This window comes from Cupriavidus sp. UME77 (assembly GCF_014170355.1).
Lineage (GTDB): Bacteria > Pseudomonadota > Gammaproteobacteria > Burkholderiales > Burkholderiaceae > Cupriavidus > Cupriavidus basilensis.
This window is the reverse complement of record NZ_LZZU01000017.1, coordinates 1-57,671: the sequence shown is the minus strand read 5'-3', so window position 1 is coordinate 57,671 and position 57,671 is coordinate 1. Positions and strand designations below refer to the sequence as shown.

Below are 57,671 nucleotides of genomic sequence, written 5' to 3'. Positions count from 1 at the left end.
TCAGCGCCGCGGTGGCATCTTCCGCCATCTCGATGTTGGCCAGCAGGTCGATCTCCAGCCCGTCCAGCGTCACGGCAGGCGTATGGCGCAGGCGCTGCAGGCGCTTCTTTTCCAGCGCGCGCTCGCTTTGCCGGTGGCGGTACTCCTCGAGGATGATCGCGGACGGATCCACGATGACCAGGCCCGCATCGCCGTCGATGATGACCCAATCGTCCTGGCGGATCAGCTCACTGGCACTCTGCACGCCTACGGCGGCCGGGATGTCGAGGCTGCGCGCCACGATGGCGGTATGGGAGGTGCGTCCGCCAAGGTCGGTCACAAAGCCGTGGAACACGGTGTGGCGGAACTGCAGCATGTCGGCCGGCGAGATGTCGTGGGCGACCACGATCACGCCTGGCGCGGGCTCGCCGTCAGGAGCCAGGGAGGAAGGTGGCACCGGGGCCGGAGCCAGCACGGCCGCGCCGGCCAGCACCTTGAGGATGCGCTCGACCACCTGGCGGATGTCCGCCTTGCGTTCGCGCAGGTATTCGTCCTCGATTTCGTCGAACTGGCGCATCAGCTCTTCGAGCCGCGTGGTCAGCGCCCATTCGGCGTTGTAGCGCCGGTTGCGGATCAGCGCTTCGGGCTCGCGCGCCAGCGCCTCGTCATCGAGGATCATGGCATGCACGTCGAGGAAGGCGCCCAGTTCTTCCGGCGCCTCGCGCGGCAGATCCCGCTTGAGCGTGACCAGCTCGGCCCGCACCGCCGCGCGCGCCGAACGCAGGCGCTCGACCTCGGCATCAAGCCGGTCTTCGTCGACCAGGTAATGGGAGACATCAAGCGCGGCAGGCGCCAGCAAATGCGCGCGCCCGATGGCGACGCCGCGCGAAACCGGGATGCCGTGCAGGGCAAATGGCATGTACCGCTCCGTCAGGAACGTTAAAAAATCTGGCCAGGGCCAGCCACCTTGGAAACGGCTTCAGGATGCGGCAAGGCGGCCCCGGCCAGGCCCGCTGCGGCGCTCGGTGCCGCCGCCTTTATCCCATACCGGCCTCCTACTCCCCTTCGCCGAAGCGATTGGCGATGAGCGCCAGCAACGCGTCCATGGCCTCTTGCTCATCGGGCCCGTCGGTCTCGATGGTCACGGTGGAGCCGATGCCGGCGGCCAGCATCATCACACCCATGATGCTTTTGGCGTCAACCTGCCGACCATTGCGCGACATCTTGACCTGACTGACGAAGTTGCCCGCCAGTTGCGTCAACTTGGCGGAAGCACGGGCATGCAGCCCAAGCTTATTGATTATGTTGGTGTCCCTCTGCAGCATATTTGTCGGGATGATTTGCGATTTGGTTCTGGACGGTGGTGGAGCCCACCTGCAGCACACCCTGCGAGCCCCCCGCCAGCGCCTTGAGGGCGAGCTGATCGAGTTTCTCGGCACGGTAGCAGATGGCACGCACCAGCATGGGAAGGTTGACGCCGGCAAGCACCTTGACGCGGCCCGGCTCGGCGAGGCGCGCGGCAATGTTGGCCGGCGTGGCGCCAAAGATATCGGTCAACACCAGCGCGCCGTTGTCTTCGCAGACTTCGGCCAGGCGGCGCCGGGCCTCGGCCAGCACGGCGGCGGGCTCCGCGTCCGGCATGACGTCGATCGCCTCGAGCCGTTGGGGCTGGCCGCAATAGACGTGGGCGGCGCACTCGCGCAATGCCGAAGCCAGCGGGGCGTGCGCGATGATCAGGATGCCTGCCATGGTGGTGAATCCGTTGGATTGACGCGATTGTAGCAGGCAGCCCGCCCGTGATTCAGCGCGAACGAGCCTGTACCGCGTGCTCGAGGGCGTCGATGAACATGGCAGCCACCTGGAACCCGGTCTGCTGCGTGATTTCCTGGAAGCACGTCGGGCTGGTCACATTGACCTCGGTCAGGTAGTCGCCGATCACGTCCAGCCCGACCAGCAGCAGGCCTTGTTCCCACAGGCCCGGGGCCAGCGCCTCGGCGATCTCGCGGTCGCGCGCCGAGAGCTCCTGGGCGCGGCCGGTGCCGCCCGCCGCCAGGTTGCCGCGCACTTCGCCGTCCTTGGGAATACGCGCCAGCGAGTACGGCACGGGCACGCCGCCGATCAGCAGGATGCGCTTGTCACCGTCCTTGATCTCGGGAATATAACGTTGCACCATCAGGGTGCGCGCACCGTTTTCCCCCAGCGTCTCGATGATAGCGCCAAGATTCAGCCCATCCGCGCCAACCCTGAAGATGCCCATCCCGCCCATGCCATCAAGCGGCTTGAGAATCACATCACGATGCTCCGCGTGGAACGCGCGAATACGATCCTCGTCACGGGTGACCAGGGTCGGCGTGATGTATTCGGGATAGCGGGCAATCGCCAGCTTTTCGGAGTGGTCGCGGATCGCCTGCGGCTTGTTGAACACATTGGCGCCCTGCGACTCGGCCAGCTCCAGCAGCCAGGTGCTGGTCACATACTCCATGTCGAAGGGCGGATCCTTGCGCATCACGATCGCATCGAAGCCGGTCAATGGCTGCAAGCCGGGCTCGCCCGCGCGGTACCAGTCATGGGCGTCGCCCGTTAGTTGCAGCGGGCGCACCACCGCCTCGACCTGATGGGCCGAAAGCGACAGTTGCGACTGCAGGCAGGCGAACAACTCATGGCCGCGCTCGACCGCCTCGACCATCATGGCGTAGGTCGAGTCCTTGTAGGTCTTGAAGGTGTCCAGCGGGTCGGTAATAAACAGAATGCGCATGTTGGCTCGTCCCGGTCGCAGCGTTTGTCTCAGAGAATCGGATTGGGGTCGGTCTTCTCGAGTTCCAGCGACGCCGCCAGCAAAGCCAGCCGCGCCACCACACCATACATATAGAAGCGGTTCGGCACGGCCGCGCCCGGTTTGGCATGGCTGTCCGGAATGCCGTTGGGCGCGAACGCCAGCGGCACGAAATGCGCGCCCGGCGCGTTCAGGTTCTCGTCGTTGCCGCGGCCGGTATGGACGCGGTAGAAGCCGCCGACCACATAGCGGTCGATCATGTATACCACCGGCTCGGCCACCGCCTCGTTGACCTTCTCGAAGGTGTGCACGCCTTCCTGGATGATGACGTCGTTGACCTCAAGGCCCTCCTTGACGACGCTCATCTTGTTGCGTTCCTTGCGGTTCAGCCCCTTGATCTCGGACGGATCCTTGATGGTCATGATGCCCATGCCATAGGTGCCGGCATCGGCCTTGACCACCACATACGGCGTTTCCTTGATGCCGTACTCGCGGTACTTCTTGGCGATCTTCTTGAGGACGCCTTCGACCGCGTCGGCCAGCGCCTCCTCGCCAATGCGCTCATGGAAATCGATGCCCCCGCACTTAGCAAAGTACGGGTTGACCATCCACGGATCGATGTCGATCAGCTTGGCGAACTTCTTGGCGACTTCGTCGTAGGCCGAGAAATGGCTCGACTTGCGGCGCGTGGACCAGCCCGCGTGCAGCGGCGGCAGCAGGTATTGCTCGTTGATGTTCTCCAGGATCGGGGGAATGCCGGCGGAGAGATCGTTGTTGAGCAGGATCGAGCAGGGATCGAAGTCCTTCAGCCCCAGGCGGCGGCCACGCGCGCCAAGGCGGGCCAGCGGCTCCACCACCAGCGTCTGGCCATCGGGAAGCTCGATCGGCGTGGGTTCGGTGATGTCTTCGGACAGCGAGCCCAGGCGGACGTTGAGACCGGCCTGGCGCATGATCAGCGACAGCCGCGCCACGTTCTGCAGGTAGAACATGTTGCGGGTGTGGCGCTCGGGGATCAGCAGCAGGTTCTTGGCGTCGGGGCAGATCTTCTCGATCGCCGCCATCGCCGCCTGGACTGCCAGCGGCAGCATTTCAGGCGCCAGGTTGTTGAACCCGCCCGGGAACAGGTTGGTATCGACCGGGGCCAGCTTGAAGCCGGCGTTGCGCAGGTCGACCGAACAGTAGAACGGAGGCGTATGTTCCTGCCATTCCAGCCTGAACCAGCGCTCGATGGACGGCGTCGCATCCAGGATCTTTTTTTCCAGCTCGAGCAGCGGACCGTTCAGCGCGGTGATGAGATGCGGGACCATAAACATCCTATTGATCGTCTTTATCGTTCGCCCAGATTGTAGAGGAACGGCCAATTGGCTGCTGGCGCCGCCTGAATAAGCATATGCGAGCGCCGGCATAAGGGATAAGGGATACGGATATGGGGATGGGGGCCCGGAATAAAAGGGGGAGGCCCTAAGAGGAATCCGAAGCACTTCCGGGCGGCCTGCCAGCAAGGCCGGGAGGCAAAAAAAAGCGCGACCGGAGCCGCGCTTTCAAATGGCCTGACAGATACGGGGAGCGTTCTGCAGGTGGAGGAAACTGCCTCACTGGCACTGTATGTGCGCCCCCCCTCAAAAACAATTGAAGCTTTTTAAGATCGGATTTAAGCACTTTGCGAAAAAACCGCCGGCCCCGCGTTCCGCCTGGCCCGGCCGCCCGCGGCGGACGCCTGAAATGAAAAAAGCCCGGCACAAGGCCGGGCGAAACTCCTGAGAGAAGATTCCCAATCAGCTCTCCAGCACAACACCTTTACGATCAGGCCTCATACGCGGTCTCGCCGTGCGAGGTGATGTCCAGGCCCTCGCGTTCTTCTTCTTCCGGCACCCGCAGGCCGATCAGCATATCCACCAGCTTGAAGGCGACGAAGGCCACCACACCCGACCACACGATGGTGGTGAGCACGCCTTCGAACTGGATCCACACCTGGCCCACGATCGAATAATCGTCCGAGACCTTGTTGGCCACGTAGTCATAGATACCCGTGCCGCCCAGGCTCGGCGCGGCGAACACGCCGGTCAGCAGCGCACCCAGGATGCCGCCCACGCCGTGCACGCCGAAGACGTCGAGCGAGTCGTCCATGCCCAGCAGCTTCTTCAGGCCGGTTACGCCCCACAGGCACAGCAGGCCGGCGGCGATGCCGATCACGATCGAGCCCATCGGGCCGACGAAGCCGGCCGCCGGGGTGATGGCCACCAGGCCAGCCACTGCGCCCGAAGCGCCGCCCAGCATCGAGGGCTTGCCCTTGCTGATCCATTCGCCAAAGGTCCAGGACAGCACGGCAGCGCAGGTCGCCAGCAGCGTGTTGACGAAGGCCAGTGCGGCCGAGCCGTTGGCTTCCAGCGCCGAGCCGGCGTTAAAGCCGAACCAGCCGAACCACAGCAGCGAGGCGCCTACCATGGTGAAGGTCAGGCTGTGCGGACGCAGGGCCTCACGGCCAAAGCCGATCCGCTTGCCGAACATGAAGGCACCCACCAGGCCAGCCACGGCTGCGTTGATGTGCACCACCGTGCCGCCAGCGAAGTCGAGCGCGCCCTTCTGGAACAGCCAGCCACCCTTGGCAGTAGCTGCCGCGCCGGCTGCCGCGTCGGTGTACAGGTCAGGACCAGGCCAGAACCAGACCATGTGGGCCATCGGGATGTACGAGAAGGTGAACCACAGCACCACGAAGACCAGCACCGCCGAGAACTTGGCGCGTTCGGCGAAAGCGCCGATGATCAGGCCGCAGGTGATGGCTGCAAAGGCGCACTGGAAGGCGAAGTAAGCCAGTTCCGGTACCACCACGCCCTTGGAGAAGGTGGCAGCCACGGCATCGGCATTGAGCCCCTTCATGAAGAGCCGGTCGGTGCCGCCAAAGAAGGCGTTACCCTCGGTGAAGGCGAAGCTGTAGCCGTAGATGGCCCACAGCAGCGACACCAGCGAGAAGATCACCAGGCACTGCATCAGCACCGACAACATGTTCTTCGAGCGGACCAGGCCGCCGTAGAACAGCGCCAGGCCAGGCAGCGTCATCAGGATCACGAAGGCCGTGGAGACCAGCAGCCAGGCGGTATCGCCCTTGTTGGGCACCGGTGCGGGCGCTGCCGCGGCGGCGGCGGGAGCGGCGGCGGCTGCCGCTGCGGGCGCTACCGCCACGAGCGAGATCTCCACCACGCGCGCTGCCTCGGCGTTGCCGACCTTTTCGACCTCATCGGGCTTCTTCATCACGATGGCGTCGTCAGGCACGCCAGCGGCCTTGAGCGCGGCAGCCACTGCCAGGGCGCGCTGCTTGGCCAGCTCGGCATTAGCTGCCGCGTCGCCGGTGGTATCGGTAAAGCCCGACACCTGGACCTTGGAGCCCGCGTTCGCCTTGACGAACTCTGCCACCTTGGCGGCCGCCGCGGCGCCGTCCGCGGGCAATTCGGCCTTGCCCAATTCAAAACTCAGCTTGGCGCCAGGAAAATCGGCTGCGCGGGCCAGGCCGCAAATGCTGAACAGCAGCGCGAACGCCACCAGAAAGCGTCTCATGAAGTTTGTCATTTGTTTTTTCTCCTCGCTCACAGCGCGTCGCCGCCGGTTTCGCCCGTGCGGATGCGGATGACCTGCTCGATCGGTGCGACGAAAATCTTGCCGTCGCCAATCTTGCCGGTGCGCGCCGATTTCTCGATCGCCTCGATGGCCCGGTCGACCACGTCGTCCGGGACGGCCACTTCGATCTTCACCTTGGGCAGGAAATCCACGATGTACTCCGCGCCCCGGTACAGCTCGGTATGGCCCTTCTGGCGGCCGAAGCCCTTGACTTCAGTCACGGTGATGCCGGACACGCCCACGTCCGAGAGCGCTTCGCGCACCTCGTCGAGCTTGAACGGCTTGATGACGGCGATGATCAGTTTCATCCGATTTCTCCTCTGAGCGGGACGGCCCGGCCTCGCGTCCGGCGCCCGCTCGACCTGATGCGTGTTTAGAAAGTCTTGGTGATCGAAGCCCAGGCGGTAGCCTTGCCGACGTAGCGGCCCGGTACATTGGTATAGGCCGATTTGTGCGCATTGGTGTCGATATAAGCGATCGCCAGCGCGAAGCCCTTGCCCAGGTCCTTGGTCAGCCCGAGCTTCCAGTCGGTGTAGGAGGCGCTGTTTACGTGCTTCACGTTCTGGTATCCGACGTGGGCATTGAGAGTCAGGTCCCAGAAGTTCAGCGGCACATTGGCCGACAGGTCGGCGTAGTAGCTGTACTTGCTGTCAGCGAAGCCGAACAGGTTGGTCAGCGCCTGCGAGTACTTGAAGAACACCGGGCCAGCGCCGGCGCCGACATACAGTTCCGTGGTGTACGGGCGGGTGAAGCCGTTCGGGTAATCGCCCGGGTAGTAGTACTGCAGCACGCCTGCGTCATAGTTCCACTCCAGGCCGGCCAGCGTCACCGTGTTCTTGAAGCCGCCATAGAAGTCCATCTCGATCGGTGCCGAGACTTTCGGATTGCTGTCGCCGAGCCAGCTGATGCTCGAGTTCCAGTTACCCACGTAGAAGCCGCTCGAATGCGAGTAGTCGAACCCGCCCTGGATGGCCGGGCGGCGGTTGGTCTGCATCAAGCCGCGATAGCGATACTCACTGGCCAGGGTCACGTTGGCGGTGAAGGTGTGCGGCGAAGCCTCGGCGGTGGCAGTGGCGTCGGTAGGTGCACCGCCCTCCTGCGCATTGCTCTGGGCGAAGGCGGCGGGGGCGAGCCCGCAAAACACAACTGCACTGGCGCTGACTGCAAGGGCCAACTTCTTCATGGGTTTGTTCTCCTTTTCCTCTGGCTCGGTACTTGTGTGTTTGAAAATAGTTTGTAAAACGAGGCTCCTGTCTCCATTACTGCAACTGCCGTGCCAGGATGGAACCGTGGCATGAGAAAGTCATTTTGTGCGCGAAAAGACATCAAAATGGACGAGGCCGACTGTCTCCCAGCGAACTTACGGACGTTAAAAGGTGTTACCAGCCCGCGCTGGCGCTTTCCCGGCGACGCTTGAAGCGTGATAATCGGCCCATGCCGGCGGCAAGTGCCGTGCACGCACCGCGTTTGCCCGCACCCCGTTTCGGTGCACCGCGATGCAGCATGCCGAATCCCGCCCACCCAATTATCCGCACCAGGACGGTGCAAAAGGAGAACCAGTATGAAACCCACCGATCTCTTCAACGATTTCCAGGCCAAGATCAGCGAAGCCCTGCGCAATTCGCCGGCCAAGGACATCGAAAAAAACGTTCGCAGCATGATGACGCAGGGGTTTTCCAAGCTCGACCTGGTCACCCGCGAGGAATTCGACGTGCAATCGCAGGTGCTGGCGCGCACCCGCGCGCGGCTGGAAGAACTGGAAGCCCGCGTGCAGGCGCTGGAAAGCCGCTCGGCAGGCGGCTCCGACACGCCTGTTTCGGGCTGAAACCCTTGCCGCATCCCGTGTTTGCCCCAGGGGCCCGATGACCCCGGGCGCAGCCCTCGACCGCCAGAATGGCCGCCGTATTCCGGCGGCCATTTTCGTTAACACTTCCTTGATGCTTTTCGGAGTGAGATGAGCCTCGCCCTCCTGCGTAGCCGGGCGCTGACCGGACTCGAGGCACCGCTGGTGTCGGTCGAGGTGCACCTGGCCAACGGCCTGCCCGCCTTCAATATCGTCGGGTTGGCCGATACCGAAGTGCGCGAAAGCCGCGAGCGGGTACGCGCGGCGATCCTCAACAGCCAGCTCGAGTTTCCCAGCCGGCGCATCACGGTGAATCTGGCGCCCGCCGACCTGCCCAAGGAGTCCGGGCGCTTCGACCTGCCGATCGCGCTTGGCATCCTGGCCGCAAGCGGGCAAGTCCCGCTGGATGGCCTGGATGCCAGCGAGTTCGCCGGCGAGCTGTCGCTGTCCGGCGAATTGCGCCCCGTGCGCGGGGCACTGGCCATGGCCATGGGCCTGGGGCGCGACAACGCGGCACGGCAAGCCGCCGGCGAAGGCCCGGCGCGCAGCTTTGTGGTGGCGGCGGAAAACGCGCCCGAGGCGGCCCTGATCGACGGCGTCACGGTATATGCGGCGCGCTCCCTGCTGGAAGTCTGTGCTCACCTTGGCCCCCTGCCCGCGGACCGCCTGGCACGCGCGCAGCCACTGGTGGAGATCGCGGCAGGAGACCCGGCCGGCCCCGACATGCGTGACGTGCGCGGACAGGCGCAAGCGCGCCGCGCCATGGAGATCGCGGCGGCGGGCCAGCATTCGGCACTGCTCGTCGGCCCGCCCGGCACCGGCAAGTCCATGCTGGCCCAGCGCTTTGCCGGCCTGCTGCCGCCCATGACGCTGGACGAAGCGCTGGAATCCGCCGCGGTGCAGAGCCTGACCGCCGCCGGCTTCCATCCCGCCCGCTGGCGTGAGCGGCCCTACCGCTCGCCGCACCACACCGCGTCGGCGGCGGCGCTGGTGGGCGGCGGCAGCAATCCCCGGCCGGGCGAGATCTCGCTGGCCCACCAAGGTGTGTTGTTCCTGGATGAGTTGCCTGAATTTGACCGCAAGGTGCTGGAAGTGCTGCGCGAACCCCTGGAATCCGGCCGCGTCACCATCTCGCGCGCCATGCGGCAAGCCGACTTCCCGGCGCGCTTCCAATTCATCGCCGCGATGAACCCCTGTCCTTGTGGCTATCAGGGGCACCCTTCCCGTCCTTGCCGTTGCACCCCTGACCAGGTGCTGCGCTACCAGTCCAGGCTATCGGGACCGTTGCTCGACCGGATCGACCTGCAGGTGGAAGTGCCGGCGCAGGATCATCAGGAAATGTTCGACGGCCCGCCCGGAGAGCCCAGCGCCGACGTGCGCCAGCGCGTGCTGGCCGCCCGGGCCGTGCAGCAGGCCCGGCAGGGCAAGCCCAATGCCGCCCTGTCCGGTCGCGAGATCGACGAATACTGCCCGCTCACGCCCGAGGCGCAGGCATTGCTGCGCGGCGCCATGGCCAAGCTGGCCTGGTCGGCGCGCGCCTATTTCCGCGTATTGAAGATCGCCCGCACCATTGCCGACCTGGCGGGCACCGAGCCATTGCAGCCGAGCCATGTGGGCGAGGCTATCCAGTACCGGCGCGCCTTGCGCACACCCTAGCCATTCACGCCCGGCGCGGCGGCACGGCCACAGGAGGCTCCGACGGCGGTGGGGGCTCTTCGATCGGAGGGAGGTCGGGCGGCACGCCCGGCGGCAGCGGATCTTCGGCCGGCGGCACGGTGTGGACCGGTCGCGCATGCAGTGGAGCCTGCTGGGGGGAAGAGCTTCGCATTGCTTGCCTCCGCTTGGGTCGTCTTCGTCTTACCTTATTGAAGCAAACGCACTCTTGGGAAGCCAGCGATAGATAGACATATGGACGGATCGGGCCGGCGCGGAGCCGGCCCCGAGTCCTCAAGCCGGATGGCGCCTGACGAAGAACAACGCCGCGCCCACTGCCACCAGCACGCTGCCGAAGATCCGGTTCTGCCAGCGCACCGCGCGCGCATTGCGCAACAGGCCGCGCATGCGCGAGGCCAGCAGCGCGTAGCCGTGCATCACCACCAGGTCCACGCCGCACATGGTCGCGGCCAGGATGGCAAGCTGGGGCCCGAGCGCATGGGCGGGATCGATGAACTGCGGCAACACCGCCACCATGAAGATGATGCCCTTGGGGTTGGTCACATTGGTCAGCAAGCCTGTGGCAAAGCGCCGGCGCGGGCTCAGCGCGGCCACGCGCGGTGCTTCCGTCCCCGGCACGGCATCACCCTGGCCGCCGTCCACCCGCGCGCGCCATTGCTGCACGCCGATGTAGATCAGGTAGAGCGCACCGATCGTCTTGACCACGGCAAAGGCATGCTCGGAGGCCACCAGCAGCGCGCCCAGGCCACCGCCGGCCACCAGCAGGATGATGACCAGCCCGGTCTGCAAGCCGAAGATCGTGGTGGTGGTCTTGCGCAGGCCGTAGGACAGGCCATGGCTCATCGACAGCACCGCGCCGGAACCCGGCGACACGGCAATCACCCAACAGGCCGCGAAATAGGCCAGCCAAACATCCCAACGCATTGCATTACTCCTGGAAATGAACTGTCTTGAAGCTTGGAGCGCCCAGGTCAGAACGGATGGAAGCCCGTCAGGAACTGGTCTATCTGTTCCGCCTGGCGCTGGTCGCGCGCGGCCTCTCCCGCCTCCAGCACGACCGCCTGGTAGACGTGCACGCCCGACGCCACCAGCCGCGCCGTCAGCCTGCGTGGCGACTGGTCCTGCGGCGATACCGCGGCCACCTGCACCTCCACGCCCTCCAGCGCCACGGCCGGCGATGCGGCCGACATCACCGTCACCTTGCGGGTCTTGACCGCTTCGGCGGGATGCGGCCCGAGGTTGCCGAGCAAGCCCTTTTGCATGGAATCCAGCGCCGCCTGCCGCAACTCTGCGTCATCGGCGGGCAAGGTCACCACGCCCACGGCGAACAAGGTCTCGTCGACCCGGGCTGCGTCCATCGTCATGGGCAGCTTGCGCCCGGCAATCGCCACCTCGCGCGCGGCGCCGGATGGCTTGCCGGGATAGAGCGCCGCGTAGGCGCCTTCGTTGGACTGGATGGTGCGCCAGTCATAGCGGGGCGAACAGGCAATCAGCCCGGCGCCGAGCGCGCCCAGGACGATGGCTTTGGCAAGCAGGGACTGCGGCAAGCGGAAAAACCGTGGAAACCAGGCGTGGGGCATCAGGGCGGCGAATGCGGAAATAAGCCGCTATTATCGTAGAACCCGCGTGCCAGCGCTCATCCACATTGCCCGCCAATGCAAACCCAGCCATCGATCCAGCCAATGCAGTCATCCACCCGTGGTGTCTTTGGCACCGCACGCCGTACCGGCACGGCGATGCTGGGTGCCATGCTGGTCGCGGCGAGCACGAGCGCCCTGGCCGCCACGGCCCACCTGCCCCCCGTCAACGATCTCGCCGCCCAGGCCTCTGCTGCGGCCAGCCGGGGCGAGCCCCTGGTGGTGCTGGTGACACTGCCCGGCTGCGTGTACTGCGAAACGGTGCGCCGCAACTATCTCGGCCCGCAAGCCGCGGCGGGAGAAATCGAGGCGCGCGAGCTCGACATGACCGCCGACACGCCGCTGCGCAACGCCGATGGCAGCATGACCACCGCGCGGGAATGGGCCCGCAGCCGCAATGTGGCGGTAGCGCCCACGGTGCTCTTCCTCGACGCGCGCGGCCGCTCCCTGGCCACGCCGCTGCGCGGCATGCAGCCCGATTTCTATGGCGCCTACCTTGAACAGGCGCTGGACCAGGCCCGCTCGGCCTTGGCAAGCAAGGCGCATTGAGGCGCACGATGGCGCACGCGGCTGCGGCCAATCGTCGCATCCGCGGCGGCTCGGTGCATGCAGCCGGCAGCGCCACGGCAGCAGCAGTAGAATAGTGGCTTGTCTGACCTGTCGGCGAGCATCATGACGACCTCCGCTTCCCCCACCGCACCCACCCCGGCAAGCACCGCCTCGCGCAAGCTGTGGCCTGTGATCGCCGCCGTGCTGCTGGTTGCCGTGCTGGGCTGGTTCGGCTATCGCGCCATCGCCCCTGCCAATGCGGCGCCGCCCGCCACGTTCACGCTGCTGTCCGGCGAAAAAATCAGCACCGCCGATCTCAAGGGCAAGGTCTACCTGGTCAACTTCTGGGCCACCAGCTGCGTCACCTGCGTCAAGGAAATGCCGGACATGGTCCGCACCTATGACAAGTTCAAGGACAAGGGCCTGGAGTTTGTCGCCGTGGCAATGAGCTATGACCCGCCCATGTACGTGATGAACTATGCGCAAACGCGCAAGCTGCCGTTCAAGGTGGCGATGGATTCCGACGGCGCGGCCGCCAAGGCATTCGGCGAAGTGCAGCTGACCCCGACCACCTTCGTGATCGACAAGGATGGCCATATCCTCAAGCGCTATGTGGGCGAGCCCGAGTGGGACGCGTTGCACAAGCTGCTCGACGGCGCGCTCGCCAAGGCGGCCTGAGCCACTGCCTGGCCCGCCGCCTCCGCCCGGAAAGGTGCCTTCCATGGCACCTTTTTTTATTGCCAGGTGCCGTCGGGCCACGCCCGGCTTGCGCAGCCCGGCTGTATGGATATACAGTTGCCAGCAGCTTTCCCCGCCCATGCTGGCCAGCGCACTTGCGCCCGGCATCCCCTAAGGCCCCCGCTCCGTGTTACTCGATCCCGATTCCAGCGCCGTGCTTTGCGACGCACCCGCCGTCAAGCCGCCCGACACCGTGGATGCCGCCGCCCCCGATACACCGGCTTACCTGTCCACCCTGAACCCGGAACAGCGCGCGGCCGTGACGCACGAGCCCGCCGCGCCGCTGCTGATCATCGCCGGAGCCGGCTCGGGCAAGACCAACACGCTGGCGCACCGCGTTGCCCATCTGGTGCTGGGCGGCGCAGACCCGCGCCGCATCCTGTTGTTGACGTTCTCGCGCCGCGCGGCGTCGGAGATGGGGCGGCGGGTCGAGCGCATCGTCGACCAGGCGCTGGGCATGCAAGCCTCCGGGGCGGGGCGCGCGGCACTCACATGGTCCGGCACCTTCCACGCCATCGGCGCGCGCCTGCTTCGCGAGTACGCGGAAACGCTTGGCCTGTCGCCCAGCTTCACCATCTGCGATCGCGGCGACGCCGCCGACCTGATGAACGTGGTGCGGCACGACCTGGGCCTGTCGGCCCAGGCTTCGCGGTTCCCGCGCAAGGAAACCTGCCTGTCGATCTACTCGCGCGTGGTCAACACCCAGGCGCCGCTCGAAGACGTGCTCAAGCAATGGTTCCCGCGCTATGCCATGTGGAAGGATGCGCTGCGCGGACTATTTGCCGGCTATGTGCAAGCCAAGCAGAAGCAGCAGGTGCTCGACTACGACGACCTGCTGCTCTACTGGGCGCAGGCACTGGCCGAGCCCGCGCTGGCGCAGGACATGGGCGCGCGCTTCGACCACGTGCTGGTGGACGAATACCAGGACACCAATGCACTGCAGGCTGCCATCCTGCTCGCGCTCAAGCCCGACGGGCGCGGCCTGACGGTGGTGGGCGACGATGCCCAGTCGATCTACGCCTTCCGTGGCGCCACGGTGCGCAATATCCTCGATTTCCCCGCGCAGTTCTCGCCGGCCGCGGACATGGTCACGTTGTCGCAGAACTACCGCTCCACCCAGCCCATCCTGGCCGCCGCCAACGCGGTGATCGGGCTGGCGGCCGAGCGCTATACCAAGGACCTGTGGTCGGAGCGCGGCTCGGCCGAGAAGCCGGAGATCGTGGTGGTCAACGACGAGGCGGACCAGGCCCGCTATGTGGTCGAGCAGATCCTCTCGCGGCGCGAGGCCGGACTGGCGCTGCTGTCGCAGGCGGTGCTGTTCCGCGCCGCCGACCACAGCGCGCAGCTGGAGATCGAGCTGGTCCGGCGCAACATCCCGTTCGTGAAGTTCGGCGGCTTGAAGTTCCTGGAATCCACGCACGTGAAGGATGTGCTGGCGGTGGTGCGCTGGCTGGAAAATCCGCGCGACCGCATGGCGGGCTTCCGCAGCCTGCAGCTATTGCCTGGCGTTGGGCCCAAGACTGCCGCTCGCGCTCTCGATGCGGTGGAGATCGCCACCGAGCCGCTATTTGCCCTGGAGTCCTTTGAGGCGCCGCCGGCCGCCGCCGAGGCCTGGCCCGACCTGCTGGCGCTGGCGCGCAGCCTGATGGCCCCGGCCGCGCCGTGGCCATCCGCCTTCGAGCAAGTGGTGGCGTGGTACCAGCCACACCTTGAGCGCCTGCACGACGACGCGCCCGCACGCGCCGCCGACCTGCAGCAACTGGAGCGTATCGCCGCCACCTACGCGTCGCGCGAGCGCTTCCTGACGGAACTCACGCTCGACCCGCCGGACGCATCGAGCGACGAATCCGGCGTGCCGCTGCGCGACGAGGATTACCTGATCCTATCCACCATCCACTCGGCCAAGGGCCAGGAATGGAAAGCCGTCTATGTGCTCAATGCCGTCGACGGCTGCATGCCTTCGGACCTGGCCACCGGCACCACCGAGGAAATCGAGGAAGAGCGCCGGCTGCTATACGTAGCCATGACCCGCGCCCGCGACCACCTCGACATCGTGGTGCCGCAGCGGTTCTATGTGCACCAGCAGACCGCCTATGGCGACCGCCATGTCTACGCCTCGCGCACGCGCTTTCTGCCTAACCGCGTGATGCCGCTGTTCCACAGCCGGTCCTGGCCGCCGCCCCCGCCGGTGGCGGACGCGCCGGCCAAGGCGCCGCTGCCCAGGCTGGACCTGGCCGGGCGCATGCGCGATATGTGGAAATGAGGCTGCGCGGCCAAGGCGCGCGTCAGTTGACCGCCGCGCCAGCCGCGCGCACCACCTCCACCAGCGCGGCGGCGCGCAGTTGCGCGGCAATGGCTTCGATGTCGTCGGTCATGTAGCGATCCATTGCCAGGAACGGCACGCGTTCGCGCACAAAGGCGAAGACCGCGCGGCCCGCCGGCGACAGGCTTTGCACCGCGCCGGCCAGCTCGGCGGCCTGGCAGGCTGCGAGCAGTTCCACGGCGAGGATGTACTGGTTGTTGTCGATGATGCGGCGTGCATTGCGCGCGCCGATCAGGCCCATGCTCACCACGTCCTGGTTGTCGCCGTTGGACGGCACGCTCTGGATGCTGGCCGGGCTGCAGATGGTGCGGTTCTCGGCGATCAGCGCGGTGGCCGGATACTGCGCGCCGGCAAACCCGCAGCTCAGGCCCTCGTTGGCCGCTGCCAGGAAAGCCGGCAAGCCGTTATTCAGGTGCGGGCTGAGCAGGCGGTTGAGGCGGCGCTCCGACACCACGCCAAGCTGCGTGGCCGCGATGGCCAGGAAGTCCATGGCGAACGCGACTTGCTGGCCGTGGAAATTGCCGCCGTGGAACAGCTCGCCGTCGTCGAAGAACAGCGGATTGTCGTTGGACGAATTCAGCTCGCGCTCAACCACGGTGGCGCAATGGCCCAGCGTGTCGCGCACCGCGCCCAGCACCTGCGGAATGCAGCGCAGCGTGTAGGCCTTTTGGATAAACACGCCGGTGCCGGTGTTCTTCTCGTCGCCGGCGCGGGTCTTCATTTCCCCCGCCAGCTGGCCATGCCCGGAAAGGCGCGTGGAACCCGCCAGCAGCGCGCGCAGGTTGGCCGCCGATTGCACCTGGCCCGGATGCGGCTTGGCAATGTCGTGGCCGTGGGTCATGAAGGCGTCGGCCGAGGCGTTGAGCCCTTCCAGCGCCAGCGCCGCGATGATCTCGGCCTGCGTCACCTGGGCGCGCATGGTTTCCAGCAGCAGGCACGCCATGCCGGTCATGGCCGAGGTGCCGTTGATCAGGGCCAGCCCTTCCTTGTGGGACAGCTTGATCGGCTCGATGCCATGCTCGCGCAATACCTGCGCGGTGGGCGCGGTGGTGCCGTCGGCCAGCAGCACCTTGCCTTCGCCGATCAGCGTGATGGCGATATGCGACAGCGGCGCGAGGTCGCCGCTGGCGCCGAGCGAGCCCACCTGCGGCACGGCGGGCGTGATGCCCGCCTCGACATAACGCAGCAATTGCTCGATCACCAGCGGGCGTACCGCCGAATAGCCCCGCGCCAGCGCATTGGCGCGCGCAACCATCATGGCGCGCACCTCTTCGCGCCCGAACAGCGGGCCCACGCCGGCGCAGTGGCTGCGCAACAGGTTTTCCTGCAGGGCGCCGGCATGCTCGATATCCACCCAGTTATGCACCAGCTCGCCAAAGCCGGTAGACACGCCGTAGATGGGAATATTGGACGAGGCAAGTTCCTCGAAACGCGCACGCGCATCCGCCACATGAGCACGCGCAGCCTGGTCCAGGCTGGCCGAGCGACGGCCTTGCGCCACCTGCGCCAGCGCGGCGGCGGTGAGTTGCTGGCCATCGACCTCGACGGCCGTGCCGCCCAGGCGGCTGGATGCGTGCTGGCTGGATACCTCGTTCATTGCGTGTTCCGGGTGAGCTGTTCGGGCCCGCGAGTGTATCAAGAGATGTTGACACGAAGCGCGCAGCGGCCGGCTCACCGGGAAATGCCGGAAACACTGGAGGCGCCGCAAGCGCTACAGCCCGTAGCGCTTGATCTTGTCGTACAGCGTGGCCTTGCCCACCTGCAGCAGATCCGCCGCCTGGCTGACCGCGCCGCCGGTGCGCGCCAGCGTATCGGCGATGACGGCACGCTCGTAGTGCTCCATGCGCTCCTTGAGCGGCGTGGAGTCGTCAAGCGCGTCGGCGCGCGTGCCGCCCTCGGGCACGCCCAGCACCAGGCGGTCGGCAGCATTGCGCAGCTCGCGCACGTTGCCGGGCCACGCGCGCTGCATCAGCGCCTGGCGCTGCAGCTCGGAGAGGATGGGCACGGGGCGCTGGTAGCGCACCGCCGCCACCAGCATGAAATGCTCGAACAGCGCAACGATGTCCTCGCGCCGCTCGCGCAGCGGGGGCAACGGGATGGTGACCACGTTGAGCCGGTAGTACAAATCCTCGCGGAACGTGCCTTGCGCCACCAGCGCCTCCATGTCGCCCTTGGCCGCGGCTACGATGCGCACGTCGATGGCGATGGAGGCATTGGAGCCGAGCCGCTCCAGCGTGCCCTCCTGCAGCACGCGCAGCAGCTTGACCTGCAGCGCCAGCGGCATGCTCTCGATCTCGTCGAGGAACAGCGTGCCGCCCGAGGCGTGCTCGAGCTTGCCCACGCGGCGCTTGCCGGCGCCGGTAAACGCGCCAGCCTCGTGGCCGAACATCTCGCTCTCGAAGATGGCCTCGGGCACCGCGCCGCAGTTCAGCGCGACGAAGGGCGCCTGGTGGCGCGGCGACAAAGCATGCAGGCTGCGCGCCACCAGCTCCTTGCCGGTGCCGGTCTCGCCGTTGATCATCACGGGGACATCCGTGGCGGCCACGTTGGCCACCAGCGTGCGCACCTGCTCGATGGCCGGCGAGCGCCCGATGATGCGCGTGCCCGCGGCCGGGCCGGCCAGCTCGCGCCGCAACGCGCGGTTCTCCAGCTCCAGCGCGCGCCGCTCCAGCGCACGGCGCACGGTTTCGGTCAGGCGGTCGGCGCCAAAGGGCTTCTCGATAAAGTCGTAGGCGCCTTCGCGCATGGCCTGTACCGCCATGGTGATATCGCCGTGGCCGGTGACCAGGATCACCGGCACGCCCGGCGCCGCATTGCGGCAATGCTGCAGCAGGTCCAGCCCGCTGGCGCCGGTGAGGCGCACGTCCGTCACCAGCACGCCGGGAAACTCCGGCGACAGGTGCGGCATGGCGGCCTCGGCCGAGGGCAGCGCCAGCACGCAGAAGCCAGCCAGCTCCAGGCTCTGCGCGGTGGCCTGGCGTACCAGGGGTTCGTCTTCGACGAACAGGACACGCAATCCGTCTTGCATGGCAATGCTCACTCAGTATGGGTGGGAGAGATGGAAGTGGCGGCGTCGCGGGGCGCGGCGCCTTCAGGCGCGGGCGCGCGCCGCAGCATCACCACGAATTCCGCGCCGCCGCCGGGCCGGTCGGCCGCGCTCAGCTGCCCGCCGAACTCGCGCACGATGGACGACGAAATGGCCAGTCCCAGGCCGAGTCCCTGGCCGATCTCCTTGGTGGTGAAGAAGGGTTCGAACAGTCGTGGCAAGGCGTCGGCCGCGATGCCGGTGCCATTGTCGCGCACCGCGATGCTGACCGTGCCGCCATGCTCGCTCACCGCCACTTCCACGCAAGGCGCGTGCGGCACCGCGGTAGCCAGTGCATCGAGGGCGTTGCCGATCAGGTTGAGCAGCACCTGCTCGAGCTTGAGCTCATCGGCCCACACCGCGGGCCCGGGCAGCTGGGACAAGCCCTCCACCTTCAGCGCGACACGGGCCAGGCGCGGAGCCATCAGCGCCAGCACGTGGTCCAGCGCGGCGCGCACATGCACCGCGTGCCGTCGCTGGCGCGCCTTGCCGGCGAACAGCTTAAGCTGCCCGGTGATCTTGCCCATGCGCGTGGTGAGGTCGGCGATGGCAACGAGGTTGCCGGCAGCCGCATCGAGCTGCCCGCGCTCGAGCAGCACGCGGGTGTTGTCGGAAAACGTGCGCAGGGCCGCCAGCGGCTGGTTCAGCTCATGTGTGATGCCGGCTGCCATCTGGCCCAGCGCCGCCAGCTTGCTGGCCTGCACCAGTTCATCCTGTGCCGCGCGCAGCTCGCTCTCGGCGCGGGTGCGCTCCGCCACCTCGGCTTCCAGCTGCTCGTTGATGGCCATCAGGTCGGCGGTGCGCGCCTCCACCCGGCGCTCCAGCTCGTCGTAGGCGGCTTCGAGCAGGCGCCGGCCATATTCGATATCGCGCGCGCGCTGCCGGCGCTGGCGCCAGTTGAACAGCAGCAGGCACATGCAAGCATAGGCTAGCGCCGCCCCGACGGTGGCATTGCGCGCGCTGGCCAGCACCGGGTCCAGCGCCGCCATCACCTGCATGGTCCAGTCGGCCGGGCCCACCTTGCGGCTGATCTCGAGGTAGCGCTCGGCGTTGCTGCCGGTACCGATGCGCACCAGCCGCGCGCCCTCACCCAGCACGGTCCGGCCGAGCCATTGCGTAACGGGGGATTGCAGCGCCTCCAGCGGCAGCGGCCTGACCTCCTGGTCATGGTACTGGCGCGTGCGGTCCAGCTCGGTCTGCAACTCGCTTGGCAGCGGCTGCAAGGTGCGGTACTGCCAGGCCGGCACCGAGGAAAGGAAGATCACGCCATGCTCGTCGCTCACCATCACCGGCTCGGCGCCGCCGGCGCCGGCGCGCTGGAACCACTCCAGGTTGAGCTTGACCACGGTCACGCCCACCACGCGCCCCCCCACCTTCACGGGCTGCGCAATGTAGTAGCCGGGCTCGTCGCTGGTGATGCCGATGGCGTAGAAGCGCCCGATCTCCCCGCGCGATGCGCTCTGGAAGTAAGGGCGGAAGCGATAGTCGGTGCCGACAAAGCTGCCCGGCTCGTCATGGTTGCTGGCGGCCAGCGCGAGGCCGCTGGCGGCAATGACATAGGTGGCCGAAGCCCGCGCGCGGCGGTTGACTTCGGCAAGGTAGCGGTTGGCCGCCGCCACGCGCACGGGATCGCCCGGCGCGGCCAGCAGGTCATGGACAAAGGGATGGAGCGAGACCAGCGCGGGGAGGAACTCGTAGCGGTCGAGCGTGCTTTCCAGCGTGGCCGCGTAACGATCGGCGCGGGTGGCCGTGGCTTGCTGCAGCCCGTCGATGCCGCGCTGCACCGATACCAGCCAGGTCAGCGAGCACAGGATGACCAGGCCGACGGCGAGCGCGGCGGCAAAGCCCCGCCAGGTTCCGCCGCCATCGCCTGGCGCATGCACCAGGCGGGCAGAAGCGGGATCATGCACGGCGAGGAAATCGTCGGAATGTGGCATCGGCGCATGCGAAGGGACACGCGCCGATGATACCCGCTGGCGGGCGGCGCCGGCTGGCGCCGCCGCTCCGGAGGCCGGGACCTCAGCGGACGCCGGGGCCGGCTTCGGCAAGTTCGGCCGTTTCATCGCCGCCACGGCGCAGCGCGCGGTCAAGCTGCGCGCGGTCAAGTTCATGCTCCCACGCCGACATGACCACCGTCGCCACGCCATTGCCGATGATATTGGTCAGCGCGCGGCATTCGCTCATGAAGCGGTCGATGCCCAGGATCAGCACCATGCCCGCCACCGGAATATCCGGCACCACCGCCAGCGTGGCGGCCAGCGTGATGAAGCCGGAGCCGGTCACGCCGCTGGCGCCCTTGGAGGTGATCATCGCCACGCCCAGGACGGTGAGCTGCTGCAGCAGCGTGAGCTCGATGCCGGTGGCCTGGGCGATGAAGAGCACCGCCATGGTCATGTAGATGTTGGTGCCATCCAGGTTGAAGGAGTAACCCGTGGGCACCACCAGCCCCACCACCGATTTGGAGCAGCCGAGGTTTTCCAGCTTTTCCATCAGGTGCGGCAGCGCGGCTTCCGACGAGCTGGTGCCCAGCACGATCAGCAGTTCTTCCTTGATGTAGGCGATGAAGCGGAAGATGTTGAAGCCCGTCAGCCGCGCCACCGTGCCCAGCACCACCACCACGAAGACGATCGCGGTGAAGTAGAAGGTGCCGATCAGCTTGAGCAGCGGCACCAGCGAGCCCAGGCCGTACTTGCCGATGGTGAAGGCCATCGCGCCGAACGCGCCAAGCGGCGCCACCTTGGTGATCACATGCACGATGTGGAAGAACACCTTGGAGACCTGCTCGACGAAGTCGAACACGATCTTCGAGCGGTCACCCATGGCCGCCAGCGCCGAGCCGAAGAGCAGGGAAATCAGCAGGATCTGCAAGATGTCGCCATTGGCGAACGCGCTGACCATCGTGTCCGGGATGATGTGCATGAAGAACTCGACCGTGCTCTGGCCATGCGCCTGCGTCACGTACTGCGAGATCGCCTTGGTGTCGAGCGTGGCCGGATCGATGTTGAATCCCACGCCCGGCTTGAGCAGGTGCGCGGACAGCAGGCCGATCAGCAGCGCGAAGGTGGAGATCACCTCGAAGTACAGCAGCGCCTTGCCGCCGACCCGGCCCACCTTCTTCATGTCGCGCATGCCGGCAATGCCGGACACCACGGTACAGAAGATGATCGGACCGATGATCATCTTGATCAGCTTGATGAAGCCATCCCCCAGCGGCTTCATGGCTACGCCCGTAGCGGGCCAGAAATGCCCGAGCACGATGCCCACCGCGATGGCGAACAGCACCTGCACGTACAGGATCTTGTAAAAGGGTTTCCTCATGATGTCGTCCTCGGTATTTGACCGTGCCCGCCGCCGCACAGCGGCAGGTTCGCGCGCCCTGCAAATGGAGCGCGTCTGCCTTAAGCATCGCAACCGCCGTGCCAGGCCGGCCGGTGTCGCCAAGTGACTGATTTCAAAAGGAAGCTGGCAAAGCGGACGACGCCTCACTCCGATTTTCCGGAATTCCGGAATCCGGCCGTCCGGAGATCCGGACGACGCGGCCGGCGTGGGTGCGCGCTACGCCACCCGTGGCGCAGGCGCGGCACGTGCGGCATCGAAGCGGGTCGCCAAAGCGTCGAACCGACCCCCATGACGCCGTATAATTCAGCCCTTCCACCTATTCCTGGCGGCCGGCGCGCGCCCCGGGCACACTTTGCCTCCTGCGTTGCCGCCGCCGATAAGCCCACCACGCATGAGCAGCCACTACCAGCACCACGTTTTCTTCTGCCTCAACCAGCGCGAGGACGGCGGCGCCTGCTGCGGCGCGCATAACGCGCAGGCCATGCAGGAATACGCCAAGAAGCGCTGCAAGGCGCTTGGCATCTCCGGCGGCGAAGGCCGCGTGCGCATCAACAAGGCTGGCTGCCTGAACCGCTGTGAACTCGGGCCGGTGCTGGTGGTCTATCCCGAGGCCGTCTGGTACACCTTCGTCGACGAGCAGGACATCGACGAGATCATCGAGAGCCATCTGGTGGGCGGCAAGCCAGTCGAACGCCTGATGGTCGATCACTGATTGGCCCCGGCCCCGGCTGAAAAGCTGAAACGCTGAATCACTGAAACCCGGGCGCCACGGCGCCAGAGCCAGCCACCCTGCTTCCTGTTTCCATGAACGCGCATACCCAGGTACTTACCGTCGCCGGCCCCGTCGGCGCCATCGACGTTTCAGTCGACCTGCCCCAGGCCGGCGCCCCGCGCGGGCTCGCGCTGGTGGCCCACCCGCACCCGCTGTTCGGCGGCACCAAGGACAACAAGGTAGCGCAGACGCTGGCACGCAGTTTCGTGCAGCTTGGCTACGCCACCGTGCGCCCGAACTTCCGTGGCGTCGGCGGCACCGCCGGCAGCCATGACAACGGCGTGGGCGAGCAGGACGACCTGCTGGCTGTCATCGACTGGATGCGCACCCAGTCCGCGTGGTCGCCGGATGCCGCCACGCTGCCGCTGGCGCTGGCCGGCTTCTCGTTCGGCAGCTTCGTCGCCAGCCACGTCGCCAGGCGCCTGGCCGAGGCAGGCACGCCGGCGCAGCGCCTGGCCATGGTGGGCACCGCCGCCAGCCGCTGGGAAGTCGCCCATGTGCCGGCCGACACCATCGTCATCCACGGCGAGCAGGACGATACCGTGCCGCTGGCGAGCGTGTTCGACTGGGCCCGCCCGCAGGAACTGCCGGTGATCGTGATCCCCGGCGCCGACCACTTCTTTCACCGCAAGCTGCACCTGATCAAGCAGCTCGTCGTCAATGCGTGGGACCGGTGACGGGGGCGGCGCGCCGCCCTGCCATGTCACCGGATGCACTCCACGCCCCTTTTTTTTGTCGGAAACTGAAACATGTTGAATAGAGCCACGCCGCTTTTCGCGTCCGCCAACACATCCGCCCTGGTCACGGCAGCCATCGTCGGCGCCGCCGTGGTGCTTGCCCCGGCTCCCGTGCGCGCCCAGGGCGTGCCGATGCCGCAGGTGGCGGCCAAGTCCTGGATGCTGTTTGACGTCACCAGCGGCCAGGCCCTGGCTTCGCAGAACGCCGATGTGCGCATCGAGCCGGCTTCGCTGACCAAGCTGATGACCGCCTACCTGGCTTTCTCGGCACTCAAGGAAAAGCGCCTCACGCTGGACCAGACCGTGGTGCCGACCACGATCGTGCAGAAGGTCAAGAGCGACGAATCCCGCATGTTCCTGGAAGCCAACAAGCCGGTCAGCGTGCAGGACCTGCTGCTGGGCCTGATCGTGCAATCGGGCAATGACGCGGCGCTGGCGCTGGCCGAAGCCGTGGGCGGCTCGGAAGAGGGCTTCGTGGCGATGATGAATCGCGAGGCCCAGCGCATGGGCATGAAGAACACCCACTTCAGCAACACCGACGGCATCCCCGATCCGAACCACTACACCACGGCCATGGACCTGGCCACGCTGACCACGCGGATCATCAAGGACTTCCCCGAGTACTACAGCATGTACTCGCAGAAGGAATTCACCTACAACAAGATCCGCCAGCCCAACCGCAACCGCCTGCTCTACATCGACCCCACCGTGGACGGCCTCAAGACCGGCCATACCAAGTCGGCCGGCTATTGCCTGATCTCCTCGGCCAAGCGTCCGCTGGCCAATGTGCCTAACGGCTCGCGCCGCTTGGTCTCGATCGTGATCGGCACCACCACCGAAGCGGTCCGCACGCAGGAAAGCCTGAAGATCCTGAACTACGGCTTCCAGTTCTTCGACACGCTGCGCCTGTACGACCGCGGCCAGGTACTGGCCACGCCCGACATCTACAAGGGCAAGGCGTCCACCGTCAAGATCGGCGTCAAGGACGAGACCTACATCACCGTGCCCAAGGGCACGGGCGGGCGCATCAAGCCGGTGCTGGAGCGCCAGGAACTGCTGGTGGCGCCGCTCACGGCCGGCCAGCAGGTCGGCACGGTCAAGCTGATGGACGGCGCCACCAAGGTGGCCGAGTTCCCGGTGGTGGCGCTGGAAGACGTGCCCGAGGCAGGCTTCTTCGGCCGCCTGTGGGATACCATCCGCTTGTGGTTCAAGCGCAAGTAAGGAGGGCATTGCAATGAGCGCCGACAATTCCGACCAGGGCAAGCCGGGCGACATCCCGCCGGCCGAATCGCTGATCGAGTACCCCAGCCATTTCCCCATCAAGGTGATGGGCAGCATGCAGGATGGCTTTGCCGAAGCCATCGTGACGCTGGTGCAAGGCTTCGACCCCGACTTCCACGCCGGCAAGATGGAAATGCGCCCTTCAGCCAAGGGCAACTACCTCGGCCTGACCGTCACGGTATGGGTCACCAGCCGCGAACAGCTCGACGAGCTGTACCGCGCGCTGACGTCGCACCCGATGGTGAAGGTGGTGCTGTAGCCGGTTAAGCGGTGTAGCGGGCCGGCGAGCTTGCCGTAATCCTCCCGCCATGCACTGCGTGGCGGGAGAGGGGAGCGTGTCCAATGCTACCGTGCTGGACAAAGACATTGGCTCCGCTTGTTGTGGCTCCTAGCTAAGCCACCCCTCTCCCCGCCCCTCTCCCCCTGAGGGGAGAGGGAGTTACAACAATCAGGCACTTCGGACCGGGTTGGCCTATCTGCTCGGCTTCGTCTGGCGCCTAAAAGAACAAATCATGAACACCATCACCCTCAAGCCCGGCAAGGAAAAATCCTTGCTGCGCCGCCACCCCTGGGTCTATGCCACCGGCGTGGATATCGTCGAAGGCCGCTGCGAGCCCGGCAGCACCGTGATCGTGCGCGCCGCCGACGGCCGCTTCCTGGCGCGCGGGGCGTACAGCCCCTCTTCGCAGATTCGCGTGCGGGTGTGGAGCTTCGACGAGAACGAGCCGGTCGATCACGCCATGTTCAAGCGGCGCGTGTCCGCCGCCCTCGCGCATCGCAAGCAGTGGGTGAAAGACAGCGACGCCGTGCGCCTGATCTTCGGTGAATCCGACCGCCTGCCGGGCCTGATCGTCGACTACTACGGCAGTGGCGCCACCGGCCAGCTGGTGTGCCAGTTCAACGCGGCCGGGGTCGAAGCCTGGAAGGACGCGCTGGTGCAGGCGCTGGTCAAGGAAACCGGCTGCCCGAACGTGTACGAGCGCTCCGACGCCGCCGTGCGCGAGCGCGAAGGCTTGCCGCTGGTGACCGGCGTGCTGGCCGGCGCCGAGCCCGACCCCGAGCTCAGCGTGACCGAGCACGGCGTGCGCTACCACGTGGACGTGAAGAGCGGCCACAAGACCGGCTTCTATGTCGACCAGCGCGACAACCGCAAGCTGGTGGGCGATCTGGCCAATGGCCGCGAAGTGCTCAACTGCTTCTGCTACACCGGCGGCTTCTCCCTGGCGGCGCTGCGCGGCGGCGCCACCTCGGTGACCTCGATCGACTCCTCCGGCGAGGCGCTCAAGACCGCCGCGGGCAACGTCGCCCTCAACGGCTTCGACCCCGAGCGCGCGACCTGGCTCGACGCCGATGTGTTCAAGTCGCTGCGCCAGTTCCGCGCCGACGGCCGCCAGTTCGACCTGATCGTGCTGGACCCGCCCAAGTTCGCGCCGTCGGCCCAGCACATCGACCGCGCCGCGCGCGCCTACAAGGAGATCAACCTGGTCGGCCTGCAGTTGCTGCGCCCAGGTGGCCTGCTGTTCACCTACTCGTGCTCGGGCGCGATCAGCATGGAGCTGTTCCAGAAGATCGTGGCGGGCGCGGCGACCGATGCCCGCGCCGATGCGCGCATCCTGCGGCGCCTCTCGGCCGGCACCGATCACCCGATGCTGGCGGCCTTCCCCGAAGGCGAGTACCTCAAGGGCCTGTTGCTGGAAAAGATCTGAAACGGGTCTGAACCCCAAGCGACAGGCCAGGAAGAGACGGCGCCCCGGGGCGCCGTTTTTTCATGGGCGCGCCGCGCGCGGCCGTCATCCCGTCTTCACGCGAGCGCCTTCAGTCCGTCACAAACGCCGCCTATAGTCCGCTGTGCGGATGCGGCATTGGCAGGTGCCCTCCCGCCTCTTCCTATCAGTCTTCGTGGTAGTTGCCCCGCGGCGTAGCGGGGTTTTTTTTGTTCGCCGTTTTGCTGGAGGACGGCTCGAGGACGGCTCGAGGACGTCTACGGCGTGCGCGGTGAAGGCAAGGACGACACGCGCGAGCTGCAGGCTGGCGCTATGTCCTTTTGCGCGTCATGCCTTTTCCGGGATCGGGTTGCGAAAGCTCACGTTGAGCAGGTTCCACGCGTTGATCGTGACAATGGCAAAGCCAAGCTCGGCGATCTCTTCATCGGAAAAGTGCGCGCGCAAAGCGGCAAACTCCTCGTCGCTCGCGTCGCTGTGCGGTGTGGCGGTGACGATCTCCGCCCAGCGCAATGCCGCGCGCTCGCGCTCGCTGAAGAACGGCGCTTCGCGCCAGCCGGCAACTGCGTTGAGATGGCGCGGATCCACCTCCTGGCGGATCAGGTCGCGCCAGTGCATGTCGATGCAGAAGCCGCAACCGTTGATTTGCGACACACGCAGGAATACCAGGTCGACAAGGCGCTTGCCGAGCAAGCCATCCTGGATGATGGTGGACAGGTCAAGCAGTGCCTTGAAGGACTTGGGAGCGCGCTGGAAGTACGGGAGACGGATGGTGTGGGTCATGGCTTGGCCTTTTGGCGCGGGCTCGTGAGATCGGGTGAAATCCGGTGAGATCTCGTGAGACCGCTTGCGTTGCGAAGGCCGCCCCTTGCGGCCCCCATGCAGTCAAGACGCGGGGGCCCAGGCGTTTGTGACAGCGCACCTCAAGAAAGTGGAGGAACGCCCGCCAGCTTGTCCGGATTGCGCACCGAGTAGATGGCGGCAATGCGCTCGCCGTCGATCAGGAAAGCCTGCGCGGACTCGAGCTGCCCGTCCACGTAGCGCAGCAATCCCGGCTCACCGTTGATCCAGGCGAAGCGGTAGACCTGCGCGTCGCCATGACGCTGGGCCATATGCCGGTACAGCCGGGCAATGTTGTCCGCGCCATGCACCACCTTGACGAACGAAGTCACCTTGCCGCCGCCATCGCCGATGATCTGCACGTCATCGGCCAGCACCGCCTTGATGGCGTCCATCTCGCCGCTGCGCGCGGCCTGCATGAAGGTTTCCAGCAAGCGCCGATGCGTGTCTTTGGGCACGTCAAAGCGCGGGCGCTGTTGCTGCACGCGCTCCGAGGCCCGGTGCACCATCTGGCGGCAGGCAGCCTCGCTCTTGCCGAGCAGCGCCGCGATCTCGGCATAGTCGTGATCGAACACCTGCCGCAGCAGGAAGGCCGCGCGTTCGTCGGCGGACAAGCGCTCCAGCACCCACAGGAAGGCCACCGACAGCTCGCTCGCCATCTCGGCCGCGGCCTCCGGTGTGCGCTCGTCCAGTTCCACGAGCGGCTCGGGCAGCCACCACCCCACATAGGCTTCGCGCTCGGCCTTGGCCGCGCGCAGGCGGTCGATGGCCAGCCGCGTGACCACCGTGACCAGCCAGGCCTCGGCCGACGCCAGCGCGGCGTGGTCCGCGCGGTCCCAGCGCAGCCAGGCATCCTGGAGCACGTCCTCGGCGTCCGCCCGGGTGCCGAGCATGCGGTAAGCGATGGAAAACAGGCGCGGACGCAATGTGGCGAAAATCTCGGGGTCGGCGGGCAAGGCGCTGGAACGCATGATCGGGACAATAAAGGCCGGTGGTGGATACAAGACGCGGCAACCGGCCGTTTTGTGACAGCGCCGGCCACGACATGCATGCCGCCATGTTACTTGCTGCAGGCGCGGGTCCGGCGCAGACTCGGCTCAAAGACTGTCCCCTCGGCTTGCCTCGGTGGATGGCCCCGGTAGACAGCCCCTTCTAACGCCCGTGTAACGCACGTCTAACGCCCGTCTAACGCCCGCCAGCCGAAACTCCCTATAATCGAACGATCGTTCATATCCAGGGCGCCACCGGCGCCCGCTCGTGGTCCAGGAGACGCCATGCCCGCCGCCAAACAATTGCCCCAGGTCCTGCAAAACCTGGCGCTGCCCGTGATTTCCTCGCCGATGTTCATCGTCAGCTACCCCGAGCTGGTGCTGGCGCAGTGCAAGGCCGGCATCGTCGGCTCCTTCCCCGCGCTGAACGCGCGCCCCGCCGAGATGCTGGGCGACTGGCTCACGCAGATGGAAGACGATCTCGCCGCCTTCCGCGCCGCCAACCCGGGCAAGCCGGTCGGGCCGATCGCCGTCAACCAGATCGTGCACACCTCCAATGTGCGCCTGGAGCACGACATCAAGGTGTGCGTGGACCACAAGGTGCCCATCTTCATCACCTCGCTGCGCGCGCCGCCCAAGGAGATGATCGACGCCGTGCACAGCTATGGCGGCATCGTGCTGCACGATGTGATCAGCATCCGCCACGCCGAGAAGGCGATCGAGGCCGGCGTGGACGGGCTGATCCTGGTGGCCGCCGGCGCCGGCGGCCATGCCGGCACGCTGTCGCCGTTCGCGCTGGTGGGCGAAGTGCGCAAGATCTTCGACGGCGTGATCGCGCTGTCGGGCTCGATTGCCACCGGCGAATCCGTGCTGGCCGCGCAGGCCATGGGCGCGGACTTCGCTTATGTAGGGACCCGCTTCATTGCCTCGCAGGAAGCCCATGCCAGCGAGTCCTACAAGCAGTCGATCACCACCTCCGCCGCGGCCGACATCATCTACACCAACCTGTTTACCGGCGTGCACGGCAACTACATCCGCGAGAGCATCGAGGCCTCGGGGCTGGATCCCGCCAACCTGCCGCAGGCGGACAAGACCAAGATGGACTTTTCCAGCGGCGCCTCCAAGGCCAAGGCATGGAAGGACGTCTGGGGCGCCGGCCAGGGCGTGGGCCAGATCCACGACATCCCTACCGCCGGCGAAATCGTGGCGCGCATGAAGGCCGAGTACAACGACGCGCGCGCCCGCCTGGGGCTCGCGGTCTGAGCGCTTTGCCATCCGCTGCGCCCATCCGTCCCGCCCCACCCGCCGCGCGCAGCCGCAGGCAACGCGCGCTGCGCGGGCTGTGGGTGGCGCTTGGCGTGCTCAGCCTGCTGCTGGGCATCATCGGCATCTTCCTGCCGGTGCTGCCAACCACGCCCTTCGTCTTGCTGGCCGCCGCGTGTTTCGCGCGCGGCTCGGAGCGCTTCCATGCGCGGCTGATTGCGCATCCGCGCTTCGGCCCGCTGGTGCGTGACTGGCAGGCCCACCGCAGCATTCCCCTGCGCGCCAAGCAGTTGGCCATTGGCATGATGTGGCTGTCGATGGGCACCACCGCATGGCTGATGCGCGAGCGAGCGCTGGCTTCGCTGACGCTGGTCGCCATCGCCGCGGCCGTCAGCGCGTGGCTGCTGTGGCTGCCGACGCGGCCCGCCGGCGGCCATGCGGCTGCGCCCCCCGGGGGCGAGCGCGCTTAGTCGTAACGCCGCGCGTCCTCGATCACCTTGCCATCCTGCGGCAGCGAGCCTGCGGCCACGAAGCGCACCTCGCCGCGCAGGCGCATCACCTCGCGCAGCGATTCGCCGATGGCCTGCGCCAGTGCCGCATCGTCGCGCGCGGCATCGCAATGCAGTGTCATCACGTCGGCACCCACGCTGCCCGTCACCACCAGGCGCGCGGCGCGCACCTCGGGATGGCGCCGCACCACCTCGCCCACCTGCCCGGGATGCACGAACATGCCCTTGACCTTGGTGGTCTGGTCGGCGCGTCCCAGCCAGCCCTTGAGCCGCTGGTTGGTGCGCCCGCACGGGCTGGCGCGCTCGTCCGAGCCGGCCACGAACGCCGACAGGTCCCCCGTGCCGAAGCGGATCAGCGGATAGTCGCCATTGCCCAGCACCGTGACCACCACCTCGCCGGTCTCGCCGTCAGGCATGGGTTGCGTGCCGCCCGGCTCGACGATCTCCACCAGCACGTTCTCGTCCACCACCCAGCCATCGCCGCCCTGCGTCTCGTAGGCGATCAGACCCACGTCGGCGCTGCCGTACATCTGCTGCACGCGGATGCCGCGCTCGGTGAACCAGGCGCGCAGTGATGGCGGCAATGCCTCGCCAGACACCAGCGCCTTCGTCAGGCCCTGGCAGGGCAAGCCGAGCTCGTCGCCCTTCTCCAGCAGCAGCTTGAGAAAGGATGGCGTGCCCGCGTAGGCCGCCGGCTGCAGGCTCGCCATCGCCTGCACCTGCGATTCGGTCTGTCCCACGCCCGCCGGGAACACACAGCAACCCAGCCGATGGGCGCCGGTTTCCATCATCATGCCGGCCGGCGTGAAGTGGTAGGAAAAGGTGTTGTAGACGAGATCGCCCGAACGGAAGCCCGCCGCGAACATCGCGCGCGCGATCCGCCACCAGTCGGCGCCATGCCCGTCGGGCTCGTGGATCGGGCCGGGCGACTGGAAGATGTGACGCAGGCCGCCAAGCGGCGTCGCATTCAGCCCGCCCAGCGGCGGCATGGTCTTCTGCCGCGCCGTCAGCTCGGACTTGCGCGTCACCGGCAGCGCCGCCAGCGCGGCGCGCGAGTCCAGCGCGCGCGGGTCCACGTCGCGCAGCACCTCCGCAAAATAAGGCGCATGCGCCTTGGCATGCGCAACCTGGCGCGACAATGCGTCCAGCAAGGCCAGCGAGCGGACGGCCGGGGCGCGCGTTTCAAGCGAATCGAAGTATTCAGGCATGGTGCGTAGTTCGCGTAGGTAGTCGCGTGATGAACCGTACTGTTTAAAGCCGGATGCGCTTCTCAGGCGAGCCAGCGCTTGCGCCGGCGATAGCTCTTTACGTCGCGAAAGGAGCTTCTCCCGCCGCCCTCGCCATCGTTCGCGGCGACGCCCAGGTAGAACTCCTTCACATCCTCATTCGTGCGCAGCGCCTCGGCCGCGCCATCCATCACCACGCGGCCGTTCTCCAGGATGTAGCCGTAGTCCGCATAGCGCAGCGCCACCATGGTGTTCTGCTCGGCCAGCAGGAAGCTGACCTTCTCGCGCTGGTTCAGGTCGCGCACGATCTCGAAGATCTCCTCGACGATCTGCGGCGCCAGCCCCATCGATGGCTCATCGAGCAGGATCATGCTGGGCTTGGCCATCATGGCCCGGCCGATCGCGCACATCTGCTGCTCGCCGCCCGAGGTGTAGCCCGCCTGCGATTTGCGGCGCGTCTTCAGGCGCGGGAAGTAGTCGTAGATGCGCTCCAGCGCATCGCGTGTTTCGCTGCGCGACAAGCCGCGCGTATAGGCACCGGTCAGCAGGTTTTCCTCCAGCGTCAGGTGCGCGAAGCAATGCCGCCCCTCCATCACCTGGATCACCCCGCGCTTTACCAGCTCGTTGGGCGTGAGCCGGTCGACCCGGTTGCCGCGGTATTCGATCGAGCCCTTGGTGACATCGCCGCGCTCGGCATGCAGCAGGTTGGAGATAGCCTTGAGCGTGGTGGTCTTGCCCGCGCCGTTGGCGCCCAGCAGCGCCACGATCCGCCCCTCGGGCACGTCGAGGGAAACGCCCTTGAGCACCAGGATGACGTGGTCGTAGATGACTTCGATATTGTTGACGGACAACAGGCTCATGGTGCGGCTCGGTTGGTGGTTCCTGGCTGGCTTCATCTGCGCTCGCCCGCATGCGGGCGAGCGGAGTCGACAACAATCAACAAACGCCTTGCAGCGCCCGGATCAAGACTTCATGCAGGCAGGCGAGATGCCCTTCTCTTTCGCGAACTGCGCGGCACTCGCCTTGAACAGCGGATGGATCAGGTTCTTGTTGCCTTCGATCCAGTCCGACACCACGACCCACTTGGTGCCGTCCCACTGCTGGATCTTCACCTTGCCCGAGCCTTCGTGGTTGTCGCAGCTGGTCTTGATCTCGGGCAGCAAGCCCGTGGCGCCCAGTTGCTGCAGGCGCGCATTGTTCACGTTCAGGTTCTCGAATGCCCAGCGCATGTCTTCGCCGCTCATGACCTTGCCCTTGCCATACTTGGCCTGCGCCACGCGGATCGCTTCCACCGTCACCACGGCCGCGGACACGCCACGGTTGTAGAGCACCGAGCCAACCTTGTTGCGGTCCTGCATATTGCCCTTGCCGGCGCCGTAGACCGCCTTGTCGATATCGGCGATCAGCGGCACGCCCTTGCCCGCCACGTTCCAGGTTGCGCTCATATAGCCCTTGGCGGCATCGCCGGCGGGCACGGTGTCTTCTTCCGAACCTGCCCACCACGAGCCAATCATCTTGTCGCGCGCGAAGCCCACCTTTTGCGCCGCCTTGAGCGCGGTCTGGTTCATCACGCCCCAGCCCCAGAAGATCACGTAGTCAGGATTCTCCTGGCGGATCTTCAGCCACTGCGCGCCCTGCTCGTTGCCGGGGTGCGCCACCGGGATCTCGACCAGGTTGAACTTGCCGAGCTTGGCTTCCGCTTCCAGCGCCACGATCGGCTCCTTGCCATAGGCGGAGTCGTGATACAGGTAGACGATCTTCTTGCCGGCCAGCGAGCCGCCGTTCTTGCCCGCCAGGAACTTGACGATGGCCGAGACCTGCATCTGGTAGGTGGTGACCAGCGGGAAGGCATAGGGGAAGACCGAACCGTCGACCGCATCGGTGCGGCCATAGCCCATCATCACCAGCGGCACCTTGTCGGCCGCGGTCTTGTCCACCAGCGCGTAGGAGATGCCGGTCGACATGGTGTGGTACGCGGTGCCCTTGCTGACGGGGCTCTTGCCCTTGAGCCGCTCATAGCACTCCACGCCCTTGGCGTTGTTGTACTCCGTCTCACATTCTTCCCACGACAGCTTGACGCCGTTCACGCCCCCTTCCTTGAGGTTGACGTAGTTCAGGTAGTCGACGAAGCCGCCATAAAAGGACTGTCCGTTGGCGCCATAAGGGCCGACGCGATAGCTGGGCAGCGCGACGAACTGCTCGCCGCTTTGCGCCTGCACCGCCAGCGGCGCCAGCAGCGCGGCCGACGCACCCATCGCCAGGGCTATGCGCTGCAGATTGCGAATCAGGATGGTCATGACAGTCTCCTTCACCTTGGCAGGTGTGTTTGTTATGGAATACCCGTTTGTCTTGTTCCGAGCCAAAAAACGTCGATGCGATGAGACTCAATGGGGGAATGGCCAGAGCCGCAGCTTCTCCTTCGCGATCTGCCACAGCCGTGCCAGGCCATGCGGCTCCACCACCAGGAAGAAGATGATCAGCCCGCCGAACACCATCAACTGGATATGCGACACGGCGGCGTTGGTAAAAGGCAAGTGCAGCAGCGCGGCCAGCGGCGGCAGCGCGATGTCCAGGAAGATCGGCAGCAGCAGGATGAAGGCCGCGCCCAGGAACGAGCCGAGGATGCTGCCCACGCCGCCGATGATGATCATGAACAGCACGCGGAAGGAAAGGTCGAGCGAGAAGCCGTCCGGCTCGACCGAGCCCAGGTAGCAGAACGCATAGAGCGCGCCCGCCACGCCGCAGTAAAACGAGCTGACGGCAAAGGCCAGCAGCTTGGTGCGCATCAGCGGAATGCCGATCACTTCCGCCGCCACGTCCATGTCGCGCACCGACATCCAGGCGCGCCCGGTGGAGGAGCGCACCAGGTTCTTGGCCACGATGGCCAGCACCGTCACCAGCATCAGCACGAAGAGGTACTTCTTCACCGGCGTGTCGATGGCGATGCCAAACAGGTTCAACTGCTGCGCGGTGATCACGCCCGATGAGCTGTTGTTGGAGAACCAGGGAAACTTGGTCAGCGCCCACACCACGAAGAACTGCGCTGCCAGCGTCGCCACCGCAAGGTAGAAGCCCTTGATGCGCAGCGACGGCAAGCCAAACGCCACGCCTACCATCGCCGCCGACAGTCCGGCGAGGATAAAGGTCAGCAGCACCGGCAGGCCCTCGATGCGCAACTGGAAGTTGTAGGCCGCGTAAGCGCCCACCGCCATGAAGGCTGCGGTGCCAAGCGAGAGCTGCCCCGCGTAGCCCGTGAGGATATTGAGCCCGAGCGCGGCCAGCGCGAAGATCAGGAACGGGATCAGGATGGCCGAGAACCAGTACTCCGAACCCAGCAGCGGGATCGCCACGAAGGCCACCGCCATCAGCACCGCAAAGCCGATGCGATCCTGGCGGATGGGGAAGATCTGGCTGTCGGCAACGTAGGTGGTCTTGAACTGGCCGGATTCACGGTAGAACATGTTTTCTCTCCTGAGGCGCGGGCCGGTCAGACACGATCGATGTGTTTCTCACCGAACAGCCCCTCGGGCCGCACCAGCAGGAACAACAGCGCAAACACATAGGGGAACCAGCCTTCGATGCCACCGAAGTTGCCGCCAAACGCGGACTGGAACACGGGCGGGATATAGATCTCGGCCAGCTTCTCCGATGCCCCGATGATCAGGCCGCCGACGATGGCGCCGGGCACCGAGGTAAAGCCGCCCAGGATCAGCACCGGCAGCGCCTTCAACGCAGTCAGTGTCAGCGCGAACTGCACGCCATTGCGCGAGCCCCACAGCATGCCCGCCACCAGCGCCACGAAGCCCGCCACGCCCCAGACAATGGCCCAGATATGCTGCAGCGGAATCCCCAGCGACAGCGCGGCCTGGTGATCGTCCGCCACCGCGCGCAATGCGCGGCCCACCTTGGTGTACTGGAAGAACAGCGCCAGCGTGCCCACCAGGACGGCGGCGATACCCGCCGCCGCCAGGTCGAATTTGGACACCACGATATTGAAGCGCGTCAGGATGGCTTCGATGGGCTCGTCGACGATGCCGAGGTTGATCGGGCGCACTTCATTGCCGAACAACAGCGGCCCCAGCCCTTCGAGGAAGAAGGACAGCCCGATGGTGGCCATGAACAGCGTGATGGGTGGCTGGTTCACCAGCTTGCGCAGCACCAGCCGTTCGGTGCTGATGCCGACCACCACCATCACGCCAAACGCGCCGATCACGGCCGCCCACATTGGCAGGCCCTTGTCCATCAGCCCCACCACCGCCAGCGCGGCAAAGTACACCATCGCGCCCTGCGCGAAGTTGAACACGCCCGATGCCTTGTAGATCAGCACGAACCCGAGTGCCACCAGCGAGTACATCAACCCCGACAATAAGCCGCCGATCAGGATTTCAAAGAAGAACGTCATGATTGTCCTTGTCTTGCAGCTGCATCAGTGGCCCGCGCCCAGATAGGCGCGAATCACATCCGGGTTGGCCTTCACCGCTTCCGGCGTGCCATCGCCGATCTTCTTGCCGTAGTCCAGCACCACCACGCGGTCGGAGATGTCCATCACCACGCCCATGTCGTGCTCGATCAGCACGATGGTGGTGCCGAACTGATGGTTCACGTCCAGGATGAAGCGGCACATGTCCTGCTTCTCTTCCACGTTCATGCCGGCCATCGGCTCGTCGAGCAGCAGCATCGAAGGCTCGGCCGCCAGCGCGCGCGCCAGCTCCACGCGCTTTTGCAGGCCGTAGGGCAGGCGTCCCACCGGTGTCTTGCGGATCGCCTGGATCTCGAGGAAATCGATCACCTCCTCGACCTTGCGCCGGTGCTGCATTTCCTCGTTGCGCGCCGGGCCCCACCACAGCGCATTGGCCAGCAGGCCACTGCGGAACCTGGTGTTGCGCCCGGTCATGATGTTGTCGAGCACGGTCATGCCCTTGAACAGCGCGATATTCTGGAAGGTGCGCGCGATGCCCTGGCGCGCCGCGGCGGTGGGATGCATCTTGCGCCGCTCCTCGCCGCGAAACACGATGCGCCCTTGCTGCGGGTGGTAGACCCCGTTGATCACATTAAGCATCGAGCTCTTGCCCGCGCCGTTGGGCCCGATGATGGCGCGGATCTCATGCTCGCGCACGTCAAACGAGATATCGGTCAGCGCCTTCACGCCGCCAAAGGCCAACGAGATATTCTGCAGGTCGAGTATCACGTCGCCGGCCTTGCGCACCTGCGCGTGTTCCATCTGAACCCCGCCGAGCGCTTGCGCTGTTGCCCCTGCCCCCGCGGACGCGCCGCTCCACACCGGCTGGCCGTCGCCGCCGCGCTCCACGCCTTGCCATGCCATTTGCGTCATCCTCCTGCCCCTGCTCATGCCGCGCGCTTCGCACCGGCGGTGGCCGGGGGGAAGCGCTTCACATCGACCAGCTTCAACGTGGCCGAGACGCTGCCTTCACGCCCGTCCTCGAACTTCACGCGCGTCTCGATGAACTGCTCCGCCTTGCCGGCGTACAGTGCTTCGATCAGCGACGCGTATTTCTCGGCGATATAGCCACGGCGCACCTTGCGCGTGCGGGTGAGCTCATCGTCGTCCGGATCGAGTTCCTTATGCAGGATCAGGAAGCGCGAAACCTGCGAGCCGGCCAGCATGGCATCGGCGGCAAGATCGGCATTCACCTGCTCCACGCACTCGCCGATCATGGCGATCACCTCTGGCTGCGCCGCCAGGTCGATGTAGCCCGCATAGGCCAGGTGGCGCCGCTCGGCCCAGTTGCCCACGGCATCGAAATCGATGTTGATGAATGCGCAGACGCTGTCGCGGCCGGTGCCGAACGCCACCGCTTCCTTGATATAGGGAAAGAACTTGAGCTTGTTCTCGATGTACTTGGGCGCGAACATGGCGCCGTCGGACAGCTTGCCCACGTCCTTCGCGCGATCGATGATCTTGAGGTGGCCATCGGCATCGATCACGCCGGCGTCGCCGGTCATGAAATAGCCTTGGTCGTTGATCGCCTCGCGGGTGGCATCGTCGCGCTTGTAGTAGGCCTTCAGCAAGCCCACGCCGCGCACCAGCACTTCGCCGTTCTCGGCAATGCGGATCTCCATGCCCGGCGCGGCGGGCCCGACCGAATCGAACTTGACCTTGCCGTCCGGCTGCAGGCAGACATAGGCGCAGGTTTCGGTCTGGCCGTAGAACTGCTTGAGGTTGACCCCGATGGAGCGATAGAAGCGGAACAGGTCCGGGCCAATCGCCTCGCCCGCCGTGTAGCCCACACGGATGCGGCTCATGCCGAGCACGTTGCGCAGCGGCCCGAAGATCAGCGCCTCGCCGGCCGCGTAGCGCAGGCGGTCGGCCAGCGGCACCGGATTGCCGTCGAGGATATCGGTGCCGCAGCGGCGCGCCACGCCCATGGCCCAGTGAAAGAGCTTGCGCTTGATCCAGCCCGCATCTTCCATGCGGATCATCACCTGCGTCAGCAGGTTTTCATAGATGCGCGGTGGCGCGAAGTAATAGGTAGGGCCGATCTCGCGCAGGTCGGTCATCACCGTCTCGCGCGATTCCGGGCAGTTCACGGTGAAGCCCGCCACCATGGCCTGCGCGTACGAGAACAGGTTGTCGCCCACCCATGCCATCGGCAGGTAGGACAGCACATCGTCCCTTGCGCTCAGGCCATCGAACGCGCAGCCGTTGCGCGCCGCGCCGATCAGGCCGCGATGCGAGTGGCACACACCCTTGGGCTTGCCGGTGGTGCCGGAGGTGTAGAGGATGATGGCGGTATCGTCGGGCTCGCCCGCGGCAACGGCGGCATCGAAGTAGCCTGGATTGGCGCGATCGAACTCGCGGCCGATTTCCTGCAGGCGCTGGTAAGACATCAACGCCGGATGATCGTAGTCGCGCAGCCCGCGCGGGTCTTCATAAATGATGTGGCGCACCGTGCGGCCCTGCGCGGCTAGCTGCTCCTCCACCTCCAGCAGCTTGTCCACCTGCTCCTGGTCCTCCACGATGGCGAAGCCGATCTCGGCATCGTTCAGCACATAGATCATCTCGCCGGCAATGGCATCCTGGTAGAGCGGCACCGGCACGCCGCCCATGGCCTGCGCCGCGCTCATGGCCCAGTACAGGCGCGGCCGGTTGTCGCCGACCACCGCCAGGTTCATGCCGCGGGCAAAGCCCAGGGCCGCCAGGCCGCACGCGAGCGCGCGCACCTCCTGCGCAGTCTGCGCCCAGCTATAGGTTTGCCAGATCCCGAGATCCTTCTCACGGTAAGCCGGGCTTTCCGGCCGCTGCTGCGCATGCGCAAGCAACAAGCGCGGGAAGGTCGTCGCCGACGGTTCCTGCATGGATGTCTCCTGTCCCTCCGGCGCGGGGGTCCGCCACCGGTGCCAAGCCTGCTGCCGCTGGTTATACTTGGCCTGTTTTGCCCGGCGGTGTTTGTGCCGCGACGCAACAAGCCCGCCGCGCCTGTCCTGGCGCGCATTCGCGGTTCGTGGTGATCGTAAGATAGCCCATGCCATTTCCCCCGGTTGTCACGCCGATGACAATTCCGGGTTAATCCCTACGGGGGAGGTTCTTCAGGTCATGCTCAACGATTTCGTCGACCGCTGCGTGTGGGCAGCCGACCTCAGCGAAGAACAACGCGACATCGTCCGGCGCGCCATGTGCGTGCGCGAATATAGCCAGGGCGACTATGTCTGCCATAAGGGCGATATGGCGGAACACTGGCTGGGCGTGCTGGAAGGGATCGTCAAGATCACTACCGTATCGCCTTCCGGCAAGTCGGTCACATTCACCGGTGTGCCTACGGGGGGCTGGTTTGGCGAAGGTGCCGTGCTCAAAGCCGAAATCCGCAAGTATGACGTGATGGCGCTGCGGCGCTCGCGCATTGCGTTCCTGCCGCGCGAGACTTTTCAGTGGTTGCTGGATACCAGCTTGCCGTTCACGCGGTTCCTGCTGACGCAGTTCAATGAGCGGCTGGGACAGTTCATTGCCGCCGTGGAATACGAACGGCTGCTCGATATCGATTCGCGTGTGGCGCGCGCGGTGTCGTCGCTGTTCAATGAGCACCTGTACCCTGGCCTGGGAACCACGCTGGAGATTTCGCAGGAAGAAATCGGACTGCTGGCGGGCATATCGCGGCAGCGGGCCAACCAGGCGCTGAAGGTGCTGGAGCAGCAGGGACTGGTGAAGGTCGACTATGGCGTGATCGAGGTATTGGACCTGGAAGGGCTGCGGCAGTACGGCGAGTAGGGCCGCCACGCCCCTCGTGGCCACCTTGCGGCATGGCCCGATGCGGCGTGGCGCGCGGTCAACGGAATACGCCGACCGCTTCCACCAGCCGGTTGGCCTGCTGTTTCAGGCTCTGCGCGGCGGCCGCGCTCTGCTCCACCAGCGCCGCGTTTTGCTGGGTGATGCGGTCGAGATCGCCGATGGCATCGCCAACCTGGCTGATGCCCGCGCTCTGCTCGGACGTAGCCAGGCTGATCTCGGCGATCAGGTCGGAGACGCGCCTGACCTGCACCACGATGTTGTCCATGGTCTGGCCGGCGTCGTTGACCAGTTGCGCCCCCGAGTCGACCTTTTCCACGCTGGCGCCGATCAGCGCCTTGATCTCCTTGGCCGCGCTTGCGCTGCGCTGCGCGAGCCCGCGCACCTCGCCGGCCACCACCGCGAAGCCCCTGCCCTGTTCCCCGGCCCGCGCGGCTTCCACCGCGGCATTCAGCGCAAGGATATTGGTCTGGAAGGCGATGCCGTCGATCACGCTGATGATGTCGGCGATCCGCTTCGAGCTGCTGCTGATTTCCTCCATGGTCGCCACCACCTGCGACATCGCCTTGCCACCCTTGGCCGCCTCGGTACTGGCGGAGCCGGACAACTCGTTTGCCTGGGCCGCGGTCTCGGCATTGCTCTTGACCGTGGCCGTCATCTGCGTCATCGACGACGCCGTATCCTGTACGTTGGATGCCGCCTGCTCGGTACGCGCGCTCAGGTCGCTGTTGCCCTGCGCGATCTCGCTGCTTGCGCCTTGCACGTTCAGCACCTGCTCGCTCACGTCGTCGATCAGCCAGCGAAACATCAGGCCAAGCTGGCTGATCGTGCGCAGCGTCATGCCGATCTCGTCCACGCGGTCCATATGCTCGACCTGCTGGCTTTCGCCGGACGCCACGCGCAGGGCCTGTGCCATGACCCGCTCCAGCGGCCGCGAGATCTGCGCCTCCAGCCAGCCGGAGACCAGCAGCAGCATGGCGGCGACGATGCCACCCAGGCCGGCCAGCGGCATCCCGCTCATGCCGAGCGCCGCGGCGCCAATGACCGAGGCCGGCAGCAAGGTTGCCAGGGCACCGCGGATGCGCCAGCGCACCGGCATGGTCTTGAAGGCCGACGCCCAACGCTTCCAGCCGCCCTGAATGATCAGGCCCTTGTGAAAACGCCGTTGGCCCGCACTACCCTCGCGAAAGTCCTGGTAGAGCCGCCCGGCGGCGTCAATTTCCTCGCGCGAGGGCTTGGTGCGCACCGACATGTATCCCACCGGCTTGCCGTTGCGCACTAGCGGCATGGCGTTGGCGCGTACCCAGTAATGGTCGCCGTCCTTGCGCCGGTTCTTCACCAGCGCCGTCCAGGGCTCGCCGCTCTTGAGCGTGGCCCACATATCGGCGAACGCCTCGGCCGGCATATCCGGGTGCCGCACGATATTGTGGGGCTGGCCCTGGATTTCCTCGCGTGTGAAACCACTGACATCGACGAAGGCCGCGTTGGCATAGGCAATGCGGCTTTCGGTGTCGGTGGTCGACATCAGCGTCGCATTCTCAGGCAGTTCGTATTCGCGCTGCGAGACGGGTTGATTGTTGCGCATAAAGATTCCCCATCGGTTTTCCAAAGCACGCGCTGCGCACAGGCAGTGCCACGACTGCGGCAGCGCGTAGTGCATATCAGCGTTTACGGGAATGTCTATACAAAGCTTTAGCAATCAGGGGTGAATAAGCCATTGATCTGGCTTTACCTTGATCGAAATTGATTTCACCTGGCATTTGTCGGATTTTTCGCCAGTACAAGCTTGACAATATTTTTTAATACGATCGTTCTATTAAATAGAAATTGATCGATTCTTATTTAAGAATTCAAGCAGACAGCAAATAGCCAGGAGCCGAAAGAGGCATATTTCATTGCTCGCGACAGCGCCGGAGAGTCCGGCAGGCCGGGGCGTTCCGTAGCCGAAAAAAAAGCTGGCGACGGATTGCTCCGTTGCCAGCTTTCTTGCCCTCCGCCTGTAAGGAAGGGGGACTTTCTTCTATGTCACTTGCTGTAGACGTACACACCGCGGCCAGTCTTGCGGCCGAGATAACCCGCCGCCACCATTTCGCGCATCAGCATGGCCGGGCGGTATTTCGGGTCGGCAAATTCGGTGTACAGCACCTCCATCACCGCCAGCATCGTGTCCAGGCCGATCATGTCTGCCAGCGCCAGCGGGCCGATCGGGTGGTTGCAACCCAGCTTCATGCCTTCGTCGATTTCTTCCGGCGACGCCAGGCCTTCGCCCAGTACGCAGAACGCCTCGTTGATCATCGGGCAGAGAATCCGGTTGACCACGAAGCCCGGGTTGTTCTTCACGGTGATCGGGTACTTGCCAAGGTTCTTCGACAGTTCTTCCACCAGCGCGTGCGTGGCATCGCTGGTCTGCAGGCCGCGGATCAACTCCACCAGGGCCATCATCGGCACCGGGTTGAAGAAGTGCATGCCGATGAAGTTGCCCGGCCGGCTGGTGACGGCGGCCAGCTTGGTGATCGAGATCGACGAGGTGTTGGACGCGACGATCACGTTGTCGCCGACGATGCTGTCGATCTGCTTGAGGATCTTGACCTTGAGGTCGAAGTTCTCGGTAGCGGCCTCGATCACGATGTCGGCGGCCTTGAACGCGTCATAGGACGTCGAGCCCGTGATGCGCGCGAGTGCGACGTCCTTGTCGGCTTCGCTGATCTTGTCTTTCTTGATCAGGCGATCCAGGCTGCTGCCCACGGTGGCGATGCCCTTGTTCACCGCTGCGTCGCTGATGTCCACCATCACCACGTCCAGGCCCACCACGGCGCACGCTTGCGCGATGCCGTTGCCCATGGTGCCGGCGCCTACGATGCCCACTGTCCTGATTCCCATCTTGTCTTCCTTGTTGCTGGTTGCTTGATTCTGGCGTGGCGCGCGGCACTCACGGCGCACCGATGTATTGGTCAGGCTTCGCCCAGCGCGGCGATGATGCGCTCGGCGTGCTGGCTGAGGATTTCCGGATCCTGCATGTCGCTGCCGTGGCCGCGCAGGGTGCGCTCGGCGTAGCGCGGCACGATGTGGAAATGCACGTGCGGCACGGTCTGGCCCGCGGCGGCGCCGTTGAACTGGCCGATCGAGATGCCGTCCGGCGAGAAGGCGGCGCGCACCGCGCGGGCGACGCGCTTGGTGGTGCGGATGGCGGCTTCGGCGCCAGCGTCGGACAGGTCGAACAACTCGGCAGCGGGTTCCTTGGTCACCACCAGCACGTGGCCATCCGACTGCGGCATGATGTCCATGAAGGCCATGGTGTCGGCGTCTTCATACACCTTGTTGCAAGGCAATTCGCCACGCAGGATGCGGGCGAAGATATTGTTGGGATCGTACACGGTACTCCTGATTGGTCTTGGTCTTGATCTTCGCTGGCGCTTGCTGCCCGCAAGGCGACGCGGCTGGCGCAAACGTCAAGTTTAACGCAGGGGCCTCGCACGAGACAGCCCCTGGCGGACGGATCACATATTGCGGCGGTACTGGCCTCCTACCTCAAACAATGCATGCGTGACCTGCCCGAGCGAGCACACGCGCACCGCATCCATCAGCACCGCAAACACATTGTCGTTGTCGATCACAGCCTGGCGCAGCCGCTGCAGCATGACCGGCGCCGCATCCGCATGACGGGCGTGGAAGTCCGCCAGCCGCGCAAGTTGCCCCTGCTTCTCCTCTTCGCTGGAACGCGCCAGTTCGAGCGATGGCGGCGTAGCGTCGCCATTGGGATTGCGGAACGTATTGACGCCGATGATGGGCAGCGTGCCGTCGTGCTTGCGCTGCTCGTAGTACAGCGACTCGTCCTGGATCTTGCCTCGCTGGTAGCCCGTCTCCATCGCGCCGAGCACACCGCCGCGCTCGGCGATGCGCTCGAACTCCTGCATCACCGCGTCTTCCACCAGGTCGGTCAGCTCATCGATCAGGAAGCTGCCTTGGTTGGGGTTCTCGCATTTGGCCACGCCCCACTCGCGGTTGATGATGAGCTGGATCGCCAGCGCGCGGCGCACCGACTCGCCGGTGGGCGTGGTGATGGCTTCGTCGTACGCGTTGGTGTGCAGCGAATTGCAGTTGTCGTAGATGGCGATCAGCGCCTGCAGCGTGGTACGGATATCGTTGAAGTCGATCTCCTGCGCGTGCAGCGAGCGCCCGGAAGTCTGGATGTGGTACTTGAGCTTCTGGCTGCGTTCATTGGCGCCGTACTTGTCGCGCAGCGTCACCGCCCAGATGCGGCGCGCCACGCGGCCCAGCACGCTGTATTCCGGGTCCATGCCGTTGGAAAAGAAGAACGACAGGTTGGGGGCGAAGTCATCGATATGCATGCCGCGCGCCAGGTACGCCTCCACATAGGTGAAGCCATTGGACAGCGTGAACGCCAGTTGCGAGATCGGGTTCGCTCCCGCCTCCGCGATGTGATAGCCGGAGATCGACACCGAGTAGAAATTGCGCACCTGATGATGGACGAAGTACGCCTGGATATCGCCCATCACCTTGAGTGAAAACTCGGTCGAGAAGATGCAGGTGTTCTGGCCCTGGTCTTCCTTGAGGATGTCGGCCTGCACCGTGCCGCGCACGTTCTGCAGCACCCACGCGCGGATCTTGGCTTCCTCGCCGGCGGTGGGCTCGCGGTTGTTGTCGGCGCGGAACTTGTCGAGCTGCTGGTCGATGGCGGTGTTCATGAACATCGCCAGGATGGTGGGCGCGGGCCCGTTGATGGTCATCGACACCGAGGTCGACGGGCTGGTGAGATCGAAGCCGTCGTACAGCACCTTCATGTCGTCGAGCGTGGCGATCGACACGCCCGAGTTGCCGACCTTGCCGTAGATGTCCGGGCGGGTGTGCGGGTCCTCGCCGTACAGCGTGACCGAATCGAAGGCGGTGGACAGGCGTTTGGCATCCAAGCCTTCGGAGACCAGCTTGAAGCGGCGGTTGGTGCGAAAGGCATCGCCCTCGCCGGCGAACATGCGGGTGGGGTCTTCGTTCTCGCGCTTGAAGGCGAACACGCCGGCGGTGTAGGGGAAGCTGCCAGGCACGTTCTCGCGCAGCAGCCACTTGAGCACTTCGCCATCGTCCTCGAAGCGCGGCAACACTACCTTGCGCACCGTGGTGCCGGACAAGGTGGTGGTGGTGAGCGTGGTGCGGATTTCCTTGTCGCGGATCTTCACCACATACTCGTCGCCGCTGTAGGCCTTGCGCATCTCCGGCCACATCGCCAGCAGCTTGCGCTCCTGCGCGCCGAGCGCGGCGTCGCGTTCGGTGGCGAGAGCCTGCAGCGCTTCGCCCTGGTCTTCTTGCCCGGAGGCCGCCAGCAGCATGCGGCGCGCCTCGCGCAGTTGCTGGCGCTCGCGCGCCAGCCGGCTCTGCGCGTCCACGCGGCGATGATAGGCGCGCACCGTGTCGGCGATCTCGGCCAGATAGCGGTTGCGCGCCGGCGGGACGATCACGTTCTGGCCGGTGGAGACGCGTCCGCTCAACTGCGGCAGCACGCCGGCCGGCGCACGCATGCCGCGCGCGCATAGCGCTTCGCGCAGGCCCTGGTAGAGCATGGTCACGCCGTCGTCGTTGAAGCGCGACGCCTGGGTGCCGTACACCGGCATCTCCTCGGGCCTGGCATGCCACTGCTCGCGGTTGCGCTGCACCTGCTTGGCCACGTCGCGCCACGCGTCCTGCGCGCCCTTGCGGTCGAACTTGTTGATGGCGACAAAATCCGCGAAGTCCAGCATGTCGATCTTCTCGAGCTGGCTGGCGGCGCCGAACTCGGGCGTCATCACATAGAGCGACAGGTCCACGTGCGCAACGATGGCCGCGTCACCCTGCCCGATGCCCGAGGTCTCGACGATGATCAGGTCGAAGCCGGCCACCTTGCAGGCCGCCAGCACATCGGGCAGCGCCCGCGAGATCTCCGAGCCGGCCTCGCGCGTGGCCATCGAGCGCATGAAGATGCGCGGATGGTTGATCGCGTTCATGCGGATGCGGTCGCCCAGCAGCGCGCCGCCGGACTTGCGGCGCGACGGGTCGATCGAGATCACCGCAATGGACAGCGCATCGCGCTGGTCAAGCCGGATGCGGCGGATCAGCTCATCGGTCAGCGAGGATTTGCCCGCGCCGCCGGTGCCGGTGATGCCGAGCACGGGCGTCTTCACCTTGGCCGCCTCGGCGCGCAGGGTGTCGGCCAGCGCGGGATCCGCCTTGCCGTTTTCCAGCGCCGTGATCAGCTGCGCGAGCGCGCGGCGGTCGCCGCCCCTCATCGCATCGAGCGTGGTGGGGGCATAGCGCGCCAGGTCGATATCGCAGCGCTGCACCATGTCGGCGATCATGCCCGCCAGGCCCAGGCGCTGGCCGTCCTCCGGGCTGAAGATCCGCGCCACGCCGTAGGCTTGCAGCTCGCGGATCTCGTCCGCCACGATCACGCCGCCACCGCCGCCGAACAACTGGATGTGCTCGCCGCCGCGCTGGCGCAGCAGGTCCACCATGTACTTGAAATACTCGACGTGGCCGCCCTGGTAACTGGAGATGGCGATGCCCTGCACGTCTTCCTGCAAGGCCGCGCTGACCACCTCTTCCACTGAGCGGTTATGCCCGAGATGGATCACCTCGCAGCCCGAGGACTGCAGGATGCGCCGCATGATGTTGATGGAAGCGTCGTGGCCGTCGAACAGCGAGGCCGCGGTGACGAAGCGCACCTTATTGACGGGCCCTTTCGGTCCCTGCGCCTGATGGGGAGCGCCAGGTTGAGCGCCGGGTTGAGTGCCCTTCTGCACATCGGAAAGATCGGTCATTGTCTCCACCACGTTCGGTGTTCGGGCTGGTCGCATGACGTCCATGGCTGCCGCTCTGGAGGCGGCTCGGATCTGACACGCGAGCGGTCTGGCTGGCGCCGGCGCAACGGCTTGATTATATGACGTTTACGTTAACGGCAATCAATCCACGGCGGCGCCAATTGCCGCGCGGCGCGGCCAGCCATATGAACATCCTCGCATAGTTGGCGCGACGATGTGGAGGGAGGGAGCGCGGCATCGGGGGAGTTCGATGCCGGCAAATGGCATTCTGCACAGCGCACGACCAGACACTTGGCCAGGCTTCTACCAATACGGATTGGATCGGGATGGCCGGACACGCTGCGCGCGGCCCGGCCGATAGCCTCTCAGAGGCCCGGTTCCGGGCACTGGCCGGCACCGGAGGCACGGCGCTCGCCAAAGCGGTGCTTCAGCGCACTCGCCAGCCCGCCCAGCCAGCGCCACGACGACGGGGCCGGCGTCTCGGCCAGCGTGAAGCGCGCGCCCTCGCTTTCGCCGGACAACCAGACCCGGGCGCCGGCAGGCAGCGCAAAGACGGCTCCCGGCAGCAGCCAGATGTCCGCGTGGTGGCCTTCCACCGTGAGCCAAAGGCGGCCTTCGACTGCCTTCACGCGCTGCCCTTCGCGGGCGCGCCAGCTCACCGGCCGGCCCCGTTCATCGAATTCGAAGATCCTTAGTTCGCGCATTTCATCACTCCTGTTCTGCTGCTCTGCTGTTCTGCATGGCGGCCATGTCTCTCGTGCCCACCGGCCCGGCCGGTGCCGGCACTTCCGCCGCATGCCTTCCATTATTCACAGCGCAAACTACAATCCCATGAACAGTTGCGAACAGTTTGACATGAACTGTTCAGTAGTTTTTCCTGACACTTCCCCCTGCACCCTGCCGATGAAGCTGACCCTCGTTCCCGCCACCGGCGTGCCCCTGACCGATCAGATCGTCAACGAGGTCAAGACCTGGATCAGCGCGCGCGAGGTGCGCCCCGGCGCGCGCCTGCCGTCCATCCGGCAGCTCGCGGCGGAGCATGGCATCAGCCGTTTCCCGGTGATCGAGGCCTATGACCGGCTGGTGTCGCAGGGCCTGCTCGATTCCCGCCACGGGTCGGGCTTCTTCGTCGCGGACAGCCCGCTGCTGGCGCGCGGCGCCAATGGCTGGTCGGACCCGCGTCTGGCAGAGGATTTGTCGGACCATATCCTGGAGCAGTTCAACCATCCCAGCGCCACGCTCAAGCTGGCGGGCGGCTTCGTGCCCGAGAGCTGGCGCGACGTGGAAGGGCTGGCCCAGGCCATCCGCCAGGTCTCGCGCAACGACATCAACAGCGTGATCCACTACGCCACGCCGATGGGCAGCCCGGAGCTGCGCCAGCATGTGCTGACCCGCGTGCGGCAGCTCGGCATCGCGGCGGAGCTGCCGCAGGTGCTGATCACCACGGGCGCCAGCCAGGCGCTGGACCTGGTGGTGCGGCGCCTGCTCAAGCCGGGCGATACGGTGTTCGTGGAGGACCCTGGCTACTACAACCTGTTCGGCCTGCTGCGCCTGCACGGGGTGCGGCTGGTGGGGGTGCCGCAAACCCGCAACGGCCCCGACCCGGACGCCGCCGAAGCGCTGCTGCGCGAGCACAAGCCCAAGCTGTTCTTCACCAACAGCGTGCTGCAGAACCCGACCGGCTCGACCCTCTCGCCGCCGGTGGCGTTCCGCCTGCTGGAGCTGGCGCGCCGGCACGGCTTCCGTTTTGTCGAGGACGATATCTTCTCGGACTTCCAGACCAACTACACCGACCGGCTGGCCACACTGGACCAGCTCGAACACGTGATCTACATCGGCGGATTTTCCAAGACAGTGTCGGCCTCGCTGCGGGTCGGCTACCTGGTGGCCGACAAGGCGCTGGTGAAGGACCTGGTGGATGTGAAGGTGCTAACCAGCATAGCGGGCTCGCATTTCGCGGAGAGCGTGACAGCGGCGCTGCTGGAGCGCGGCGCCTACCGCAAATACATGGAGCGGCTGCGGCTGCGGGTGCGCCAGGCCACCGCGCGCGCGGTGCAGCACCTGGGCGACGCCGGCTGGGAAGTGTATTGCGAGCCGGCGGGCGGCAATTTCCTGTGGGCTCGTACGCGCGGGATCGAGGATTCGCGCGAGCTGGTGACCCTGGCCGAGCAGCACGGGGTGACGCTGGCGCCCGGCAATTACTTCCGGCCGGGCGGCGAGGGCTCGGCCTGGATCCGCATCAACTCCGCCTTTGTCGAGGAGCCGCGCGCGCTGGCCTTCCTGCAGGAAGCCGGCGCGCGCGAACGGTAACCGCGGGCAGCGTCAGGCGCCGCCGTGCAGCACCGCGTTGCGGCGCGCGTAGAGGAAGTAGATCGCCAGGCCAATCGCCAGCCACGCCAGGAACGCCACCCATGTCAGCGCCTGCAGGTGGGCCATGAGGAACAGGCAAAACCCCACAGACAGCAGCGGCACCACCGGCACCCCAGGGCAGCGGAAGGCACGCGGCAGGTCCGGCCGCGTCTTGCGCAGCACCAGCACCGCCACCGAGATCAGCGTGAATGCGGACAGCGTGCCGATATTGATCAGCTCCGCCAGCACATTGAGCGGCACGAAAGCAGCGATGAAGGCAAACACGATGCCCACCGTCCACGTAGCGAAGAACGGCGTGGCATGCACCGGGTGCACCTTCGACAGCCGCTGGGGCAGCAGCCCGTCGCGCGACATGGCAAAGATGATGCGGGTCTGGCCGAAGGTCATCACCAGGATCACCGTGGTCATGCCCAGGATGGCGCCGAGATCGACGAATCCCGCCACCCAGTTCTCGCCCGCGTACTGCAGCGCCAGCGATACCGGATGATCGATGCCCGCGAACTTGGCGAAAGGCACGATGCCGGTCATGATGGCCGCCACCGTCACGTACAGCACGGTGCAGACCGCCAGTGAGCCGATGATGCCGATCGGCAGGTCGCGGCGCGGGTTGCGCACCTCCTCGGCGGCCGATGTCACCGCGTCGAAGCCGATAAAAGCGAAGAACACCAGCGCGGCCGCATTGAAGACGCCGTCCAGCCCAAACGGCGCGAACGGATGCCAGTTGGCCGGCTTGACGTGCCACACGCCCACCCCGATGAAGAGCAGCACCACCGCAATCTTGATGGCCACCATCACGTTGTTCAGGCGCGCCGACTCGCGCACGCCGTAGGACACGACCCAGGTGATCAGCAGCATGATCACAGCAGCCGGCAGGTTGAACAGCGTCTGCACGCCCGGCACGGCACCCGGTGCGGCGGTGAGCATCACCGGCAGGTGAAAGCCGAAGCCCGCCATCAGCGACTGGAAATAGCCCGACCAGCCCACCGACACCGCCGAGGTCGCAAGACCATATTCAAGCAGCAGATCCCAGCCGATCATCCACGCCACGATCTCGCCGAGCGTGGCGTAGCTATAGGTGTAGATGGAGCCGGAGACAGGGATCGCGGAGGCGAACTCGGCGTAGCAGAGCGCGGCAAACCCGCAGGCGAGCGCGGCAATCACGAAGGAGACTGTCAGCGCCGGGCCGGCCGTGAGCGCGCCGGTGCCCGTCAGCACGAAGATGCCGGTGCCGATGATGGCGCCAATGCCCATCAGGATCAGGTCGACGGGACCGAGCACCTTTTTCAACCCATCATCGCGTGCGGCGGCGAGCATGGCCTCGATGTTCTTGGTGCGGAACAGACTCATCGGCGGGTACTCCTGGCGCGCTGGGCGGCTTTGAAAAGCGGCGTATTTTAGCGTGATGGGGTGGGCGGGTTCGTCACTTTCGGGTTGATTGGTGTTTCTTTGATCGGCGTTGGCCTTTGCACCCAAAGGCCATACGACAATCCCCCCGCGGGCGTGGTCGCTGTTTATTTCATCGGCGTTGGTTTTTGCACCCAAAGGAATACGGCAGCCCCCGCAGGGGGATGTCGTATGGCTTTTGGGTACAAAGGCCAACACCGCTCAAAGAAACACCGACCACCCCTTCACTTGGCCACCGGCATCGTAAACTCCGCCCCCTTCCCAATACTGTCCGGCCAGCGCTGCATGATGCTCTTGTACCGCGTATAAAACCGGATGCCTTCCTCGCCATAGGCATGGTGATCGCCAAACAGCGAGCGCTTCCACCCGCCGAACGAGTGCCATGCCATCGGCACCGGGATCGGCACGTTGATGCCCACCATGCCCACCTGGATCTGGCGCGAGAACGCGCGTGCCACGCCGCCGTCGCTGGTGTAGCAGGACACGCCGTTGCCGTACTCGTGGCCGTTGATCAGGTCCACCGCTTCGGCCAGGTCATGCACGCGCACCACCGACAGCACCGGGCCGAAAATCTCTTCCTTGTAGATGGTCATGTCCGGCGTGACGTTATCGAACAGCGTGCCGCCCACGTAGAAGCCGTTCTCGTGCCCGTCGACCTTGTGGCCGCGGCCGTCGGTCACCAGCTTGGCGCCCTCTTCCACCCCCTTGGCGATATAGCCTTCCACCTTGGCCTTGTGCGCGGCGGTCACCAGCGGGCCCATCTCGGCATCGTCTTCCATGCCGTTGCGGATCTTCAGCGACCGTGCGCGTTCGGCCAGGCGCGGCACCAGCTTGTCGGCGACATCGCCCACCGCCACGGCCACCGAGATGGCCATGCAGCGCTCGCCGGCCGAGCCATAGGCAGCGCCGATCAGCGCGTCAACGGCCTGGTCGAGGTCGGCGTCGGGCATCACCACCAGGTGGTTCTTGGCGCCGCCCAGGGCCTGCACGCGCTTGCCGCGCCTGGTGCCTTCGGTGTAGATGTACTCGGCGATCGGCGTGGAGCCGACGAAGGACAGGGCCTGCACGTCCTTGTGCGCCAGCAGCGCGTCGACGGCTTCCTTGCCGCCTTGCACCACATTGAACACGCCATCCGGCAGGCCGGCCTGCTTGAGCAGGTCGGCAATCAGCAGCGAGGGCGAGGGATCGCGCTCGGACGGCTTGAGCACGAAGGTATTGCCGCAGGCCAGCGCCACCGGGAACATCCACATCGGCACCATCACCGGGAAGTTGAACGGCGTAATGCCGGCCACCACGCCCAGCGGCTGGCGCAGGTTCCAGTTGTCGATGCCACCGCCAATGTTGTCGGTGAAGTCGGTCTTGAGCAGGTTGGGAATGCCGCAGGCAAACTCGACGATCTCCACGCCGCGGGTGACTTCGCCCTTGGCATCCGAGAACACCTTGCCATGCTCGCGCGTGATCAGCGCGGCGAGGTCGTCATGGTGGCGGTCGAGCAGTTCCTTGAACTTGAACAGGATGCGCGCGCGCTTGAGCGGCGCGGTCTCGGACCAGGCCGGGAACGCGGCGTGGGCCGCGGCCACAGCGGCGTCCACGTCCTGCGCCGAGCCGAGCGCCACGCGCCCGGCCACGGCGCCCGTGGCCGGGTTGAAGACGTCGGCGAACCGGTCCGACGAGGCGGCGCGCACGGTCCCGCCAATGTAGTGCGCAATGTCGGCGATCTGCCGGTTCTGTGCGATGTTCACGTCAGTGTTCCTTGTCTTGTCTCTGCGGCCACGGCTTTTACGGCATTCGCTGCATTCACGGCAATCACTGCAGTTCTTGCAGCACCTTCTTCACGGTGTCGAACATCTCTTCGATCTGCGCCTCGGTGATGATCAGCGGCGGCGAGAAAGCGAGGATGTCGCCGGTGAAGCGCACCAGCACGCCGCGCTCCAGGCATTTCAGGAAGGCCTCATAGCCACGCGCGCCGGGCTGGCCGGGACGCGGCTCCAGCTCGATGCCGGCGACCATGCCGAGGTTGCGGATGTCCTTCACGTGGGGCGCGCCGCGCACGGCGTGCACCGCGGCTTCGAACTTCGGCGCCAGCTCGGCGGCACGACCGAACAGGTTCTCGTTCTTGTAGATATCCAGCGTGGCGATGGCCGCGGCCATGGCCAGCGGGTGGCCGGAGTAGGTGTAGCCGTGCAGGAACTCGATCGCGCCCGGCGCCGCGGCATTGACCACGGTGTCGTGCACTTCGCGCCGCACCGCCACCGCGCCCATCGGCACGGCCGCGTTGTTGATGGCCTTGGCCATGGTGATCAGGTCCGGCGTGACCTTGAAGCGCTCGGCGGCGGTAGCCGCGCCCAGGCGGCCAAAGGCGGTGATGACCTCGTCGAAGATCAGCAGGATGCCGTGCTTGCTGGTGATCTCGCGCAGCTTTTCCAGGTAGCCCACCGGCGGCACCAGCACGCCGGCCGAGCCGGCCAGCGGCTCGACGATGACGGCGGCCACGTTGGACGGGTCGTGCAGCGCCAGGATGCGTTCCAGGTCGTCGGCCAGGTGCGCGCCCCAGGTCGGCTGGCCCTTGGAGTAAGCTGCCTCGGCAATATTCAGCGTGGCCGGCAGGTGGTCCGTGCCGGGCATCAGGTTAGCCGAGAAGGCCTTGCGGTTGGGGCCGATGCCGCCCACCGCCATGCCGCCGAAACCAACGCCGTGGTAGCCGCGCTCACGCCCGATCACGCGGGTGCGCTGGCCTTCGCCACGGGCGCGGTGATACGCCAGCGCGATCTTCAGCGCGGTATCGACCGATTCCGAGCCCGAGTTGGTGAAGAAGATGCGGTCCAGCCCGGCCGGCATGATGGCGGCCACCTTGGTGGCGGCCTCGAAGGTGAGCGGGTGGCTCATCTGGAACGGCGGCGCGTAGTCCAGGGTCTGCACCTGGCGGGCGACCGCGTCCGCGATCTCCTGGCGGCAATGGCCGGCAGCGACGCACCACAGCCCGGCGCAACCGTCGAGGATCTGGCGGCCGTCATGCGAGGTGTAGTACATGCCGCTGGCGGAGTCGAGCAGGCGCGGGGCCGCCTTGTACTGGCGGTTGGCGGTAAACGGCATCCACAGGGCATCAAGATCGGGGATCACAGTCTTGGCGGCATCCATACATCCTCCTCAGGAGCAATTGGCATTGGCTTGGGCGGCGGCTGGCGCCGCCCGGGTTGTCAGGTGATTCTGGTGAATGCGGCCACTGTAGCGGCCCTGCCCGGCTTAAAGAATATACGGTCGGCAGAACCTCGCCTTACCGTACAGTTAAGAGTGAGGCAACTGTACAGGTCAGGTGATACCCAGGCCGGGAGATCGCACCCGCGGATCCAGCCACTTTGCTCGCCGCAGCGGCTAAAGTCCCGCCAGTAGCCGGATTCACGTTGCAGCGCCGCAAACTCCCGCGCCGCCATGAGGCTTCCCACCGAACCGGTACGGCCGTTAAACTGTACAGGTCCATCCTGACATGTCACGCATGCTTAACCTCGAACTTGTCCGCAGCCGGCGCAGCGGCGACACCCTCACCGAGCAGATCGTGGCGGGCATCGCCAGCCTGGTGGACCGGCGCGTGCTGCGCGCCGGCGTGGCGCTGCCGTCGGTGCGGCGCTTTGCCCAGCAGCATGGGGTCAGCACTTTCACCGTGGCCGAGGCCTACGGCCGCCTGACCGCGCTGGGTTACCTGAGCGCGCGGGTGGGCTCGGGCTACACGGTGGCACACCGCCATGCCCCCGCCGGCCAAGTGCCGGCGGCACGCTGGGAGGCGCCGGGGCTCAACGCCGCATGGCTGCTGTCGGATGTGTTCGCCGATCATTCGGTGCCGATCAAGGCGGGTGCGGGCTGGTTGCCCGGCGACTGGCTCAACGAGGAGGGGCTGCACCAGGCCATGCGCGCCGCGGCGCGGGTGCCCGCCGCACAGGTCTCGGGCTACGGCCACCCTTACGGCTTCGCCGCGCTGCGCGAGCATATTGCCGCCGGACTCAGCCAGTACGGCATGCCGGTGCAGGCCCAGCAAGTGGTGCTGACCCAGGGCGCCACGCAGGCGCTGGACCTCGTGGTCCGCACGCTGTTGCGTCCGGGCGACACCGTGCTGGTGGAAGCCCCCTGCTACTGCAATCTGCTGCAGATCCTGCGCCTTGCGGGCTTGCAGGTGGTTGGCGTGCGCCGCACCGCCAGCGGGCTCGACACCGACGCGCTCGACCACGCCATCCGCACCCACGCGCCGCGCGCGCTGTTCGTCAACACGGTGCTGCAGAACCCCACCGGCGGCACGCTCACCAGCATGAACGCGCACCGCGTGCTGCAACTGGCCGAGCAGTACCGGCTGCTGGTGGTGGAGGACGATATCTACCGCGAGCTGGCGCCGCCGGGCTCACCCATGCTGGCGGCGATGGACGGGCTCTCGCACGTGATCTACGTCAACGGGTTTTCCAAGACCATCACGCCATCGCTGCGGGTCGGCTACCTCGCGGCCAGCCCGGAGCTGGCCAAGGCGCTGGCCCGCACCAAGATGGCCGTGGGGCTGACGTCATCGGAAGTAACCGAGCGGCTGGTGTACTCGGTGCTGACCAGCGGCCACTATGGCCGCCATGTGGCGGCGCTGGCCGAGCGGCTGCGCGCCCAGCAGGACCGGATCACGGAGAAGATGGAAGCCCATGGGCTGGAGGTGATGCTGCGCCCGGAAGGCGGGATGTTCGCCTGGGCAAGGATGCGGCCGGAAGACGGCGGCGACCAGGCCGCGCTGTCGGGCAACCGCCTGGCGACGCTGGCGCTGGAGCACGGCATCTGGCTGGCGCCGGGATCCTATTTTGAACCGGAGGAAGGCGACTCGCCATGGATACGGTTCAACGTGGCAACCAGCGATGAACCCGCGCTGTGGCGGTTTTTTGACGCGCTGCGCAGCAGGCTGGCGCAAGGCGCGGAAACGGAATCCGTTTCCCGCGGCACGCGCGCCCCGCGCGCAGGCATGGTCAGGCTGGCCTGAGCGTCATGGCCTCAGGCCAAGCCAGCCACGTTTGCAGGGTCAGAAGCGATAACGCACGTAACCCGTGTAAAAACCGCTGCCCGGATTGGGCTGCTTGATACCGGCGTTGGAGACGTGCTGGTAGCGGAAGCCGGCTTCGTACGCGGTCTTGGGACCAAAGGCCATGCCCACGCCGATCATGTCGGAGAACTGGAACAGGCTGCCGGAGCGGTGCTCGTCGGAGGTGGCCTTATGGCTCATCATGCGCACGCCGACGGAGGCTTCCAGGAACGGCACCAGCGAGCCGCCGCGCTTTTCCACGCGCAGGATCGGCGAGAAGCCGAATTCGGTCACGTTCTGGTGATTGGTGCCGCTGCGGGCGTTCCATTCGGCCAGTTCGGCCTCCCACTGCAGCTTGGCCAGCCAGCCCTGCGGGTTGCCCCAGGCAAAGCCGGAGTCCCAGTTCACGCCAACTTCGTACTTGTTGATGTTGTGGCCGGGATCGCGGCCAAAGGCCACGTGCACCGCCGGATCGGCATGCGCGGCAGCGCATGCGCCGAGGGCAGCCATGGCGCCAAGCGCCTTGATACGTGTTGCAAGCCGACGGGCAAGGCCGGCGTTCTTCTTATCGATGGTCATGTGCATGGTGGGTGGTAATTACCGCGAAGAATGGCAAGTCCTAGCGAAAACCTTGCCACCTCCCAGCGGCAAAGCCGACCACCCGTACTCAGGACCAGAGGCGTTCCACCACCCAGCCCGCGGTCACGCAGATCGCGAGCCAGGCGCTTAGGCACCCGGCAATAAATCGGTAAGTCATGGTCAATTTCCGCAACAATCGCTTAGGGACAAGCGAATCATTACGGAATTATACATCCGTTCATGAATGTATGTTGAGGCCGGAGAAATCGGGCTAGGGCTCAACGTATCGGTGAGCGATTATGCACCTCCGCGACGGCACATGCTTGCAGCACAGCGGGGGCTGTTGCCGCGCCGCGTCAATCCCCCCGCGCCACGGTGCTTTGGCCCATGATCGCGGCGAAATCCGTTGCCGGCATGGGCCGGCCGAGCAGGTAGCCCTGCGCCGCGTCGCAGCCCTCCTCGGCCAGCAAGCGTTGCTGGACGTGGGTCTCCACACCTTCCGCCAGGGTTCTCATGCCCAGCGAGCGCGCCAGCGCGATGACCCCGCGAATGACCGCCAGGGACTCGGGCGTAGTACCGAGGACCGCCACGAACGATTTGTCGATCTTGAGTGTCGCAACCGGCAGGCGCGTCAGGTAGGCCAGGCTCGAGTAACCGGAGCCGAAATCGTCCAGCGAGGCGCTGATGCCGCAGTGTCTGAGCTCGTCGAGCGCCGCCGCGGCACTGTCGAGGTCGGTCATCAGGGTGTCCTCGGTAACTTCCACGTCCAGCAGCCCGCATGGCACCTCGTGCTCGCGCGCGAGGTCCGCCAGCAAGCCCGCCAGCCCCGGCATGACCAGCTGCCGCGCCGACAGGTTGAGCGAGATCCTTGGCACCGTCAGGCCGGCACGCCGCCAGGCCGCTATCTGGCGGCACACGGCGCGCATGACCCACAGCCCCACCGCCGGCTCCAGCGGCGACTCCAGCAGCACATCGAGAAAGGCGGCGGGAGGCAGCAGGCCGCGCGTCGGGTGTTGCCAGCGCAGCAACGCCTCCGCGCCCGCCAGCCTGCCATCCGGCAGCGACCACTGCGGCTGGAAGTGAAGCACCAACTGGTCGTCGGCCATCGCGGCGTGCAGGTCGGCGCGCAGTTGCAGGCGCTGCCGCAAGCCTTGGGCAAGGTCCAGGTGGAAGACGCGGAACTGGAAACGCCCCGCGGCCTTGGCCGCATACATGGCGGCATCGGCGTGGTTCAACAGGGTGTCGGCGGTGTCGCCAGCCTCGGGCCACTGTGCAATCCCCACGCTGGCACCCAGCAGCAGCGTGTGGCCGTCCACCTGGAATGGCTGCGACACGCCGGCCAGGATGGTGCCGGCAAAGCGCTCGGCCTGTCCCGGCCGCGCGTCGCGCAGGATGAACACGAACTCGTCGCCACCGACGCGCGCGACAAACGCCGAAGGCGCCAGCAGCGCGCGAAAGCGTTCGGCGACCTTGCACAGCAACGTGTCGCCCACGGCATGGCCAAAGGCGTCGTTGACTTCCTTGAAGCGGTCGAGATCGACGAACAGCACCACCACCCCGGCCGCTTGTGGCACTTGCGGCACTTGCGGCGCTTGCGCCTCCATGTCGGCGTGCAGCACGGCTACCTGCGCTTGTGCAGCCTGCTCTGCCGCCTGCGCCACCGCGCGCGCCAGCACCTGCGTGCAGCGCCGGCGGTTCGGCAGGCCGGTCAGGTAGTCATGGTCGGCATGGTATTCCAACTGGGCCGACTGCTGCCGTTCGCGGCTGACGTCGCGAAAGAGCACGGTAAGGCCGTTGGCATCGGGAAAGGCACGCGCTTCGAACCAGCATGCCAGCGGGGCAAAGTAGGCGGTGCAGGTGCATGATGCGCCGCTGGCTGCGGCCTCGTGAAACGTCCGGTAATACGCCGAGCCCATCAGGTCCGGACAGCACTCCCAGATGCCGCGCCCGTCGAGATCCGCACGGCTGCGCTTGAGCCAGCGCGCCATGGTCTGGTTGACGTAGGCGAATCGCCACTCGCGGTCGAGCGACATGACGCCATCCGCGACGCGATCGAGCATCGCGGCAAGATGCGTGGGCAACGCCCCGGCGGGCGGCGTAGTCGCGGGATTGGCATGACAGGGCAAAAGTGGCGCGCGCTGGGGAGAGTCGTCCATGTCGAGGGGGAGGGTCGTCCGAGCACCGCATGCATCACGGTTGACAAGGCGGCAGGTGGCAGGCGTCGGCCGCATTTTATCCTCGAACGCCCCGCGCCGGTATGCCGGCACGTGCCTTCGGCCCAAGGATTGCGCGTCAGTGCCAGCCACGATGCCCCCCGGTCACATACGGCTTCCCCCCGCTAC

General features: G+C 66.1%; 48 protein-coding genes (1 of these 48 running past the window's edge). 15 read left to right on the top strand and 33 right to left on the bottom strand.

Translation table 11 applies throughout. The features are described 5' to 3' along the window. The 8 genes from ptsP to A9975_RS07205 all read right to left on the bottom strand — a co-directional run. Positions 1–898: the 5' portion of a phosphoenolpyruvate--protein phosphotransferase gene (gene ptsP / locus A9975_RS07240; protein ID WP_043343319.1), read on the bottom strand. Its footprint begins 878 nt before the window's first position; the window shows 898 of its 1,776 coding nt (coding positions 1–898); the start codon lies at positions 896–898; its stop codon lies beyond the left edge, outside the window. 136 nt (positions 899–1,034) lie between these two features. Continuing rightward, complete coding sequence (locus tag A9975_RS07235; protein WP_035861002.1) at positions 1,035–1,304, bottom strand: HPr family phosphocarrier protein; 270 nt, start codon at positions 1,302–1,304, stop codon at positions 1,035–1,037. Next, positions 1,273–1,728: a PTS sugar transporter subunit IIA gene (locus A9975_RS07230; protein ID WP_150989660.1), complete on the bottom strand. Its 456-nt coding sequence runs from the start codon at positions 1,726–1,728 to the stop codon at positions 1,273–1,275. Before A9975_RS07230 ends, A9975_RS07235 begins: the two co-directional genes overlap by 32 nt. Positions 1,729–1,780: 52 nt before the next feature. Then, complete coding sequence (gshB, locus tag A9975_RS07225) at positions 1,781–2,734, bottom strand: glutathione synthase (RefSeq protein WP_183032035.1); 954 nt, start codon at positions 2,732–2,734, stop codon at positions 1,781–1,783. 29 nt (positions 2,735–2,763) lie between these two features. Continuing rightward, a complete protein-coding gene (gshA, locus tag A9975_RS07220) occupies positions 2,764–4,059 on the bottom strand; it encodes a glutamate--cysteine ligase (RefSeq protein WP_150989654.1) in 1,296 nt (431 codons plus the stop codon). Between the two features lie 496 nt (positions 4,060–4,555). Continuing rightward, positions 4,556–6,304 carry an ammonium transporter gene (gene amt / locus A9975_RS07215; RefSeq protein ID WP_183032034.1) on the bottom strand — a complete coding sequence of 583 codons (1,749 nt, stop codon included), beginning with the start codon at positions 6,302–6,304 and terminating at the stop codon, positions 4,556–4,558. Between the two features lie 29 nt (positions 6,305–6,333). Continuing rightward, positions 6,334–6,672, bottom strand: a complete 339-nt coding sequence (locus tag A9975_RS07210) for a P-II family nitrogen regulator (RefSeq protein ID WP_006159494.1) — start codon at positions 6,670–6,672, stop codon at positions 6,334–6,336. 65 nt (positions 6,673–6,737) lie between these two features. Further along, positions 6,738–7,547, bottom strand: a complete 810-nt coding sequence (locus A9975_RS07205) for a TorF family putative porin (RefSeq protein WP_183032033.1) — start codon at positions 7,545–7,547, stop codon at positions 6,738–6,740. Between the two features lie 378 nt (positions 7,548–7,925). Between A9975_RS07205 and A9975_RS07200 the strand changes: the two genes are divergently transcribed. Then, positions 7,926–8,189, top strand: coding sequence for an accessory factor UbiK family protein (locus A9975_RS07200; protein WP_043343307.1), 264 nt, complete (start codon positions 7,926–7,928; stop codon positions 8,187–8,189). A gap of 129 nt (positions 8,190–8,318) precedes the next feature. After that, entirely contained in the window at positions 8,319–9,863 is a 1,545-nt protein-coding gene (locus A9975_RS07195; RefSeq protein ID WP_183032032.1) for a YifB family Mg chelatase-like AAA ATPase, read from the top strand. Positions 9,864–10,154: 291 nt separating this feature from the next. Here the strand turns inward: A9975_RS07195 and A9975_RS07190 are convergent, their stop codons facing one another. After that, positions 10,155–10,805 (bottom strand): LysE family transporter, encoded by a 651-nt coding sequence (locus A9975_RS07190; RefSeq protein WP_183032031.1) that lies wholly within the window; start codon positions 10,803–10,805, stop codon positions 10,155–10,157. 47 nt (positions 10,806–10,852) lie between these two features. Beyond that, positions 10,853–11,461 (bottom strand): hypothetical protein, encoded by a 609-nt coding sequence (locus A9975_RS07185; protein ID WP_183032030.1) that lies wholly within the window; start codon positions 11,459–11,461, stop codon positions 10,853–10,855. 156 nt (positions 11,462–11,617) lie between these two features. Here A9975_RS07185 and A9975_RS07180 point away from each other — a divergent pair, with 156 nt between their 5' ends. From A9975_RS07180 to A9975_RS07170, 3 genes are all read left to right on the top strand, one after another. Further along, entirely contained in the window at positions 11,618–12,067 is a 450-nt protein-coding gene (locus tag A9975_RS07180) for a thioredoxin family protein (protein ID WP_255503103.1), read from the top strand. Between the two features lie 123 nt (positions 12,068–12,190). Further along, positions 12,191–12,745, top strand: a complete 555-nt coding sequence (locus A9975_RS07175; RefSeq protein WP_183032028.1) for a TlpA disulfide reductase family protein — start codon at positions 12,191–12,193, stop codon at positions 12,743–12,745. Between the two features lie 253 nt (positions 12,746–12,998). Beyond that, entirely contained in the window at positions 12,999–15,068 is a 2,070-nt protein-coding gene (locus A9975_RS07170; RefSeq protein ID WP_183032056.1) for an ATP-dependent helicase, read from the top strand. 22 nt (positions 15,069–15,090) lie between these two features. Here A9975_RS07170 and cmdF read toward each other — a convergent pair whose 3' ends face one another. The 4 genes from cmdF to A9975_RS07150 all read right to left on the bottom strand — a co-directional run bounded on the left by cmdF (position 15,091) and on the right by A9975_RS07150 (position 21,534). Continuing rightward, positions 15,091–16,725, bottom strand: a complete 1,635-nt coding sequence (gene cmdF / locus A9975_RS07165; protein ID WP_183032027.1) for a tyrosine 2,3-aminomutase — start codon at positions 16,723–16,725, stop codon at positions 15,091–15,093. Between the two features lie 114 nt (positions 16,726–16,839). Further along, positions 16,840–18,156 carry a sigma-54 dependent transcriptional regulator gene (locus A9975_RS07160; RefSeq protein ID WP_183032026.1) on the bottom strand — a complete coding sequence of 439 codons (1,317 nt, stop codon included), beginning with the start codon at positions 18,154–18,156 and terminating at the stop codon, positions 16,840–16,842. A gap of 8 nt (positions 18,157–18,164) precedes the next feature. Continuing rightward, positions 18,165–20,150, bottom strand: coding sequence for a sensor histidine kinase (locus tag A9975_RS07155; protein WP_183032025.1), 1,986 nt, complete (start codon positions 20,148–20,150; stop codon positions 18,165–18,167). Between the two features lie 82 nt (positions 20,151–20,232). Further along, positions 20,233–21,534: a dicarboxylate/amino acid:cation symporter gene (locus A9975_RS07150; RefSeq protein WP_309405397.1), complete on the bottom strand. Its 1,302-nt coding sequence runs from the start codon at positions 21,532–21,534 to the stop codon at positions 20,233–20,235. A 409-nt stretch (positions 21,535–21,943) separates the two neighbouring features. Here A9975_RS07150 and A9975_RS07145 point away from each other — a divergent pair, with 409 nt between their 5' ends. The 5 genes from A9975_RS07145 (at position 21,944) to A9975_RS07125 (ending at position 26,048) form a co-directional block, all read left to right on the top strand. Next, positions 21,944–22,264: a ferredoxin gene (locus A9975_RS07145; protein ID WP_043343288.1), complete on the top strand. Its 321-nt coding sequence runs from the start codon at positions 21,944–21,946 to the stop codon at positions 22,262–22,264. A gap of 92 nt (positions 22,265–22,356) precedes the next feature. Further along, positions 22,357–23,001 carry an alpha/beta hydrolase gene (locus tag A9975_RS07140; protein ID WP_183032023.1) on the top strand — a complete coding sequence of 215 codons (645 nt, stop codon included), beginning with the start codon at positions 22,357–22,359 and terminating at the stop codon, positions 22,999–23,001. A gap of 72 nt (positions 23,002–23,073) precedes the next feature. Beyond that, the gene (locus tag A9975_RS07135) at positions 23,074–24,282 is read left to right on the top strand and encodes a D-alanyl-D-alanine carboxypeptidase family protein (protein ID WP_150989621.1); all 1,209 of its coding nucleotides are present in this window, start codon (positions 23,074–23,076) and stop codon (positions 24,280–24,282) included. A gap of 13 nt (positions 24,283–24,295) precedes the next feature. Next, positions 24,296–24,601: a YbeD family protein gene (locus tag A9975_RS07130; RefSeq protein ID WP_183032022.1), complete on the top strand. Its 306-nt coding sequence runs from the start codon at positions 24,296–24,298 to the stop codon at positions 24,599–24,601. Positions 24,602–24,854: 253 nt separating this feature from the next. Beyond that, a complete protein-coding gene (locus A9975_RS07125; RefSeq protein WP_183032021.1) occupies positions 24,855–26,048 on the top strand; it encodes a class I SAM-dependent rRNA methyltransferase in 1,194 nt (397 codons plus the stop codon). Between the two features lie 345 nt (positions 26,049–26,393). Here A9975_RS07125 and A9975_RS07120 read toward each other — a convergent pair whose 3' ends face one another. Then, the gene (locus A9975_RS07120; protein WP_183032020.1) at positions 26,394–26,846 is read right to left on the bottom strand and encodes a carboxymuconolactone decarboxylase family protein; all 453 of its coding nucleotides are present in this window, start codon (positions 26,844–26,846) and stop codon (positions 26,394–26,396) included. A gap of 140 nt (positions 26,847–26,986) precedes the next feature. After that, complete coding sequence (gene sigJ, locus A9975_RS07115) at positions 26,987–27,874, bottom strand: RNA polymerase sigma factor SigJ (RefSeq protein WP_183032019.1); 888 nt, start codon at positions 27,872–27,874, stop codon at positions 26,987–26,989. A 303-nt stretch (positions 27,875–28,177) separates the two neighbouring features. Here sigJ and A9975_RS07110 point away from each other — a divergent pair, with 303 nt between their 5' ends. Continuing rightward, complete coding sequence (locus A9975_RS07110) at positions 28,178–29,155, top strand: nitronate monooxygenase family protein (RefSeq protein ID WP_183032018.1); 978 nt, start codon at positions 28,178–28,180, stop codon at positions 29,153–29,155. A gap of 5 nt (positions 29,156–29,160) precedes the next feature. After that, positions 29,161–29,625, top strand: a complete 465-nt coding sequence (locus tag A9975_RS07105) for a YbaN family protein (RefSeq protein WP_220810652.1) — start codon at positions 29,161–29,163, stop codon at positions 29,623–29,625. Here A9975_RS07105 and A9975_RS07100 read toward each other — a convergent pair. The 7 genes from A9975_RS07100 to A9975_RS07070 all read right to left on the bottom strand — a co-directional run bounded on the left by A9975_RS07100 (position 29,622) and on the right by A9975_RS07070 (position 38,207). Further along, complete coding sequence (locus A9975_RS07100) at positions 29,622–30,872, bottom strand: phenylacetate--CoA ligase family protein (RefSeq protein ID WP_183032017.1); 1,251 nt, start codon at positions 30,870–30,872, stop codon at positions 29,622–29,624. The two genes, A9975_RS07105 and A9975_RS07100, sit on opposite strands and share 4 nt — an antisense overlap. A gap of 62 nt (positions 30,873–30,934) precedes the next feature. Further along, positions 30,935–31,750 carry an ABC transporter ATP-binding protein gene (locus A9975_RS07095; protein ID WP_035875783.1) on the bottom strand — a complete coding sequence of 272 codons (816 nt, stop codon included), beginning with the start codon at positions 31,748–31,750 and terminating at the stop codon, positions 30,935–30,937. Between the two features lie 102 nt (positions 31,751–31,852). Then, the gene (locus tag A9975_RS07090; RefSeq protein WP_183032016.1) at positions 31,853–33,187 is read right to left on the bottom strand and encodes an ABC transporter substrate-binding protein; all 1,335 of its coding nucleotides are present in this window, start codon (positions 33,185–33,187) and stop codon (positions 31,853–31,855) included. 87 nt (positions 33,188–33,274) lie between these two features. Continuing rightward, entirely contained in the window at positions 33,275–34,351 is a 1,077-nt protein-coding gene (locus tag A9975_RS07085; protein WP_174426560.1) for a branched-chain amino acid ABC transporter permease, read from the bottom strand. A 26-nt stretch (positions 34,352–34,377) separates the two neighbouring features. Next, positions 34,378–35,292 carry a branched-chain amino acid ABC transporter permease gene (locus A9975_RS07080; RefSeq protein ID WP_150989598.1) on the bottom strand — a complete coding sequence of 305 codons (915 nt, stop codon included), beginning with the start codon at positions 35,290–35,292 and terminating at the stop codon, positions 34,378–34,380. A gap of 24 nt (positions 35,293–35,316) precedes the next feature. Beyond that, on the bottom strand, positions 35,317–36,222 hold the full coding sequence (locus A9975_RS07075; protein WP_370564066.1) for an ABC transporter ATP-binding protein: 906 nt from the start codon (positions 36,220–36,222) through the stop codon (positions 35,317–35,319). Positions 36,223–36,236: 14 nt separating this feature from the next. Beyond that, positions 36,237–38,207: a long-chain fatty acid--CoA ligase gene (locus tag A9975_RS07070; RefSeq protein ID WP_183032014.1), complete on the bottom strand. Its 1,971-nt coding sequence runs from the start codon at positions 38,205–38,207 to the stop codon at positions 36,237–36,239. A gap of 238 nt (positions 38,208–38,445) precedes the next feature. On the opposite strand from A9975_RS07070, the gene A9975_RS07065 reads away from it, so the two are divergent. Next, a complete protein-coding gene (locus A9975_RS07065; RefSeq protein WP_183032013.1) occupies positions 38,446–39,114 on the top strand; it encodes a Crp/Fnr family transcriptional regulator in 669 nt (222 codons plus the stop codon). A gap of 58 nt (positions 39,115–39,172) precedes the next feature. Here the strand turns inward: A9975_RS07065 and A9975_RS07060 are convergent, their stop codons facing one another. From A9975_RS07060 to A9975_RS07040, 5 genes are all read right to left on the bottom strand, one after another. Continuing rightward, complete coding sequence (locus A9975_RS07060) at positions 39,173–40,717, bottom strand: PAS domain-containing methyl-accepting chemotaxis protein (RefSeq protein WP_183032012.1); 1,545 nt, start codon at positions 40,715–40,717, stop codon at positions 39,173–39,175. A 440-nt stretch (positions 40,718–41,157) separates the two neighbouring features. After that, positions 41,158–42,012, bottom strand: coding sequence for a 3-hydroxybutyryl-CoA dehydrogenase (locus tag A9975_RS07055; protein ID WP_183032011.1), 855 nt, complete (start codon positions 42,010–42,012; stop codon positions 41,158–41,160). Between the two features lie 71 nt (positions 42,013–42,083). Beyond that, positions 42,084–42,506, bottom strand: a complete 423-nt coding sequence (locus A9975_RS07050) for an HIT family protein (protein WP_150989580.1) — start codon at positions 42,504–42,506, stop codon at positions 42,084–42,086. A gap of 123 nt (positions 42,507–42,629) precedes the next feature. Next, on the bottom strand, positions 42,630–45,938 hold the full coding sequence (gene icmF / locus A9975_RS07045) for a fused isobutyryl-CoA mutase/GTPase IcmF (protein WP_183032010.1): 3,309 nt from the start codon (positions 45,936–45,938) through the stop codon (positions 42,630–42,632). Between the two features lie 365 nt (positions 45,939–46,303). Continuing rightward, positions 46,304–46,642: a DUF2917 domain-containing protein gene (locus A9975_RS07040; protein ID WP_183032009.1), complete on the bottom strand. Its 339-nt coding sequence runs from the start codon at positions 46,640–46,642 to the stop codon at positions 46,304–46,306. A gap of 199 nt (positions 46,643–46,841) precedes the next feature. Between A9975_RS07040 and A9975_RS07035 the strand changes: the two genes are divergently transcribed. Further along, positions 46,842–48,248 (top strand): PLP-dependent aminotransferase family protein, encoded by a 1,407-nt coding sequence (locus tag A9975_RS07035; RefSeq protein ID WP_183032008.1) that lies wholly within the window; start codon positions 46,842–46,844, stop codon positions 48,246–48,248. 12 nt (positions 48,249–48,260) lie between these two features. On the opposite strand, the gene A9975_RS07030 is transcribed toward A9975_RS07035, so the two are convergent. The 3 genes from A9975_RS07030 to A9975_RS07020 form a co-directional block, all read right to left on the bottom strand. After that, the gene (locus tag A9975_RS07030) at positions 48,261–49,655 is read right to left on the bottom strand and encodes an amino acid permease (RefSeq protein WP_183032007.1); all 1,395 of its coding nucleotides are present in this window, start codon (positions 49,653–49,655) and stop codon (positions 48,261–48,263) included. Positions 49,656–49,936: 281 nt separating this feature from the next. Next, positions 49,937–51,454, bottom strand: a complete 1,518-nt coding sequence (locus A9975_RS07025) for a CoA-acylating methylmalonate-semialdehyde dehydrogenase (protein WP_183032006.1) — start codon at positions 51,452–51,454, stop codon at positions 49,937–49,939. A 64-nt stretch (positions 51,455–51,518) separates the two neighbouring features. Beyond that, entirely contained in the window at positions 51,519–52,850 is a 1,332-nt protein-coding gene (locus tag A9975_RS07020) for an aspartate aminotransferase family protein (RefSeq protein WP_183032005.1), read from the bottom strand. A gap of 355 nt (positions 52,851–53,205) precedes the next feature. On the opposite strand from A9975_RS07020, the gene A9975_RS07015 reads away from it, so the two are divergent. Then, the gene (locus A9975_RS07015; protein ID WP_183032054.1) at positions 53,206–54,711 is read left to right on the top strand and encodes a PLP-dependent aminotransferase family protein; all 1,506 of its coding nucleotides are present in this window, start codon (positions 53,206–53,208) and stop codon (positions 54,709–54,711) included. Positions 54,712–54,750: 39 nt separating this feature from the next. On the opposite strand, the gene A9975_RS07010 is transcribed toward A9975_RS07015, so the two are convergent. Both A9975_RS07010 and A9975_RS07005 read right to left on the bottom strand, forming a co-directional pair. Beyond that, on the bottom strand, positions 54,751–55,329 hold the full coding sequence (locus tag A9975_RS07010) for an acyloxyacyl hydrolase (protein ID WP_183032004.1): 579 nt from the start codon (positions 55,327–55,329) through the stop codon (positions 54,751–54,753). A gap of 356 nt (positions 55,330–55,685) precedes the next feature. Further along, entirely contained in the window at positions 55,686–57,389 is a 1,704-nt protein-coding gene (locus tag A9975_RS07005) for an EAL domain-containing protein (RefSeq protein WP_370564060.1), read from the bottom strand. Between the last annotated feature and the right edge of the window lie 282 nt (positions 57,390–57,671).

Bases quoted from the DNA above. Each gene is read 5' to 3' on its own strand.
- A9975_RS07005 (WP_370564060.1), bottom strand. From the start codon at position 57,389: ATGCTCGATCGCGTCGCGGATGGCGTCATGTCGCTCGACCGCGAGTGG.
- A9975_RS07040 (WP_183032009.1), bottom strand. From the start codon at position 46,642: ATGCGCGAACTAAGGATCTTCGAATTCGATGAACGGGGCCGGCCGGTG.
- A9975_RS07180 (WP_255503103.1), top strand. From the start codon at position 11,618: ATGCTGGGTGCCATGCTGGTCGCGGCGAGCACGAGCGCCCTGGCCGCC.
- sigJ (WP_183032019.1), bottom strand. From the start codon at position 27,874: ATGCGTTCCAGCGCCTTGCCCGCCGACCCCGAGATTTTCGCCACATTG.
- A9975_RS07095 (WP_035875783.1), bottom strand. From the start codon at position 31,750: ATGAGCCTGTTGTCCGTCAACAATATCGAAGTCATCTACGACCACGTC.
- gshA (WP_150989654.1), bottom strand. From the start codon at position 4,059: ATGGTCCCGCATCTCATCACCGCGCTGAACGGTCCGCTGCTCGAGCTG.
- A9975_RS07070 (WP_183032014.1), bottom strand. From the start codon at position 38,207: ATGCAGGAACCGTCGGCGACGACCTTCCCGCGCTTGTTGCTTGCGCAT.
- amt (WP_183032034.1), bottom strand. From the start codon at position 6,304: ATGAGACGCTTTCTGGTGGCGTTCGCGCTGCTGTTCAGCATTTGCGGC.
- A9975_RS07185 (WP_183032030.1), bottom strand. From the start codon at position 11,461: ATGCCCCACGCCTGGTTTCCACGGTTTTTCCGCTTGCCGCAGTCCCTG.
- A9975_RS07080 (WP_150989598.1), bottom strand. From the start codon at position 35,292: ATGACGTTCTTCTTTGAAATCCTGATCGGCGGCTTATTGTCGGGGTTG.
- A9975_RS07145 (WP_043343288.1), top strand. From the start codon at position 21,944: ATGAGCAGCCACTACCAGCACCACGTTTTCTTCTGCCTCAACCAGCGC.
- A9975_RS07075 (WP_370564066.1), bottom strand. From the start codon at position 36,222: ATGACGCAAATGGCATGGCAAGGCGTGGAGCGCGGCGGCGACGGCCAG.
- A9975_RS07120 (WP_183032020.1), bottom strand. From the start codon at position 26,846: ATGACCCACACCATCCGTCTCCCGTACTTCCAGCGCGCTCCCAAGTCC.
- A9975_RS07015 (WP_183032054.1), top strand. From the start codon at position 53,206: ATGCTTAACCTCGAACTTGTCCGCAGCCGGCGCAGCGGCGACACCCTC.
- A9975_RS07195 (WP_183032032.1), top strand. From the start codon at position 8,319: ATGAGCCTCGCCCTCCTGCGTAGCCGGGCGCTGACCGGACTCGAGGCA.
- A9975_RS07205 (WP_183032033.1), bottom strand. From the start codon at position 7,547: ATGAAGAAGTTGGCCCTTGCAGTCAGCGCCAGTGCAGTTGTGTTTTGC.
- A9975_RS07030 (WP_183032007.1), bottom strand. From the start codon at position 49,655: ATGAGTCTGTTCCGCACCAAGAACATCGAGGCCATGCTCGCCGCCGCA.
- A9975_RS07125 (WP_183032021.1), top strand. From the start codon at position 24,855: ATGAACACCATCACCCTCAAGCCCGGCAAGGAAAAATCCTTGCTGCGC.
- A9975_RS07010 (WP_183032004.1), bottom strand. From the start codon at position 55,329: ATGACCATCGATAAGAAGAACGCCGGCCTTGCCCGTCGGCTTGCAACA.
- cmdF (WP_183032027.1), bottom strand. From the start codon at position 16,725: ATGAACGAGGTATCCAGCCAGCACGCATCCAGCCGCCTGGGCGGCACG.
- A9975_RS07065 (WP_183032013.1), top strand. From the start codon at position 38,446: ATGCTCAACGATTTCGTCGACCGCTGCGTGTGGGCAGCCGACCTCAGC.
- gshB (WP_183032035.1), bottom strand. From the start codon at position 2,734: ATGCGCATTCTGTTTATTACCGACCCGCTGGACACCTTCAAGACCTAC.
- A9975_RS07230 (WP_150989660.1), bottom strand. From the start codon at position 1,728: ATGGCAGGCATCCTGATCATCGCGCACGCCCCGCTGGCTTCGGCATTG.
- A9975_RS07020 (WP_183032005.1), bottom strand. From the start codon at position 52,850: ATGGATGCCGCCAAGACTGTGATCCCCGATCTTGATGCCCTGTGGATG.
- A9975_RS07235 (WP_035861002.1), bottom strand. From the start codon at position 1,304: ATGCTGCAGAGGGACACCAACATAATCAATAAGCTTGGGCTGCATGCC.
- A9975_RS07200 (WP_043343307.1), top strand. From the start codon at position 7,926: ATGAAACCCACCGATCTCTTCAACGATTTCCAGGCCAAGATCAGCGAA.
- A9975_RS07100 (WP_183032017.1), bottom strand. From the start codon at position 30,872: ATGCCTGAATACTTCGATTCGCTTGAAACGCGCGCCCCGGCCGTCCGC.
- A9975_RS07035 (WP_183032008.1), top strand. From the start codon at position 46,842: ATGAAGCTGACCCTCGTTCCCGCCACCGGCGTGCCCCTGACCGATCAG.
- A9975_RS07130 (WP_183032022.1), top strand. From the start codon at position 24,296: ATGAGCGCCGACAATTCCGACCAGGGCAAGCCGGGCGACATCCCGCCG.
- A9975_RS07110 (WP_183032018.1), top strand. From the start codon at position 28,178: ATGCCCGCCGCCAAACAATTGCCCCAGGTCCTGCAAAACCTGGCGCTG.
- A9975_RS07085 (WP_174426560.1), bottom strand. From the start codon at position 34,351: ATGTTCTACCGTGAATCCGGCCAGTTCAAGACCACCTACGTTGCCGAC.
- A9975_RS07135 (WP_150989621.1), top strand. From the start codon at position 23,074: ATGTTGAATAGAGCCACGCCGCTTTTCGCGTCCGCCAACACATCCGCC.
- A9975_RS07210 (WP_006159494.1), bottom strand. From the start codon at position 6,672: ATGAAACTGATCATCGCCGTCATCAAGCCGTTCAAGCTCGACGAGGTG.
- A9975_RS07090 (WP_183032016.1), bottom strand. From the start codon at position 33,187: ATGACCATCCTGATTCGCAATCTGCAGCGCATAGCCCTGGCGATGGGT.
- icmF (WP_183032010.1), bottom strand. From the start codon at position 45,938: ATGACCGATCTTTCCGATGTGCAGAAGGGCACTCAACCCGGCGCTCAA.
- A9975_RS07055 (WP_183032011.1), bottom strand. From the start codon at position 42,012: ATGGGAATCAGGACAGTGGGCATCGTAGGCGCCGGCACCATGGGCAAC.
- A9975_RS07140 (WP_183032023.1), top strand. From the start codon at position 22,357: ATGAACGCGCATACCCAGGTACTTACCGTCGCCGGCCCCGTCGGCGCC.
- A9975_RS07175 (WP_183032028.1), top strand. From the start codon at position 12,191: ATGACGACCTCCGCTTCCCCCACCGCACCCACCCCGGCAAGCACCGCC.
- A9975_RS07155 (WP_183032025.1), bottom strand. From the start codon at position 20,150: ATGCCACATTCCGACGATTTCCTCGCCGTGCATGATCCCGCTTCTGCC.
- A9975_RS07190 (WP_183032031.1), bottom strand. From the start codon at position 10,805: ATGCGTTGGGATGTTTGGCTGGCCTATTTCGCGGCCTGTTGGGTGATT.
- A9975_RS07060 (WP_183032012.1), bottom strand. From the start codon at position 40,717: ATGCGCAACAATCAACCCGTCTCGCAGCGCGAATACGAACTGCCTGAG.
- A9975_RS07160 (WP_183032026.1), bottom strand. From the start codon at position 18,156: ATGCAAGACGGATTGCGTGTCCTGTTCGTCGAAGACGAACCCCTGGTA.